Source organism: Jeotgalibaca sp. A127 (assembly GCF_052266745.1).
Classification (GTDB): domain Bacteria; phylum Bacillota; class Bacilli; order Lactobacillales; family Aerococcaceae; genus Jeotgalibaca.
The window spans coordinates 1-57,671 of the sequence record NZ_JBQPRC010000001.1; the positions used below are offsets into that span (position 1 = coordinate 1).

56 protein-coding genes, 1 rRNA gene, 1 pseudogene and 1 riboswitch (1 of these 59 running past the window's edge) are annotated in these 57,671 nt (G+C 41.5%); of the genes and pseudogenes, 14 read left to right on the forward strand and 44 right to left on the reverse strand.

Translation table 11 applies throughout. The features are described from left to right. The 5 genes from ACTVAI_RS00005 to ACTVAI_RS00025 all read right to left on the reverse strand — a co-directional run. Nucleotides 1–76: ribosomal RNA gene (locus ACTVAI_RS00005) — 16S ribosomal RNA — on the reverse strand; the annotation flags it as partial. A 404-nt stretch (nt 77–480) separates the two neighbouring features. Further along, a complete protein-coding gene (locus ACTVAI_RS00010) occupies nt 481–1,827 on the reverse strand; it encodes a glucose-6-phosphate isomerase (RefSeq protein ID WP_443485588.1) in 1,347 nt (448 codons plus the stop codon). A gap of 49 nt (nt 1,828–1,876) precedes the next feature. After that, nucleotides 1,877–2,260 carry a hypothetical protein gene (locus ACTVAI_RS00015; RefSeq protein WP_443485589.1) on the reverse strand — a complete coding sequence of 128 codons (384 nt, stop codon included), beginning with the start codon at nt 2,258–2,260 and terminating at the stop codon, nt 1,877–1,879. A 40-nt stretch (nt 2,261–2,300) separates the two neighbouring features. After that, nucleotides 2,301–2,687, reverse strand: coding sequence for a CvfD/Ygs/GSP13 family RNA-binding post-transcriptional regulator (locus ACTVAI_RS00020; RefSeq protein WP_443485590.1), 387 nt, complete (start codon nt 2,685–2,687; stop codon nt 2,301–2,303). 83 nt (nt 2,688–2,770) lie between these two features. Beyond that, on the reverse strand, nt 2,771–3,358 hold the full coding sequence (locus tag ACTVAI_RS00025; protein WP_443485591.1) for a peptidylprolyl isomerase: 588 nt from the start codon (nt 3,356–3,358) through the stop codon (nt 2,771–2,773). A gap of 137 nt (nt 3,359–3,495) precedes the next feature. On the opposite strand from ACTVAI_RS00025, the gene ACTVAI_RS00030 reads away from it, so the two are divergent. From ACTVAI_RS00030 to ACTVAI_RS00040, 3 genes are read left to right on the forward strand one after another with little or no spacing between them, the layout of a single operon-like run. Next, nucleotides 3,496–3,984: a divergent PAP2 family protein gene (locus ACTVAI_RS00030; protein ID WP_443474051.1), complete on the forward strand. Its 489-nt coding sequence runs from the start codon at nt 3,496–3,498 to the stop codon at nt 3,982–3,984. A 20-nt stretch (nt 3,985–4,004) separates the two neighbouring features. Next, on the forward strand, nt 4,005–4,997 hold the full coding sequence (locus tag ACTVAI_RS00035; RefSeq protein WP_443485592.1) for an NAD(P)/FAD-dependent oxidoreductase: 993 nt from the start codon (nt 4,005–4,007) through the stop codon (nt 4,995–4,997). Nucleotides 4,998–5,018: 21 nt separating this feature from the next. Beyond that, the gene (locus ACTVAI_RS00040; RefSeq protein ID WP_443485593.1) at nt 5,019–5,525 is read left to right on the forward strand and encodes a phosphatidylglycerophosphatase A family protein; all 507 of its coding nucleotides are present in this window, start codon (nt 5,019–5,021) and stop codon (nt 5,523–5,525) included. An 18-nt stretch (nt 5,526–5,543) separates the two neighbouring features. On the opposite strand, the gene ACTVAI_RS00045 is transcribed toward ACTVAI_RS00040, so the two are convergent. From ACTVAI_RS00045 to ACTVAI_RS00065, 5 genes are all read right to left on the reverse strand, one after another. Further along, nucleotides 5,544–6,170: a TIGR01906 family membrane protein gene (locus ACTVAI_RS00045; protein ID WP_443485594.1), complete on the reverse strand. Its 627-nt coding sequence runs from the start codon at nt 6,168–6,170 to the stop codon at nt 5,544–5,546. Further along, nucleotides 6,167–6,937 carry a TIGR01457 family HAD-type hydrolase gene (locus ACTVAI_RS00050; RefSeq protein WP_443485775.1) on the reverse strand — a complete coding sequence of 257 codons (771 nt, stop codon included), beginning with the start codon at nt 6,935–6,937 and terminating at the stop codon, nt 6,167–6,169. Before ACTVAI_RS00050 ends, ACTVAI_RS00045 begins: the two co-directional genes overlap by 4 nt. A gap of 21 nt (nt 6,938–6,958) precedes the next feature. Continuing rightward, a complete protein-coding gene (locus ACTVAI_RS00055) occupies nt 6,959–7,594 on the reverse strand; it encodes a YutD family protein (RefSeq protein ID WP_443485595.1) in 636 nt (211 codons plus the stop codon). Nucleotides 7,595–7,611: 17 nt separating this feature from the next. Then, complete coding sequence (locus ACTVAI_RS00060; protein WP_443485596.1) at nt 7,612–8,994, reverse strand: bifunctional metallophosphatase/5'-nucleotidase; 1,383 nt, start codon at nt 8,992–8,994, stop codon at nt 7,612–7,614. A 115-nt stretch (nt 8,995–9,109) separates the two neighbouring features. Further along, a complete protein-coding gene (locus tag ACTVAI_RS00065; protein WP_443485597.1) occupies nt 9,110–9,565 on the reverse strand; it encodes a MarR family winged helix-turn-helix transcriptional regulator in 456 nt (151 codons plus the stop codon). Between the two features lie 187 nt (nt 9,566–9,752). Here ACTVAI_RS00065 and ACTVAI_RS00070 point away from each other — a divergent pair, with 187 nt between their 5' ends. Beyond that, nucleotides 9,753–10,727: an NAD(P)H-quinone oxidoreductase gene (locus ACTVAI_RS00070; RefSeq protein ID WP_443485598.1), complete on the forward strand. Its 975-nt coding sequence runs from the start codon at nt 9,753–9,755 to the stop codon at nt 10,725–10,727. 48 nt (nt 10,728–10,775) lie between these two features. On the opposite strand, the gene epsC is transcribed toward ACTVAI_RS00070, so the two are convergent. From epsC to ppdK, 17 genes are all read right to left on the reverse strand, one after another. Next, the gene (gene epsC / locus ACTVAI_RS00075) at nt 10,776–11,576 is read right to left on the reverse strand and encodes a serine O-acetyltransferase EpsC (RefSeq protein ID WP_443474058.1); all 801 of its coding nucleotides are present in this window, start codon (nt 11,574–11,576) and stop codon (nt 10,776–10,778) included. A 6-nt stretch (nt 11,577–11,582) separates the two neighbouring features. Next, nucleotides 11,583–12,515, reverse strand: a complete 933-nt coding sequence (cysK, locus tag ACTVAI_RS00080) for a cysteine synthase A (RefSeq protein ID WP_443474059.1) — start codon at nt 12,513–12,515, stop codon at nt 11,583–11,585. Between the two features lie 248 nt (nt 12,516–12,763). After that, entirely contained in the window at nt 12,764–13,444 is a 681-nt protein-coding gene (locus ACTVAI_RS00085; protein ID WP_443485599.1) for a phosphoribosylaminoimidazolesuccinocarboxamide synthase, read from the reverse strand. Then, nucleotides 13,444–14,604, reverse strand: a complete 1,161-nt coding sequence (gene purK / locus ACTVAI_RS00090; RefSeq protein WP_443485600.1) for a 5-(carboxyamino)imidazole ribonucleotide synthase — start codon at nt 14,602–14,604, stop codon at nt 13,444–13,446. Before purK ends, ACTVAI_RS00085 begins: the two co-directional genes overlap by 1 nt. Then, nucleotides 14,597–15,091, reverse strand: coding sequence for a 5-(carboxyamino)imidazole ribonucleotide mutase (gene purE, locus ACTVAI_RS00095; RefSeq protein WP_443474062.1), 495 nt, complete (start codon nt 15,089–15,091; stop codon nt 14,597–14,599). The genes purK and purE overlap by 8 nt, the downstream gene beginning before the upstream one ends. A 24-nt stretch (nt 15,092–15,115) precedes the next feature. After that, nucleotides 15,116–16,369 carry a phosphoribosylamine--glycine ligase gene (purD, locus tag ACTVAI_RS00100; RefSeq protein ID WP_443474063.1) on the reverse strand — a complete coding sequence of 418 codons (1,254 nt, stop codon included), beginning with the start codon at nt 16,367–16,369 and terminating at the stop codon, nt 15,116–15,118. Nucleotides 16,370–16,383: 14 nt separating this feature from the next. Continuing rightward, a complete protein-coding gene (purH, locus tag ACTVAI_RS00105; protein WP_443485601.1) occupies nt 16,384–17,976 on the reverse strand; it encodes a bifunctional phosphoribosylaminoimidazolecarboxamide formyltransferase/IMP cyclohydrolase in 1,593 nt (530 codons plus the stop codon). Continuing rightward, entirely contained in the window at nt 17,966–18,559 is a 594-nt protein-coding gene (gene purN / locus ACTVAI_RS00110; protein ID WP_443474065.1) for a phosphoribosylglycinamide formyltransferase, read from the reverse strand. The genes purH and purN overlap by 11 nt, the downstream gene beginning before the upstream one ends. After that, nucleotides 18,556–19,593, reverse strand: a complete 1,038-nt coding sequence (gene purM, locus ACTVAI_RS00115) for a phosphoribosylformylglycinamidine cyclo-ligase (protein ID WP_443474066.1) — start codon at nt 19,591–19,593, stop codon at nt 18,556–18,558. Before purM ends, purN begins: the two co-directional genes overlap by 4 nt. Then, entirely contained in the window at nt 19,577–21,016 is a 1,440-nt protein-coding gene (gene purF / locus ACTVAI_RS00120) for an amidophosphoribosyltransferase (protein WP_443474067.1), read from the reverse strand. Before purF ends, purM begins: the two co-directional genes overlap by 17 nt. Nucleotides 21,017–21,029: 13 nt before the next feature. Continuing rightward, nucleotides 21,030–23,270: a phosphoribosylformylglycinamidine synthase subunit PurL gene (purL, locus tag ACTVAI_RS00125; RefSeq protein ID WP_443474068.1), complete on the reverse strand. Its 2,241-nt coding sequence runs from the start codon at nt 23,268–23,270 to the stop codon at nt 21,030–21,032. 13 nt (nt 23,271–23,283) lie between these two features. After that, nucleotides 23,284–23,961 carry a phosphoribosylformylglycinamidine synthase subunit PurQ gene (gene purQ / locus ACTVAI_RS00130; RefSeq protein ID WP_443474069.1) on the reverse strand — a complete coding sequence of 226 codons (678 nt, stop codon included), beginning with the start codon at nt 23,959–23,961 and terminating at the stop codon, nt 23,284–23,286. Nucleotide 23,962: 1 nt separating this feature from the next. Continuing rightward, nucleotides 23,963–24,211, reverse strand: a complete 249-nt coding sequence (gene purS / locus ACTVAI_RS00135) for a phosphoribosylformylglycinamidine synthase subunit PurS (RefSeq protein WP_443474070.1) — start codon at nt 24,209–24,211, stop codon at nt 23,963–23,965. A 226-nt stretch (nt 24,212–24,437) separates the two neighbouring features. Beyond that, nucleotides 24,438–25,160, reverse strand: coding sequence for a peptidoglycan editing factor PgeF (pgeF, locus tag ACTVAI_RS00140; RefSeq protein WP_443474071.1), 723 nt, complete (start codon nt 25,158–25,160; stop codon nt 24,438–24,440). Nucleotides 25,161–25,176: 16 nt separating this feature from the next. Further along, complete coding sequence (locus ACTVAI_RS00145; protein WP_443474072.1) at nt 25,177–25,617, reverse strand: hypothetical protein; 441 nt, start codon at nt 25,615–25,617, stop codon at nt 25,177–25,179. 311 nt (nt 25,618–25,928) lie between these two features. Next, nucleotides 25,929–26,087 (reverse strand): hypothetical protein, encoded by a 159-nt coding sequence (locus tag ACTVAI_RS00150; protein ID WP_443474073.1) that lies wholly within the window; start codon nt 26,085–26,087, stop codon nt 25,929–25,931. 94 nt (nt 26,088–26,181) lie between these two features. Continuing rightward, on the reverse strand, nt 26,182–28,821 hold the full coding sequence (gene ppdK / locus ACTVAI_RS00155; protein WP_443485602.1) for a pyruvate, phosphate dikinase: 2,640 nt from the start codon (nt 28,819–28,821) through the stop codon (nt 26,182–26,184). 149 nt (nt 28,822–28,970) lie between these two features. Between ppdK and ACTVAI_RS00160 the strand changes: the two genes are divergently transcribed. Both ACTVAI_RS00160 and ACTVAI_RS00165 read left to right on the forward strand, forming a co-directional pair. Beyond that, a complete protein-coding gene (locus ACTVAI_RS00160) occupies nt 28,971–29,600 on the forward strand; it encodes a helix-turn-helix transcriptional regulator (RefSeq protein WP_443485603.1) in 630 nt (209 codons plus the stop codon). A gap of 13 nt (nt 29,601–29,613) precedes the next feature. After that, nucleotides 29,614–30,465 carry a pyruvate, water dikinase regulatory protein gene (locus ACTVAI_RS00165; RefSeq protein WP_443474076.1) on the forward strand — a complete coding sequence of 284 codons (852 nt, stop codon included), beginning with the start codon at nt 29,614–29,616 and terminating at the stop codon, nt 30,463–30,465. Between the two features lie 100 nt (nt 30,466–30,565). Here ACTVAI_RS00165 and ACTVAI_RS00170 read toward each other — a convergent pair whose 3' ends face one another. The 3 genes from ACTVAI_RS00170 to ACTVAI_RS00180 form a co-directional block, all read right to left on the reverse strand. Further along, the gene (locus ACTVAI_RS00170; RefSeq protein ID WP_443474077.1) at nt 30,566–31,558 is read right to left on the reverse strand and encodes an isocitrate/isopropylmalate dehydrogenase family protein; all 993 of its coding nucleotides are present in this window, start codon (nt 31,556–31,558) and stop codon (nt 30,566–30,568) included. Between the two features lie 28 nt (nt 31,559–31,586). Next, complete coding sequence (locus ACTVAI_RS00175) at nt 31,587–32,903, reverse strand: CitMHS family transporter (protein WP_443485604.1); 1,317 nt, start codon at nt 32,901–32,903, stop codon at nt 31,587–31,589. A gap of 195 nt (nt 32,904–33,098) precedes the next feature. Next, entirely contained in the window at nt 33,099–34,970 is a 1,872-nt protein-coding gene (locus ACTVAI_RS00180; RefSeq protein WP_443485605.1) for a heavy metal translocating P-type ATPase, read from the reverse strand. A 137-nt stretch (nt 34,971–35,107) separates the two neighbouring features. Continuing rightward, nucleotides 35,108–35,211, reverse strand: a riboswitch (NiCo riboswitch). 175 nt (nt 35,212–35,386) lie between these two features. Here ACTVAI_RS00180 and ACTVAI_RS00185 point away from each other — a divergent pair. After that, on the forward strand, nt 35,387–35,857 hold the full coding sequence (locus ACTVAI_RS00185; RefSeq protein ID WP_443485606.1) for a flavodoxin family protein: 471 nt from the start codon (nt 35,387–35,389) through the stop codon (nt 35,855–35,857). Nucleotides 35,858–36,004: 147 nt separating this feature from the next. On the opposite strand, the gene ACTVAI_RS00190 is transcribed toward ACTVAI_RS00185, so the two are convergent. Then, complete coding sequence (locus ACTVAI_RS00190; RefSeq protein ID WP_443485607.1) at nt 36,005–38,425, reverse strand: flavocytochrome c; 2,421 nt, start codon at nt 38,423–38,425, stop codon at nt 36,005–36,007. After that, nucleotides 38,425–39,057 (reverse strand): NADPH-dependent FMN reductase, encoded by a 633-nt coding sequence (locus ACTVAI_RS00195; RefSeq protein WP_443485608.1) that lies wholly within the window; start codon nt 39,055–39,057, stop codon nt 38,425–38,427. Before ACTVAI_RS00195 ends, ACTVAI_RS00190 begins: the two co-directional genes overlap by 1 nt. 178 nt (nt 39,058–39,235) lie before the next feature. Here ACTVAI_RS00195 and ACTVAI_RS00200 point away from each other — a divergent pair, with 178 nt between their 5' ends. Continuing rightward, nucleotides 39,236–40,177, forward strand: a complete 942-nt coding sequence (locus ACTVAI_RS00200) for a LysR family transcriptional regulator (protein WP_443485609.1) — start codon at nt 39,236–39,238, stop codon at nt 40,175–40,177. Nucleotides 40,178–40,200: 23 nt separating this feature from the next. Here the strand turns inward: ACTVAI_RS00200 and ACTVAI_RS00205 are convergent, their stop codons facing one another. Beyond that, nucleotides 40,201–41,166 carry a tRNA dihydrouridine synthase gene (locus ACTVAI_RS00205; RefSeq protein WP_443485610.1) on the reverse strand — a complete coding sequence of 322 codons (966 nt, stop codon included), beginning with the start codon at nt 41,164–41,166 and terminating at the stop codon, nt 40,201–40,203. Between the two features lie 541 nt (nt 41,167–41,707). Between ACTVAI_RS00205 and ACTVAI_RS00210 the strand changes: the two are divergent. Then, a pseudogene (locus ACTVAI_RS00210) lies at nt 41,708–42,936 on the forward strand (IS110 family transposase). Between the two features lie 201 nt (nt 42,937–43,137). Here ACTVAI_RS00210 and ACTVAI_RS00215 read toward each other — a convergent pair. From ACTVAI_RS00215 to ACTVAI_RS00235, 5 genes are all read right to left on the reverse strand, one after another. Continuing rightward, nucleotides 43,138–43,881: an anti-sigma-I factor RsgI family protein gene (locus ACTVAI_RS00215; protein WP_443474085.1), complete on the reverse strand. Its 744-nt coding sequence runs from the start codon at nt 43,879–43,881 to the stop codon at nt 43,138–43,140. Beyond that, a complete protein-coding gene (locus ACTVAI_RS00220; protein WP_443485611.1) occupies nt 43,878–44,357 on the reverse strand; it encodes a sigma-70 family RNA polymerase sigma factor in 480 nt (159 codons plus the stop codon). Before ACTVAI_RS00220 ends, ACTVAI_RS00215 begins: the two co-directional genes overlap by 4 nt. Nucleotides 44,358–44,379: 22 nt before the next feature. After that, entirely contained in the window at nt 44,380–44,781 is a 402-nt protein-coding gene (locus ACTVAI_RS00225; protein ID WP_443485612.1) for a hypothetical protein, read from the reverse strand. 159 nt (nt 44,782–44,940) lie between these two features. Continuing rightward, complete coding sequence (locus tag ACTVAI_RS00230; protein WP_443485613.1) at nt 44,941–46,209, reverse strand: RidA family protein; 1,269 nt, start codon at nt 46,207–46,209, stop codon at nt 44,941–44,943. 144 nt (nt 46,210–46,353) lie between these two features. Beyond that, nucleotides 46,354–47,037, reverse strand: coding sequence for a DUF4367 domain-containing protein (locus ACTVAI_RS00235; RefSeq protein WP_443485614.1), 684 nt, complete (start codon nt 47,035–47,037; stop codon nt 46,354–46,356). A 580-nt stretch (nt 47,038–47,617) separates the two neighbouring features. On the opposite strand from ACTVAI_RS00235, the gene ACTVAI_RS00240 reads away from it, so the two are divergent. From ACTVAI_RS00240 to ACTVAI_RS00255, 4 genes are all read left to right on the forward strand, one after another. Further along, complete coding sequence (locus tag ACTVAI_RS00240) at nt 47,618–47,962, forward strand: TIGR04076 family protein (protein WP_443485615.1); 345 nt, start codon at nt 47,618–47,620, stop codon at nt 47,960–47,962. Beyond that, on the forward strand, nt 47,962–49,008 hold the full coding sequence (locus tag ACTVAI_RS00245; protein WP_443485616.1) for an aldo/keto reductase: 1,047 nt from the start codon (nt 47,962–47,964) through the stop codon (nt 49,006–49,008). Before ACTVAI_RS00240 ends, ACTVAI_RS00245 begins: the two co-directional genes overlap by 1 nt. Before the next feature lie 13 nt (nt 49,009–49,021). Next, nucleotides 49,022–50,470, forward strand: coding sequence for a Na+/H+ antiporter NhaC family protein (locus ACTVAI_RS00250; protein ID WP_443485617.1), 1,449 nt, complete (start codon nt 49,022–49,024; stop codon nt 50,468–50,470). A 70-nt stretch (nt 50,471–50,540) separates the two neighbouring features. After that, nucleotides 50,541–51,380, forward strand: coding sequence for a DUF72 domain-containing protein (locus ACTVAI_RS00255; protein ID WP_443485618.1), 840 nt, complete (start codon nt 50,541–50,543; stop codon nt 51,378–51,380). 31 nt (nt 51,381–51,411) lie between these two features. Here the strand turns inward: ACTVAI_RS00255 and ACTVAI_RS00260 are convergent, their stop codons facing one another. Beyond that, nucleotides 51,412–52,404: an asparaginase gene (locus ACTVAI_RS00260; protein WP_443485619.1), complete on the reverse strand. Its 993-nt coding sequence runs from the start codon at nt 52,402–52,404 to the stop codon at nt 51,412–51,414. Between the two features lie 134 nt (nt 52,405–52,538). On the opposite strand from ACTVAI_RS00260, the gene ACTVAI_RS00265 reads away from it, so the two are divergent. After that, nucleotides 52,539–53,411 (forward strand): nuclease-related domain-containing protein, encoded by an 873-nt coding sequence (locus tag ACTVAI_RS00265; RefSeq protein WP_443474095.1) that lies wholly within the window; start codon nt 52,539–52,541, stop codon nt 53,409–53,411. A 149-nt stretch (nt 53,412–53,560) separates the two neighbouring features. On the opposite strand, the gene ACTVAI_RS00270 is transcribed toward ACTVAI_RS00265, so the two are convergent. The 5 genes in view from ACTVAI_RS00270 to aroF are tightly spaced (at most 11 nt apart) and all read right to left on the reverse strand, a layout consistent with a single transcriptional unit that may run on beyond the window. Further along, the gene (locus ACTVAI_RS00270) at nt 53,561–53,824 is read right to left on the reverse strand and encodes a chorismate mutase (protein ID WP_443474096.1); all 264 of its coding nucleotides are present in this window, start codon (nt 53,822–53,824) and stop codon (nt 53,561–53,563) included. Beyond that, nucleotides 53,821–54,915, reverse strand: coding sequence for a chorismate synthase (gene aroC, locus ACTVAI_RS00275; protein WP_443485620.1), 1,095 nt, complete (start codon nt 54,913–54,915; stop codon nt 53,821–53,823). The genes ACTVAI_RS00270 and aroC overlap by 4 nt, the downstream gene beginning before the upstream one ends. Next, nucleotides 54,893–56,203 (reverse strand): 3-phosphoshikimate 1-carboxyvinyltransferase, encoded by a 1,311-nt coding sequence (gene aroA, locus ACTVAI_RS00280; RefSeq protein WP_443485621.1) that lies wholly within the window; start codon nt 56,201–56,203, stop codon nt 54,893–54,895. The genes aroC and aroA overlap by 23 nt, the downstream gene beginning before the upstream one ends. Beyond that, complete coding sequence (aroB, locus tag ACTVAI_RS00285; protein ID WP_443485622.1) at nt 56,204–57,289, reverse strand: 3-dehydroquinate synthase; 1,086 nt, start codon at nt 57,287–57,289, stop codon at nt 56,204–56,206. It abuts the gene before it with no gap. 11 nt (nt 57,290–57,300) lie between these two features. Beyond that, nucleotides 57,301–57,671, reverse strand: the 3' end of a protein-coding gene (aroF, locus tag ACTVAI_RS00290) for a 3-deoxy-7-phosphoheptulonate synthase (RefSeq protein WP_443485623.1). Its footprint extends 670 nt past the window's final position; only the last 371 of its 1,041 coding nucleotides appear in the window; the start codon falls outside the window, past its right edge; the stop codon is at nt 57,301–57,303.

The following is a 57,671-nucleotide window of genomic DNA, read 5'->3' on the forward strand; positions in this document are numbered from 1 at the left end:
GTTCCGTCCGTTCGACTTGCATGTATTAGGCACGCCGCCAGCGTTCGTCCTGAGCCAGGATCAAACTCTCATTAAAAGTGGGCTCTTGTACAGAAACCCTAATGTTTAAGTTGATTGCTCTTGTTGTTTTGCTGACTTACTTGTGTTGCGACACTTGCGTGTCGGCTTAATGTGCATCCGTCAGGATGCCCTGCACGTTTGGTTCGTTCATTCTTTGTTCAGTTTTCAAAGGCCAATCCGTTATCACGTGTTACGTGATGTTTCGTTCGTGACAACTTCTAAATATTACCATCGGATTAAATTTATGTCAACACTTTTTTCAAAAAATTAAAAAGTAAATTAAAAATGTTTTTTGTGTAAACAAAATGTAAATTATCTCCGTGCAATATAGATTATCACAATTTAAACGTGACTGTCAACAAAAAAATCAAAAAATAAAAAAAGAGTGGATTCCCACTCTTTTTCCCTGAACTATCTCTCTTATAATCTTTCGTTTAATTCTTTTGCTAATTCTTCGAAACCTGGTTTTCCAAGCAAGGCAAACATATTTTTTTTGTATGCTTCAACTCCCGGTTGGTCAAATGGATTTACACCATTTAGGTAACCAGAGATGGCTACTGCAATTTCGAAGAAATAAATCATGTATCCTAAAGAGTAAGCATCCATTGCTGGAATAGTTAATAGTAGATTAGGAACTTCCCCATCTGTATGAGCAAGCAAGGTACCTTGATAGGCTTTAGTATTTACAAAATCGACATCTTTACCTTCCAGATACTTCAACCCATCCAAATCTTCAACCAATTCTGGAATTTGAATGTTTTTACGTGGTTTATCGACTTTGATGACTGTTTCGAAAATATTGCGTTGTCCATCCTGGATATATTGACCCAATGAATGTAAATCGGTTGAGAAGTTTGCGCTAGAAGGATAAATTCCTTTTTGATCTTTACCTTCTGATTCTCCAAATAATTGTTTCCACCATTCAGAGAAGTATTGCATACCTGGCTCATAGTTAATTAACAATTCAGTAACTTTGCCTTTACGATAAAGGATATTACGGATTGCAGCATATTGATAGGCTTCGTTGTTTGTTAAATCAGCGTTGGAATATTCTGCTTGCGCATCGCGAGCACCTTGCATAAGTGCGTCAATATCTGCGCCACTAACGGCAATCGGCAATAAACCTACTGCTGTAAGAACTGTAAAACGTCCACCAATTTCATCTGGAATAACAAACGTCTCATAACCTTCAGTGTCTGCTTCATGCTTAGCAGCCCCACGTGCTTTGTCAGTCGTAGAGTAGATACGTTTGCGTGCTTCTTCTTTACCATATTTCTTAATCAGCAATTCCTTGAAAACACGGAATGCAATAGCAGGTTCGGTTGTTGTACCTGATTTAGAAATCATGTTAACGGAAAAATCACGGTCCCCAATCACTTCGATCAAATCTGATAAATAAGTTGAACTAATGCTATTTCCGGCAAAGAAAATTTGCGGTGTTTTGCGTTCGCTGTCAGATTGTAGGTTATAGAAAGTATGGTTCAGAAAATCAATTGCAGCGCGTGCTCCTAAATATGAACCACCAATACCAATAACAACTAATACTTCTGAATCACTTTGGATTTTTTTTGCCGCTGCTTTAATGCGATCATATTCATCTTTATCATAAGTTTCAGGCCAATCAACCCAGCCAGTGAAGTCACTGCCAGCGCCCGTACCTTCACGTAGAGCTTTATCAGCTGTCGTTACTTGATCTTGAAGATAGGTTAATTCATGTTCATTAAAAAAATTCAAAGCTTTGGTGTAATCGAATTGAATGTGTGCCATTAAAATACCTCCATCATTTATCACTTATACCTTTGAATAAATTGAAACCTTATTTATACATGGGGACTATTCCAAAATCATAAGCGTCCAATAGCGTTGTAAGTTCTTTAGAACGTCGCCAAACGACATCATCAGAATCCGATAGTAAGGTATCTGGATTATCTGGACGCTCCACTACATCGAACACAAAAAGCGAGACATTATTTTCTTCTGCCTTCAGGTTTGCCAGGTCAATCAGACGCAAGGAATCTGCTTCAATCTCAACAAATTCCAGCAAATGCTTCATAATGATGCCCATTGGCAATTTGCCACCACTTTCTGTTTCTTTGTTTAGGAATGAAATTGAGTCACCATGTTTTTCTACTAGAAAAAATGATTCTCCTTGGGCATTTGTCACCATGATAGTTCCTGCAACTACTCTTGTACCAGCCATGGCCATCCATCTCGCTTCCTAAAATTGATATCTTACCTATTTATTCACTATCCGCAAGGCGATTTTGCTCATCTTGCTGTGCTTCTGCAATCCAGGTTGGCATAACTTTGCGTAATGTTTCAAACCCTATTTGAGGAGCATAGCGCCTTCTTCTATGCTTCTTGGGTTTTACATTCGAGGGAATATCTAACTTGTCCAACGCTCTTAACGAAAGGCTGATTTTCTTCGTATATTCATCTATATCGATAATCATGGCCTCTACTTCTTCGCCTACTTGAATCATATCCTCAAGATTCGTTACGTAACCATGCCTGCATTCAGAAATGTGAATGAGTCCTTGAGTATTTTTATCAATAGCAACAAATACGCCATATGATTGTATACCAGTTACTTTACTGGTTATAATATCACCTATTTTGTATTCCATATTCTGTTACTTCCCTTCTACACAAGCCATTATAGCACGGAAAGCATATAAAATGTTGGATTGCGCAGCCATTAATAAAATGACTATAAAATTTCAATTCCTGTAATTACTACGTCGTTTACAGGCTTATCATTTGCTCCTGTTTCAACAGCTTCAATTGCGTAAACAACATCCATGCCAGAACGAACTTGGCCGAATACAGTATGACGGTGATCCAACCACGGTGTTCCACCATTTTTACCATACTCTTCCACGATTTCAGCTGGCCAGCCGCCTTTTTCCAATTGCGCCAGCATACTGAATTCTACTGAACGTTTAGTAACGATGAAAAATTGGCTTCCGTTTGTGTTGGGACCAGCATTAGCCATCGAAAGTGCTCCATGAAGGTTGAATACTTTAGTGCTGAATTCATCCTCAAAAGAATCACCCCAAATACTTTGTCCGCCCATACCAGTTCCCGTTGGGTCCCCCCCTTGAATCATAAAATCTTCGATGATTCGATGGAAGATAATACCGTCATAATAACCTTTTTCTGCTAAAGCCAAGAAGTTTGCTACTGCTTTAGGAGCAACTTCTGGGAACAAACTTATATGAATATCACCCATATTTGTTTTCATAATAATATTTTTTTCGTTTTCTGCTTTTTCTACTAATTGTGGAAATTCATTCATTACTTCTCCTCCTTTTTTTCCATTTTACCATAGAGGACCACGGAGTTTCTATATACTTTGTTTTTTTGTTAGTAGCAAAGAAACGTTTCATGTTATCATTGAGGCATATATAAAAATAAGATTGAGGATGCAGGCGCATGATAATATTTAATAATTTTCCATTAGTTTGTTCTTTAACGGCTATATTTTTCACGCAAATCATTAAGTTTCCAATTGCTTACTTATTAAAGGATCGGCAGACATCTCTCTCAATTGTTACCACAACGGGAGGAATGCCGAGTTCCCACTCGGCTGGCGTAACAGCACTGATAACAGCGCTCATACTTGAATACGGTTATACTTCGGGGTATGTAGCAATTGCAACGACGTTTGGCGTTATTGTTATGTTTGACTCAATGGGGGTTAGGCGCCAAAGCGGCGAACAAGGCATCGTCATTGAAGACATCCTGGAGGAAATTAAGTTGTTGGCACGATTCCATGCCAAAGATGGAATCAAGGTAAATCGTAAGTTAATCATACGCAAATACCTGGGCCACAAACCACTGGAAGTATTCGTTGGGCTATTAACCGGGATATTAATTACCTTTGTTGTCACTATGATTTATGTGCGCTTAGGAATTCTTTGAGCTTAGTTGGAGGGGTAATATTGTTAGAAAATAAAGACATTTATGACATCACCATTATTGGAGGCGGACCCGCTGGAATGTTTACAGCTTTCTATGCTGGTCTCAGACAAGCTAAAGTAAAAATAATCGAAGCTTTGCCCCAGTTGGGTGGACAACCTGGAATGTTGTATACTGAAAAAGTCATTTACGACATCCCCGCTCTACCAGCTATCACCGGTGGAGATTTGGTAAAAAACTTAAACGAACAACTTGATCGTTTCGAAACAACTGTTTGTTGTGGAGAAGAAGCCTTTGAGCTGGAGAAAGATGAGAACGGCATTTTTGAGATTCAAACGTCTAAACAAAAACATTACTCAAAAGCGGTTATTATTTCTGCAGGAAATGGGGCCTTTCGTCCCCGTAAGTTAGAAATCGATCACTCTGAATTATACGAAAACACAAATTTACACTACTTTGTAAACAATATAGAGAGTTTCCGTGATAAAACGGTCGCAATTTGTGGCGGTGGCGATTCTGCTGTCGATTGGGCTTTAACTCTGGAACCTCTGGCAAAAAAAGTCTTTTTGATTCATCGTCGCCCACAATTCCGGGCGCAGGAACACAGTATTCATCTCCTTTCAAAATCATCAGTGGAGATATTGACTCCGTATGTTCCAGTTACGATTAATGGTGACGGAAAATTATTGTCAAGTGTCGTTCTACAGGAAGCCAGAAAAGACAATACAATTGAAATCGAGGTCGACGATTTCCTTATTAACTACGGCTTTTCTTCTTCAATCGGAGCTATGAAAAAATGGGGTTTTGATGTTAAAGGAAACTCCATAACCATCAACTCAAAAATGGAAACAACGATTCCTGGTGTTTATGCAGTTGGGGATATTTCTTCCTATGATGGTAAAGTAAAATTAATCGCAACAGGTTTTGGAGAAGCACCTACCGCTGTCAACAACGCAATGGTATATATTAATCCAGATACACGTGTCCAACCAATGCACAGTACAAGTTTATTCTAATAATCTTAGGGAGGCATAAACATGGTCAAAAGCGCTAGTGAATTACATGCTAAAGCAACGAATTTGTTAAAGGAACGCGGCGTCGAAATTGAAGATATCGCAAAACTGGTTATGTTTTTACAAAAAGAATACGTTGAAGACTTATCAATGGAATTGTGTTGCAATAATGTGCATTCAGTTTTGTTGAAGCGAGAAGTCCAAAACGCCGTGATAACGGGTATCGAATTGGATATTTTAGCTGAACAAGGCATATTATCCCAACCTTTATTGGATATTGTAGTAAATGATGAAGGTCTTTTCGGTATTGATGAAATCTTAGCCTTATCCATCGTTAACGTCTATGGATCGATCGGGTTTACTAATTATGGCTATATCGATAAAGTTAAGCCTGGAATATTGAAAAAGTTAAACGATAAACATGACAACGAATGCCACACTTTTTTGGATGACATTGTGGGAGCAATCGCCGCTGCAGCTGCTAGCCGCATCGCTCACGATGATCCTAATAAATCTGAAATAATGAAATAACAAAAAAATCTCTGGGACCTATCCCAGAGATTTTTTTGTACGGTGATGGACAAGCCATAACCCAATTTCTAAAATGACAAAAACTAAAATAAAACAATGCATGAAAAATTCTTGTGGTAACGCCAATATAATCGGGTCCGTACGGTAGTCAAACAACCAAGCATCATTGTTAAAAAAAATATGGTGGAACGTTGTGAATAGCTCATCGAAATTTAGAAAAATTAAAAATAAAACACCGAGTGGTAACAAAACCATTATCCTGGTCGGCTGAATTAATTCATAAAGAGTAGCAGTTTTCTTTTTATATTGCCAAAATAAAAAAGAAGCTATTCCACTGATAAATAAAATCGCATAATCCAATAAAAACAATATTTTTACTTCATAAAAATGGAATAATCCACTTTCAGACGATGGAAAATCGGGCATAGCCAACCTCTCAATCCAAGGAAAATTCAAATAATTGATTAAAATACGATAATTATAGAGAATCACTTCCTTAGACAGGCCAATCCGTTCTGGAATATTGAAATAATCAACATCAAAAGCATACATAGGTATAAAATTTATGGTAAATGCGATTGCAAAAGAAAGAATAAACATAAAAATCGCTAACAAACCTAGACTATTTTTTATAATTTTCATCATTCAAACCGCCATTCACTCAAATCGTTTAGTGTGTAGGTCGGCTTGTTACTGATTGTAGATAGTTCCTCTGGTTTTGTAACGCCAGTAAGAGCCAAAATGGTATCAACCCCAAAGTTCATCCCCGCTAAAATGTCCGTGTGATAATTATCACCGATCATTGCAACTTCCTCTTTGGCCAATCCGATCCTTTCAAGGGCACCATCCATAATATAGCCATAAGGCTTGCCAATAATTATGGGTTCTTTTTGGGTACTTGTCTTCAAAAAGGCTGTTAAAGAGCCCGCGCCCGGCATCATCCCTTTTTCTGTTGGTAAATTAACATCTGGATTAGTTGCTATAAAAGCAGCCCCATTACGAATGGCTGTACTAGCCGTAGCTAATTTTTGATAAGAAGCAAAGCGATCCAGCCCTTGAATAACCACTTCAATATCATCTTCAACAATCACCAACCCAGCTTCTTCAACCTGGGCTTGTAAAGCCGGCTCACCCACTACAAAGGTACGGGCTCCAGGATACGTTTTTTTTGCGTAATCCACAGCCGCTAACCCACTCGTATAGACATTTTCAGCGGAGGCGTCAATGCCACTTACCGCTTTCAAATGTTCGACAACGTCTTCCTGTGTCTTGGTTGCGTTATTGGTTACGTAAAGATAAGGAATACCCCGCGCTTCCAATTCCGATATAAATGTTTTTGCAGTAGGAATAGGATCCGTCCCCGCATAGACTGTTCCATCTAAATCAATAAAAAAACCTTTATACTGCTTGATAAGTCATCCGCCTCCGAAATCTTAATCTTCAATTTTATGAATCTGAAAACTGGTTTTTGGCTTATCTTCTGAACTTTCAGAGGGGCCTTTTTTTATTTTATTTCGTTGTTTTGTTTTATCAGTTTGTTTAATGACAAAATTCTTTTTTTGCTTGACTGGTGCACTAGCTGATTTATCATTTTGCTCGACAACTTCAGTGTTAGTCGGAGGTGTTTGACGTTTTTTCTTCCGTTTGTTCCGGGATTTTTTAGTTTCAGATTGCTCTTTTTCAAGAACGAAATAAGCACAACCAAAATTGCAGTATTCATATAAGTAATCTTCTAAAAAGCTGATTTTTTTGTCTAGTGGTGCACGATTGTTTTTATCGTTGAAAAAGCCTTTTAGACGTAACTGGTCATATCCCCAGTCACCAACAATATAATCATATTTGTTCAAAATGGTATTGTAACGATTAGCGATAGCTTCTTCATTAACAGCGTCACGATAATTAGCAGCTATTGTGTAAGTAAGATTTTCAATTTTAATCTTATTATCTTCCAACAGCTCTACCTGACTTAAATTTAAAACTTTTTCTTCTTTCACTTTATCGTTTGTTTCAACAATATCCTCTAATTTGGCATTCACTTTTTCTTTAACAGTTTTACTTTTTTGCTTCATAATTACACCTCATCACTTCACGAAATAGGAAAATGGTCTTCTAAATACAGTGACACTACATCCCTCAAAAAATAGGGGAATAAAAGGCTGACATCCGCTTTATTCTCAATTAAAGGGAAAAAACTTATATAACGGTAATGATCGACCGTAACAAAACTAATTTCTTGATCATCGGTTACCTGCATTTCTTTATGATAAATGATTCTTTTTTTATTATCTACGCGAATCCCCTTGTAGACAAGTTCTCCAAAGATTCTACCACGAAACCCCATTCCCGTCACTTCCCGAGTACGGAGTTCCAGACGCATGGCCTCCATCCCCCAAATAAGTTCTTTGAATGTTCGGCCATCCATCTTGCAAACGATAAGCCGCATGGGATGAGGTAAAATATGGTGCATCGTTTCTTTTGTCACAATGCCTACTTCTAGATCGTCCAAAAACAAACCTGAGTTAAGCATTCCGATTTCATTTTCAGAATAAGAACAAATTGCATCCAGCCCAAGACGAACTAAATCTGTTTGTTTTTCCCAATCTGTGCGAAGTGTCCTAGGCATGTCAGCAATTTCTTCAGCTTCAAGGATTTTTATTCCTTTTTCCCAATAACTCGTTACTTCTTCCAAGTCACCAGGTTCCAATGGTAAACTCTCACATTCAATCAACTCTGTTTCTAAGTTTGAGATTGCTTTATCATGAAGGGTAATCGTGGTATGTCCGATATATTTCCCCCACTTGCCTCCGCCCGTCAATAAAGTGCCCTCTATTTTTCGCCCTGCCGGTAGAACATGGTGGGTATGGGCGCCGATAATCACATCCACATCTTCATACATTTCTGCCATGTGTTCATCTTCTATAATACCCATATGTGACAAAATAATAATAACGTCTGTTTGCGTTCTCAAATGATTCAGTAGCTGCGGTAATACTTCATACGACTCTTTGGGTTGCCATCCATTAGGCACATAACTTAAATAGAGTGGGGATGTCAGACCAATAATGCCAATCCTGATTCCATCTTTCGTCGTTTTTATGATAAAGGGTTGAACCCAATCAGGAATCTTTTTATCCTCGATATCAAATAAATTAGCTAGTACTACTGGGAATTTTGCATCCTTATAGAGATTATTAAGAATATGCTTGGAATTACCGATGCCTTCATTATTTCCTATCGTTACGGCATCATATGGGACTTGATTCATAAGCGAAATATTGGCATGCCCATGCGTAGCCTCTGTCCAAGGGTGAACACGATCAAGAAAATCACCAATGTCAAAAAGGAAAACATCTTCTCCAGAAGATTCGTGACTTTTCTTTTTTTCGTTCAAATAACGACGTATTTTCGGCCAATTTTCAAAATGCGAATGGAGATCATTAATATGATATAAGTGAACCTTCTTTGTCATTATCATCACTACTTTCCCTGTTAGCGTATACTATTAGTTTATCATATAAGCGTCCTCTCAGGGAGAAGCGTAAAAACAAAAAAATAAGCCCCGCAAATAAGCTGGGCCTAGATTGTTATTTAATTTGTTGTTTATTCCACTCTTCAGCGTGTAAACCGACTTTTTTCACCAATTCGACATACGTCGATAATTCCTCTGGTTCCAGAACGGAAAATATTTGCACGATATCTTCTTCGTTAATTGGAAAAATCTCATCCATTAACTTTCTACCTTCATCCGTTATTGCTGTAAAAATAACACGGCGATCCGTTTCACATGGGTTTCGGTGAACCAAACCTTTTGTCTCAAGTTTATCAATGACATAAGTCAAGCTACTGCTGGCGAGAAGAATTTTTTTACCAATACTTTGTATAGGTTGTTCTCCCTTATGGTATAGCAATTCTAAAACGCCAAACTCGGATACATTTAGACCGAATTTTGAAATACTACGTTTGATACTTTCTTGGACATGTTGTGAGGACCGCATTAATACTGTGAGTGCTTTTAATGAATTTTCTGCACGCTCCGTCATTTGTATCACTCCAATCCTTTCGATTTCGAGATAATAATACCATTATATTTGGAATAAGTCAAAAACATTTATCCGAATTACAAGTATCTCGTACCCCTGATAACGAGTGGTTTCAAAAATTGAGTATTTTCTATTCTTGGGTTATGGTTAAAGGGTAAGTTATTTTTCTTTATGGAGGGAGTATTGCATGAAAGCTATTGGGATAAAACAACCTGGTGGATCAAACCAGTTGCAACTCATAGAAAGAGATAAACCGAAACGAAGCAAAGGTGATTTATTGATAAAGGTAGAAGCGGCCGGTGTCAATCGAACCGACATCTTAACGCGTGAGCGGGATACCGATACACCTGAAAATGTTCGGTTGGGAGTCGAAGTAGCCGGAACAGTTGCCGAATCACAAGCAGATAGTGTGTTTAAAGTGGGCGACCGGGTGATGGGACTAGTAAACGGGGGCGGCTATAGTGAATATGCTGTTCTTCCTGAAAATAGAGCAATGAAAATTCCGGACACCCTATCTTTTGTTGAAGGCGCGGCAATCCCTGAGGTTTTTGCCACTGCCTACCAAACTTTGTTCTGGATTGGCCGACTTGAAGAAAATGAATCTGTCTTAATCCATGCTGGCGCTAGCGGTGTCGGTACGGCTGCAATCCAATTAGCTAAACAATTAAAAAATGCGCACGTTATCGTTACAGCTGGTTCACAAGAAAAACTCGACTTTTGCAAAAACTTAGGTGCAGATGTGGTTATTAATTATAAAGAAGATTCTTTTGATGATGTAGTTCTTAAAGAAACGAATGGCCGGGGAGTCGATTTAATATTAGATTTCGTTGGTGCAAGTTACTGGGAGAAGAACTACCGGAGTGCTGCAGTAGACAGTCGTTGGGTACTGATTGGAACGCTCGGCGGCTCAAAAATAGAATCTTTCGAAATTTTTTCTTTAATGCAAAAACGGATTCAGCTAACTGGTACGGGCTTAACTCCCCGTTCAGACGAATACAAAGCGAAATTATCACAAGAATTGATTGATAGAACAAAATCGTTGTTTGAATCAGGTTCAATAAAACCAATCGTCGATACAACTTTCACGTTTGAAAACGTAAAAAGCGCCCATGATTATATGGAAGCGGATAAAAATATCGGAAAAATCATTCTGACTTTATAAAACAAATACAAAGAGAAGGAGGGTGGGACTTTGTCCCACCCTCCTTCTCTATATCTTTTTATCTAATTCTTCAACAGCTTGCGGAGCAATGATTGTCCGGTGCGGTTGCACAGATCGTGTCAACCACACATTTCCACCAATAATACAATAGTCGCCTATCATAGTGTCGCCGCCAAGAATCGTCGCACCAGCATAAATTACAACATGATTACCGATATCAGGATGCCGCTTGTTCCCTTTTACAAGACTGCCATCTTCATTTACTTGAAAGCTTTTAGCTCCAATGGTCACCCCTTGATATAACTTCACATGATGGCCCAAAGTTGCGGTTTCACCGATGACGACCCCTGTTCCGTGATCAATGAAAAAGTAAGGTCCAATTTTTGCCCCAGGGTGAATATCAATCCCCGTCATGGAATGAGCGATCTCTGACATCATGCGCGGAAGAATAGGTACGTCCATCCTATACAATTCATGCGCCATACGGTGAATGCTTATTGCTTCAAAGCCTGGATAAGAGAGCATAATTTCTTCCCGGGATTTTGCCGCTGGATCACCATCATAGGCTGCCGTAACGTCAGTTTCCAGGGTTTCATAAACTGTAGGTAGTTTCTCCAAAAAAGTAGCGATTATATCCTCAGTATCTGCAGGCTCTGTCCCTAAGCGGATCAGAACTTTTTCAAATATTTGCTTTGACTCCTCTATTCGAATATTCTGGGGAGGTATCTCGTCGAAATAAGCACCAAAAATCCGTGGATACATGATACTTCTTAGACGACAAATCAACTTTGAAATTTGATCTTTCACACCGCAAAAGTTTGAGGAAGTCATAAAAGATTTGTCAATCATATTCAATCACTCCACAAATCCATCAATAGATAAATAACGATCGCCGCCGTCTGGTAGCAATACGACAATACGTTTTCCTTCATTCTCTGGCCGTTTCGCCAATTCAAAAGCAGCATACAGTGCCGCCCCAGATGAAATACCTACAAACACACCTTCTTGTTTGCCTAAATCGCGAGCTGTTATATAAGCATCTTCATTGGTCACTGCAATAACTTCATCATAGATTTCAGTATTTAAATTTTTTGGGATAAATCCAGTTCCAATACCTTGAATCTTATGCGGACCTTTTTCCCCTTTTGAAAGGACAGGTGAGGTTGCCGGTTCAACAGCCACAACTTTAATTTCCTGGTTTTTTTCTTTCAAATATTTTCCAGCACCAGAAATTGTACCTCCCGTACCAACACCAGCTACAAAGATGTCTACTTCCCCATCCGTGTCTTCCCAAATTTCAGGTCCTGTGGTTTCATAGTGAACTTTTGGGTTTGCGGGATTGGAAAACTGATCCGGCATAAATGCATTCTCATTATCCTTAACTAATTCTTTGGCTTTTTCGATGGAGCCAGAAATTCCTAAATCACCAGGTGTTAGAACAAGTTCCGCTCCATAGCCTTTCATTAGCTTACGGCGTTCTACTGACATAGTTTCAGGCATTACCAAGATTGTTTTATAACCACGTGCTGCAGCTACTGAAGCAAGTCCGATTCCTGTGTTACCAGATGTTGGTTCAATCACAAGGCCACCTGGCTTTAAGATACCTTTTGCTTCTGCATCATCAATCATAGCTTTGGCAATACGATCTTTTACTGACCCACCCGGGTTGAAATATTCCAACTTTGCAATAACATCACCTTTTAGTGAAAGTGTTTCTTTGGCGTTTTTCAATTCAAGCAATGGCGTTTTCCCAATAATTTGATCTAATGATGTATAAATTTTTGACATGTGATATTCTCCTTTCGAAAATAAACTCTAATAATATTCTAACATTATTCTAAATATGTTGTTGTATCATTTGCTTGAATTCACTCTTTTTAGACATAAACGCTGATAATGCTTATAGAGCATACTGAATTTACTGTTTTTGATTATATTCCCATGACTTGTCTTTTCCACAAACGAGCACCATTTTCCGTTCTTCAGTGCTCCTTATAACAAAAGAACAGCTCGATTGAGCTGTTCTTAGGATAATTTTATAGGGAAAGAAAACCTTCTAATTCCATTGGAGCTACGGGTTTGCTTCCACGGAACACTCGCATATTCCCGGCAGATAACTCATCGATCAGTAAAATTTCCCCTGTTTCACGATCTTTACCGAATTCAAGTTTGATATCATACAAATCCAAACCTTTGTTAGCCAATTCCTCTTTAATGACCAGGCAGATTTTCTTTGTCAGTTCTACAACTGTTTCATAATCTTTCTCAGATAAAATATCTAAAAGAGCCAAGGCTTCTTTGTTGATGAAAGGATCTTGGCGTTCATCATCTTTCAAAGTGATTTCGACATAGCCATCAAGAGGCTGGCCTTCCGTTACATAAGCACCATAACGTTTCATGAAGCTTCCCACTGCTCGGTAACGACAAATAACTTCTATCCCTTTGCCAAAAACGGTAACAGGTTTTACTTCCATCATTTTCGCATCCAAATCACACGTGATGAAATGAGTCGGAATCCCTTTTTCTTTAAGTCGTTCAAAGAAGAATTTGCTGACAGCCAGACCAGAGCGACCAGAACCTTCAACTGTCAAACCAACCTGATTTTCACCCGGATCAAAAACACCATCTTTTCCAGTCATATCATCCTTAAAAAACAATTGAATAACATCGTCAACTTCGACAACATCTTTCGTTTTACCCCGATAAATTACCTTCATCAGTTTTCCTCCATCTTTATAGCATCTCGCCAACGCTTTAGGAGACTGTCACTCTCGACTAGTCTCTCCAGATTTTCAACTGCTTCATCCATCAAAATAAAGTGCCCCATCTTTCGTTGGTGTCTAGGCTCCCCTTTATCATAGAGATGAATGATTGCTTCCGGAAAATGCTTGATTAATTCTGGAATTTCAGCTATGTGCTGACCAAGAATATTTACCATTAATGTTGGTGTCAATAAACGGACCGGAATAATCGGTCTTCCAGTTATTGCTAAAATATGTTGATCAAACTGAGAAACATTCGTTCCTTCAATTGTATAATGGCCAGTATTATGTGGCCGTGGTGCGAGTTCATTTACGACTACCTCGCCATCGCCAGATACAAAGAATTCAATGCCACAAACCCCAATCAGTTCTGACGAGTGGGCGATTTTTTCAGCAATGGCAATCATTTTATTTTGAACAGCTTCAGGTATAGTGGAACTCGTTACGCTTGTAAATAAAATACCTGCCACATGTTGATTGACAACTGGTGGGAAACAAGCAACAGTCCCAAATACATCACGAGCAACCACCACGGAAGTTTCATATTCGAACGGATAAAAAGCTTCCAGAACGCACTCTGCTTCTAATATTTTCGATAGTTCGGCTAGATTTTCCAAATCAGATGAATTGTTTATTTTGAATTGACCCTTACCATCATAGCCAAAACGGGTACGTTTTAAAATGGCGGGATATCCAGTCTTTTCAAGTGCAGCTATTAAATCTTCCCTGGTATTAACCGCCATATATGCGGCACAAGGTATACCATTTTCGCCCAACCATTTTTTCTCATTTAAACGATTTTGGGTCGTTAACAGAAAATCCGTATTTTGAGGTAGGTACGTACTATCATTCAACTTCGTCAAAATTTCGCCATTAATATTTTCGAATTCATAAGTTAAAACATCAACAGAACGCGCAAAATCCATGACTTTTTCTTGGTCATTAAATGAACCCACTTGGGTATAATGACTGACGCCAAAACCACAAGCTGTCTTCCCTTCGTCGTACATCCCGACGCGATAGCCCATTTTTTGGGCGGATTGCCCCAACATTTTCCCTAATTGACCGCCACCCAATATACCAATTGTTTGGTTCGGATAAATGGTTTTACTCATCAAATTTGGCCTCGCTCTCTATGGCCAGCTGTTTTTGTTCCGCTTGATATTTTTCCAACACTTGCGTTAAGTTGTCATTATCGAAAGCGAGCATACGCGCTGCCATAAGTCCTGCATTTTTAGCGCCGCTGTTTCCAATCGCCATTGTTGCCACAGGAACTCCGCCAGGCATTTGAACGATCGATAGCAACGAGTCCATGCCACTTAACGCACTGGATTTCATTGGAACACCGATGACAGGTAACGTTGTTTGCGAAGCAATCATTCCTGGTAAATGTGCAGCTCCTCCGGCTCCGGCAATAATGATACGAATCCCTTTGGACCTTGCTTCCTTTGCAAAAGTAAACATTTCATCCGGCATCCGATGAGCAGAAAGTATGTGCTTTTCGTATGGAATAGCCAACTCATCAAGCAAATCACAACTATGTTTCATCTGCGGCCAGTCCGAGATACTTCCCATCACAACTGCAATTTTGATTTCAGTCATTGATACTCTCCTTCCGACGGTAAACTAATTTGAAACCCCGATATCACTTCGATAAAAGAGGTTTTCCATATTTACGCCTTTTAACCAACCATATATTTGTTTACGACAGATGTCTAGGCTTTCCCCTTGGCAAGTCACCATAAACACACGTCCCCCTGCAGCTACTATTTCTCCATCAACTAGAGAAACTCCAGAATAGAACACATCAATATTTTCAGGTACATTTGGTAAATCCAATACAAATCCACTTACATATTCCTTCGGATAACCTTTGGCAGCAACCATTACCCCAACACTTTGTAATGGTGAATAAGTGATTTCTGGTAACGATTTGGCAAAATGATGCTCTAGCAACCCAACCCAATCAACTTGAATCAAGGGCAGTAACACCTGCGTTTCCGGATCACCAAAACGAGCATTGAATTCAATGACCTTAAGACCTGTCTTTGTCTTCATAACTCCTGTATATAAGATACCCGTGTAAGGTGTCCCGTTTTCTACCATTTGCTTAGTAAGGGGTTGAACGATTGTCTGCATGATTTCTTCGCTAATGCTTTCATCATCGCCTGAAACGGGGGAAATAGCACCCATTCCACCAGTATTTAGCCCCTTATCTCCATCAAACGCACGCTTATAATCACGCGCAATCCCTAATGGGATAACATGCTCCCCATTCACTAAACTGAAATGTGAAAACTCTGGTCCTTCCAAAAACTCCTCAATCACAATCGGGATTTTTTTATCTCTTAATGTTTCAATAATAATTTGTTGTGCTTGTGCATGACTTTCGCAAATATAAACGCCCTTCCCGGCTGCCAGCCCACTCTCCTTGATCACAATCGGCAAAGGTAAGGTTTGGATATACGCTGTCGCATCCACTATATCCCCATCATCAAATGAACGGTAACCTGCAGTCGAAATATCGGCTTTATGCATCATATCTTTAGCAAAAATTTTTGATGTTTCGATTTGTCCAGCAGCTTTTGTGGGACCCACAATCAAAAATTCATGGTTACGAAAAGCATCCACAACCCCGACTTCTATAGCAGCCTCTGGACCGACAAATGTATAGTCTATTTCTTCTGCTTTCGCCAAAGCAATCAACCCATCTGTATCTGTCGCCGAAATGGCCACACACTCGACTTTCTCTGTTCCAATCATCATTCCGGGATTTCCTGGCGCAACAAAGACAGTATTTACGAAAGGACTTTTTTCAAAGGCGACCGCTAACGCATGTTCACGACCTCCAGAACCGATAATCAATATCTTTTTTCCCATGCTATTACCTCACCTTAGTGACGGAAATGACGAATTCCCGTTTTTATCATTACCATATCCCGTTCGTCACAGGCAACTACAGAGTCTTTATCACGTATGGATCCACCTGGTTGGATTACCGCTGAGACACCATATTGATGGGCCAATGTAACCGTATCATCCATCGGGAAGAACGCATCACTCGCCATTAACAATTGATCACTTGTAACCGCAGTGTTATTTTTAGCTTGTTTCAGAGCAATTTCAGCTGCCCCGACCCGGTTCATTTGACCGGCACCGATCCCTAATGTCATATGGTCATTACCAATGACAATGGCGTTACTCTTGACGTGCTTAGCAACTTTCATCAAGAAATTCAAACCTTTTTCTTCTGCTTGTGAAGGCGCACGATTCGTCATCACTTCCCAATCCGCTGGCGCTTCTGTGAATGAACCCTTGACTAATTCCGAAGATTGATCAACGTCTTGAATCAATAGTCCACCACTTACCGTTACCATTTCTTGCGCTGGTTCTGTTTGTGTATGCATTTCAACTACCAGTAAACGAATATTTTTCTTTTTCATCAAAATCTCTAATGCATCCGGATCAAACGCTGGTGCAATGACGATTTCCAAGAATATGCCATGCAATTTTTCAGCTAGTTTTTTTGTAACTGTTTCATTAACAGCAACAATACCGCCGAAAATAGAAATTGAATCGGCTAAATAACAGCGTTCAAACGCTTCCTCAACCGAAGAACCTATAGCAACACCACACGGATTCATGTGTTTAACAGCTACAGCTGCAGGTTCAGAAAATTCGTTTATCAACTTAACGGCAGCATCTGCATCTTTAATGTTATTGAAAGATAAAGCTTTACCGTGCAATTGTTTCGCACCTGCGATGGTTGTTGCTGGCGCATTGACTTCCTTATAAAAACTTGCTTTTTGATGGCCATTCTCGCCATAACGTAAAGCAGTTCCATCAAGGTATGTCTTCGTAACATGCTGCCAAGGTTGTTCAATTTCACCGAGACGTACGCGTTGTTCGTTCATGTATTGGCTGATTAATGTATCGTAATGACTTGTTAATTCGAACACTTTTGTGGCCAAATAGAAACGATATTCAAAGGATGTTTCACCTTGTTCTGCCAATTGACTGATGAAAGCAGGATAGTCAGCTGGATCTGTAACGACTGAAACACGACGATAATTTTTGGCGGAACTGCGCAACATAGTTGGTCCACCAATATCAATATTTTCAATCGCTTCTTCAAGCGTAACACCAGGTTTTAAAATAGTTTCTTTAAAAGGATAGAGATTCACAATGACATAGTCGATTGCAATAATGTCTTGCGAAGCCATCTGTTGGCTATGAATCGGATCATCCACATTTGCCAACAAACCACCATGCACTTTAGGGTGGAGTGTCTTAACGCGACCATCCATCATTTCAGGAAATCCTGTATAAGAATCAACGGTATCAACAGCGAACCCTGCATTTTTCAGGTATGCGAAAGTGCCTCCTGTCGATAGCAAGGAAACACCTTGTTCTATCAGGGCTTTTGCCACTTGATCCAATCCGGACTTGTCTGAAACACTCAATAAAGCATACTTTTTATAAGACATTTGATTCTTCCTTCCCAGAAAATTCTTTTTGAATATTTTGGAGCACTTTTGTATAAAGACGGTGTTCCACTAAATGAACGGCTTCTTCTAAGTCTGATAATTCCCACTCAGGATTAATCGCAATTTTTTCTTGAGCAATTATTTTTCCTGTATCAATACCTTCATCCACATAAAAAACAGTTACACCCGTTTCTGATACACCTGAATCAAATGCGTCTTGAATACCATTTTTACCCGGAAAAGCCGGTAAATATGAAGGGTGAATATTAATAATCTGATTCGGATAAGCCTGTAGTAGTGGAGATTTCAAAATGCGCATGAACCCAGCCAGTATGATGTAATCAACGCTGTAAGGTTTTAGAAACGCAATCACTGCACGTTCCCAATCTTCACGGCTATCAAAGCCCTTTGGCGAAGAAACGTAAACAGGAATACCTGCCTTCTTAGCCCGTTCAATAACATAGGCTTTGGGTCTATCACATACAAGGCAAGCAATTTCAACAGCCAGTTGTCCGGATTGTACATTGCCGATTATTGTTTGGACATTCGACCCGTTACCCGAGGCAAACAGGGCAATTTTCATTTTGCCACCTCATTATTTTGAAGAATAACCGAATCTTGGCCTGTCTTTTCTTGAATTTCTCCCATTACAACTGCATCCGAAATGCTGGATAGCACTTCTTCAACATCGTCTTTGGCAACAGCCAATACCATCCCAATTCCCATGTTAAAGACACCATACATTTCATCTAATTTCATTTCACCAAGCTCTTGCATGACTGTAAAAATCTGGGGTGTTTTGATTGTATCGATTTGAACAACCGCTTGTTGGTTATCATTGAACATACGTGGTAAGTTTTCATAAAATCCTCCACCAGTAATGTGGCTGATACCATGCACAAGATCTTTATCCAATAAAGGTGCAACGTCTTTAACATAGATACGTGTTGGTTCCAACAATGCATCGATCAGTGCTGTTCCGTCCGGCAATTTATCTTCAAATTTCCAATTATTTTTTTTGAAAAAGAGATGACGAACCAAAGAGTAACCATTAGAGTGGATACCTGAACTCGGCAAACCAATTAGTACGTCCCCGTTTTGAACACGTTCGGCAGTGATGACACGACTTTTTTCTGCAACACCGACACAGAAACCTGCTAAGTCAAATTCTTCCTTAGAATAAAGATCAGGCATTTCTGCCGTTTCGCCACCGATAAGAGCCGCTTTACTTTGTACACAGCCTTCTGCCACACCAGCTACGATTTTTTCAATTCGGTCTGGATTGTTTTTCCCAACTGCCAAATAATCCAGGAAGAATAACGGTTCTGCACCTTGCGCCAACACATCGTTGACACACATCGCTACACAGTCGATTCCAATCTTGTCCACTTTATCTGCTTGTTGTGCCAATAATATTTTTGTCCCTACGCCATCAGTGCCACTAATGAGTACGGGTTCCTTGTATTTACTGGTATCAAGTTGGAATAGACCACCAAAATTCCCCAAACCGCCCAATACACCTGCACGATTTGTTCGAGCAATATGCTTTTTCATTTTTTCTACCGCTTCATATCCTTTTTCGATATCAACACCAGATTCTTTATAAAGATTTGTCATGATTGCTCTCCCTTAAAATTTGTTTTTGAATAGGAGTCAGATTCGCACGGAATAATGCTTCATTTTCTCCTAAACCAGCAGCATAATACCCATCAAAAATACTTAGTGATAACCCTTTATTCGGGGCATCAAAATGGGTGCCGATTCCTTTAATCAAGCCATCGATGGATAAAAAGCCTAAACTGTCACAACCGAATCCGGCACACATTTCTTCAACCGTGTAGTTAGCAGCTACCAATTCATTGGTCGTTGACATATCTACACCATAAAAGTTCGGAAAACAGATTGGTGGACTTGTTATTCTCAGATGAATTTCACGTGCTCCTGCTTCTTTTAAGATTTGAATGAGCCGTTTAGAAGTTGTTCCGCGCACAATGGAATCATCAACCAACACAATCGATTTCCCTTCCACTACCCCACGTACGGCAGATATCTTTTTACGAACACCTTGTTCGCGAAGCTCTTTCGTCGGTTCAATAAATGTCCGGCCCACATATTGATTTTTGACCAAGCCCATTTCATAAGGCAATCCACTTTGCTCTGCATAACCAGTCGCAGCAGATAAGGAAGAGTTCGGAACCCCGATAACCATATCCGCCTCCGGACAAGGTTTCTCCAATGCTAATTGCTTGCCTAAATTCTTGCGCGCACTATGGACGGTGATTCCGGCAAATTCAGAATCAGGACGAGCAAAGTAAACATACTCCATCGATTCAATCGAAATTTGCGTTTCTGTTTCATACTGTTCCATACGAATCCCTTCATCCGTCACGACGATATACATACCCGCATGGATATTACCAGTGACCTTGCCACCCAATGCGTCGATGGCGCATGTTTCGCTTGTTATGATTGTTGTCTTGGTTTCAGCTATTTCACCATATGATAAAGGGCGGAAACAATTAGGATCAACAATTCCATACATGGCATCACGTGTCAAAATGATAAAATTAAAGCCGCCTTTTAACCGCTTCAGTGATGCTCTTACTTTTTCTTCAAACGTTGCTTCTTTACTACGACGTATCAGATGCACTAAAATTTCTGCATCAGAAGAAGAGGAGAAGACTGCGCCCTCATCCTCTAGCTCCTTTCTTAACGATTGGCTGTTAATTAAATTTCCGCTTTGAGCAACCGCTATGCTTGCGTCCAGAAAATTAAATACAAGCGGTCCAACATTTTCTAAGTCATTCAATTTACCATTCAATGTGTAGTGAATCTTGCCTACTGAACGATTACCTTTTAGTTTTTCAAGGTGACTCTTATCCTGAAAAACCTGGGAAAGCAAGCCAGTGCCACGGTAGTGTTTTAACGTACCATCATCACTGACAGCAATACCCGCCCCATCTTGGCCACGATGCTGTAGAGCATGCAGTCCAAAATAAGCAAGTTGTTCAGCCTGATGATGATTCCAGATGCCAATCACTGTGTTTCCCCCTTTAGTTAAACGTACGCACAAGCGCTTTTGGTAAAGCTTGTTGCCACTGTGCTTTAAGTTCTGTCAATGCCAATTCTGCACGAGATTCTCGTGTTTGGACTGTAGCAGTTGCTCCTTCAACAGTAGAGCCAATAACTACAACTAATTCACCCATGTTTGATTCCTGGATGAACTGTTCAAATGATGCTTGTTTTTCTCTTGAAACAGTCACGATAAAGCGTGATTGCGTTTCACTGAATAGTTGCGCATCAGTTAATGACGTTTCCATATCAAATCCTAGTTGCGTTCCAAATGCCTTTTGGACCAAACCAACCAACAATCCTCCCTCAGAAAGATCATGAGCAGATTGCAAGAAGCCCTTTTTGTTAGCATGGAAAACAAAATCTTGACTTTGTTTTTCGGCTGCTAAATCAAAATTAATTTGACCGTAAATTTCACCCGCCTGAAGTTTTTGAATAACACTTCCAGCAAAGTCGTCACCCGTAGCCCCAACTAAATAAATAACATCTCCCGCTTGCGCAAATTTTTGCGTTAGAATTTGGGATGTTTTCTCAATCAAACCGACCATACCTAAAATCGGTGTCGGATAAATGGATCCGCTTGGATTTGCATTGCTCAAAGATACGTTTCCTGAAATAACCGGTGTATTCAATGTTTTACAAGCTTCAGAAATCCCTTTACTGGATTCTTCCAATTCATAGAAGATTTCAGGGTCATTCGGATTACCAAAGTTCAAGCAGTCAGTGATTGCTAGAGGTAATCCACCTGAAGCAATGATGTTACGAGCGGATTCACTCACTGCAATTTGACCGCCTTTGTAAGGATCCAAATAAACATAGCGGCTATTTCCGTCAGCAGTAATAGCAACAGCTTTATCAGTACCTTTAATGCGTAAAATCCCTGCATCACTACCAGGACCAGCAATCGTATTATTCATTGCCATATGGTCAAATTGGGAGTATAGAGAAGATTTATCTGCTAAATCAGGACTCGTCAATAAGTCAGTTAACGTTTTTTCAATGTTGGCAACTTCCGGTTGGAATACTTCGCGTTTAGCTGCATTTTTTATTCTTTCGGGAACTTTTGAGGTTATATAGTTAGTTGGAACCCCATCTGCCAGTAAATCAACGGGTAAATCAACAACCAATTCACCTTGTTGGTAAATTTTATATTGTTTTTCCCCGATTACTTCACCAATTACTGCTGCTTCCAGTCCATAACGATTGAACAGTTCAATAATTGCTGCTTCGCTTCCTTTTTCAATACACAAGAGCATGCGTTCTTGCGACTCTGAAAGCAAGAGTTCATAAGCGGTCATTGCTTCTTCACGAGCTGGCACTAGATCCATGTTCAACGAAAGTCCCATCTCCGCTTTTGATGCCATTTCAGAACTGGAAGAAACCAATCCCGCTGCTCCCATATCCTGTACACCAATAACTTCATTTTTGAAATCACGGAATAATTCAAGGAATGCATCAATCAAGCGTTTTTCCTTGAATGGATCTCCAGCTTGTACTGCTGAACCTTGATCTTGATTCTCAGCACCAAATTCTTTACTGGAGAAAGAAGCGCCGTGAATACCGTCACGTCCTGTTGTTGAACCTGCATATAAAATGGGGTTCCCCACACCTGAAGCAATTCCGTTGAAAATACCATCATGGTCCACCAACCCAACACACATCGCATTAACCAATGGGTTGGCATTGTATGTTGCATCAAATTTAACTTCACCAGCGATTGTAGGAATTCCTAATTGATTTCCATAATCTGCAATTCCTTCAACTGCTTTTTCAACTAAATATTTTGTGCGATCACGTTCCACATCACCAAAACGCAAGGAGTCAACCAAAGCGATTGGCGTTGCACCCATACTGAAGATGTCACGAACACAGCCCCCAACACCAGTTGCAGCACCTTCATAAGGTTCAACAGCAGATGGTGAATTATGACTCTCCATTTTGAATACGATCCCTTGATTGTCGCCGATATCCACGATACCAGCCCCTTCACCAGGACCTTGGAGTACTTGTGGGCCTTCCGTATGGAAGTTACGTAAAATAGGTTTAGATGTCTTATACGAACAGTGTTCACTCCACATTCCGGAAAAAATGCCTGTTTCTGTATAGTTGGGCAAACGCCCTAGAGAGGAAGAAATGGTTTCATACTCTTTATCAGTCAATCCCCACTCTTTATAAATTTTTGAATTCTTAACTTCTTCAGGAGTCATTGCTTGTAGTTTCATGTTGGATCCTTTCTTAACCTTTAGTCACTTGATTGTAAAAAGATTCGAAAAACGGACGACCAGCTTCGCTACCTAATATTGCGTCCATTGCACGTTCCGGTTTCGGCATCATGCCAATAACATTTCCTGTTTCGTTTGATACACCGGCAATAGCATTCGTGCTGCCATTTGGATTTTTGGTTACGTAGTTCATCACGATTTGGCCATTTTTTTCTAGCCTCTCAAGTGTTTCTTCATCCACATGGTATTGACCATACAAATGCGATATGGGTAAAGTAATTGATTTAATTTCATCTTCAAAATTAGTAAAAACTGTATCTGTTTTTTTCAGAGAAACGTCAACAAATCCATTCACTGTTTTTAGGGTTTTGTTTTTTAAAAAACCACCTGGCAATAATTCAAGCTCAGTTAAGATTTGGAATCCATTCCCCAAACCAATAACAGGTTTACCGGATTTAGCAAAGTCTTTAATCGCCTGGGCAACAGCTGTAACTTTAGCAACTGCTCCGGGACGAACTGCATGTGCATAAGAGGCCCCACCAGGAATAAATAACCCTGCAAATTGGGACAAATCTGTTTTTTGCTCGTTTACGATTTCCACTTGGTCTTCATTAAATCCAACTGATAAAAGTGCTGCTAGAATGTCTGACTCCCCTGCGGAACCCGGGAAAGTAACGATTGCGATTTTCACGTTACGCCTCCTCGCTATTCATTGAATAAGTTTCCATTGCTTTGTTAACCAATAATTTGTCAGCAAGTTCCTTAATAATGTTTTCTGCCTCTTCTTTAGATTCAGCTTCAACATTAAAAGTATAGGTACGTCCTAACTTAACAGAAGTGATGGCGTCCAAGCCCATTGCCTTGACAGTGCCATTTAACACTTCCTCTTCAGGGTTGATAACAGATTGTAAATACCGAACATTAACAGTCACTCGAAACATTTTAGTTTCCTCCTAATAAGTTAATAACACAGTAAAAATAACAGATTATGTTCGTAATTACAATAGTTTTTGCGAATTAAATGATAATATTCTTAACATTTTCAGTATATTTGCACATTTTTGTCATTTTAGGACTTATTCATAATAAGTGAATGTTTTTTACTATTTTATTTATTAATGTTCGTTTTTTACGATTCGAAATAAAAAAGCTGGAGTCTCCCCCAGCTTAGTTCATCATTACTATCAAACCATTCAAACCATATTCCTTACCTTCTGCCCTCGCAGAATGTAAACAACCATCCATAAAGGTGGATACCCGGCTCACTTCGATATGTTCCTCTTTGATTCCTGCTTCACGCAGCAAAGATAGATTGGCATCCGTCATGCTTAAATGGAATTTATCCCCTTTAGGAACAATGAACGCATCACGATTATCAAAGCTTATAAACGCTTCATATACCTCTGATCCGACTTCATAATTTTCCATATCAATCGACGGTCCCACATACACCAAGATATTTTCCTTGTCACATCCAAATTCGTGCTCCATTTTTTCAATGGCTTTTTGCGAGATTCTCTGGACGGTTCCGCGCCATCCCGAATGGAGCGCAGCCAAAACTTTCTTTTTCGGATCATACAAAACTATCGGTGTACAATCCGCATACTTCACAAGCAAAGCAACACCCGGTTTATCCGTAATCAGTCCATCTGTTTCAGGAAAATTTCTACCAAATATAAATGGATCACCCGTTACGCCATCTGCATAACCAATGTTGTGACCATGGACTTGTTGACCAGAATAAATTTCTGTCGGATGGATGCCCATCTTATCTATAGCGCGCTTAACTTCTTTGACGATTTCAGGTCCTTTTGTTTGTTGCCGAAAATCGTAATCAAAACCCGCAACGAGAAAGGAGAGCCCCTTTCCCTTCATTAAATCTGACTCCATTCATTAACTCCTAACTTTAAGAAATCTCCTTGACCGGACGACCTTCGCGGTCATAAATATAGTTTCTGACTTTTTTACTATCACCCATCGCCATTATCAAACGATCCCGAAATGGTTCAGCCAATTCATCGAATAAGCAAAGTTCATCGGTCAGCAAATATTTTGAGCGAGCTGCTTCAATCTCACCAGGACGCTTCAATTTATACGTCCGCGAAGGCAAATTACCCTCAATCGTTTTTTTCTCTATGCGATAGAAGGAGTGTTCATCATGATAAATAACTTCCAAAGCCCCGGAATTTGTACGCTTGAACTGTGCATCTGGATGTTTTTCTTTATGAAGTTCCCACCAAGCTTTGATACCCTCAATTGCCTCTTCCTCGGATTTGTAACTACCATGTTGCTTGCGTACGTCACCAATTCTGCTTACCCAAAAATTCGTATAAACCGTTTGTGTCATACCATCGCTCCTCTAGTAATGTATTTTTCTAACCTTTTTTTAATTATATCACAACGAAAAAGAAGAGAGTGCTCAAAAAGGCATTTAGCCCCGAACCACTGGAACGAATAAGCACAGGATGGTCGCAGACCATCTGAGCATTATTATGGAGGCACTGCGGGCTAACGCCCAAGTGTATCATGTTTGTAAGCTGCTGAAGCAGCAACAATCATGACAAAGTGGCGTCGGGGCTGCCTTTTTGAGCACGTTTGTGTTGAAGTATTCGTAAACAGATAAGGGTCCGGGAGTTATTCCCCAGACCCTTCGCATCTCTATGTTGTTGTAACTTTTTTAATTTCCTCGTACTCAGCTTCAAATTGAGCAACGGAGTATTTTTTAATCAATTCGGACAAACTTAGACCATAGTATTCTGCTAAAAAAGAAAGCTTTTCGTATTCTTCATCAGTCACACATAATGTTATCTCATCCATATTATTACTCCCCCTACTCTCATATACCTCAAGAGTAATGGAAGTTTTCATCCCGGACAATAGAAATGTCCGTAATCTCATATGAATTTTAGATTCAGCTTTCCAGACTTAATTTCGCAATAGTCAACCAAGCAGCCGGAACGCGGTAAGGCGAACAAGAAACATACTGGACCCCTTTATCAATCAAGAAGGCGATGGATTGTGGATCACCGCCAACTTCTCCACAGATACCAATAGAAATATTTTCGTTTGCCTCGGCCTTTGCACGATCAATCGCATAAGTAAGTAATTCACCTACACCTTCTTCATCCAAATGCTGGAACGGATCACTTTCAATAATGCGCTCGCGTTCGTAATCACCTACGAACTTACCAATATCATCACGAGAAAACCCATAAGTCAACTGCGTTAAATCGTTGGTACCAAAGCTTATGAAATCGACATGCTTCCCTATTTTCCCAGCCGTCAAACAAGCACGTGGCGTCTCCAGCATTGTCCCGATTTGATAAGGAATTTCGATTTCCTTCTCTTCAAACACTTGATTAATGACTTTCAAGAGTTTTTCTTTCAGAAAAATGATTTCCGCTTCTACTGACACTAACGGAATCATGATTTCTGGCTCGATTACAATCGAACCATTCAATTCTTCTGTCACTTCAATAGCAGCTTCGATAATTGCTGCCACTTGCATTTCATAAATTTCTGGATTGGTAATCGCTAAGCGACAGCCACGGTGTCCCAACATGGGATTATTTTCTTCCAAAGCGGCAATCCTTTGATTTATTTCTTCTACGGAAATTCCAAGAAGAGCGGCCATTTTATCGACTTCTTTTCCATTCGGAATAAATTCATGCAAAGGCGGATCCAACAGACGGATCGTTGCGTGTTTTTCCTGGGCTAGACGGAATATCGTTTTAAAATCTTCTTTTTGATAAGCTTTTAGTTTTTCAAGTGCGAGACGTTTTTCATTGACTCCCGGGGACAAAATCATCTTACGCATCTCAACGATTCGCTCTTCGCCAAAGAACATATGCTCTGTCCTGACCAGTCCCATCCCTTCTGCACCAAATTGTAAAGCTGCTGTAATTTCATTTGCGGTTTCTGCATTGGCTTTGACTGAAATAATACCCACTTCTTTACACCAAGAAATTATTTTACCCAACGAACTGGATTCATCTACTGGATTTTCTTTTTCAATTTCGCCCAGGTATATTTTCCCTGTTGCACCATCAACTGAAATGACGGTTCCTTCTTGAATGACCGTATTACTCACGCTAGCTGTCTTTTGTTTTTCATCGATAAGTAGTTGTTCACACCCAACTACACAGCACGAACCCATTCCACGTGCCACTACTGCAGCATGCGAGGTCATCCCTCCATGAGAAGTTACAACAGCTTCACTGACTGCCATTCCTTCAATATCTTCTGGTGAAGTTTCTTTGCGCAAAAGAATCGTTCTTTCTCCAGCGTCGTTCGCACGCTTGGCATCTTCGGCAGTAAAGTAAACCTTCCCGCTGGCAGAACCAGGACTGGCAGGTAACCCTTGCACGATTGCTTTCTTTTCCTTTAATTGCGAAGACACGAATGTTGGATGCAATAATTGATCCATCATTTGAGGAGTGAGTCGTTTCAAGGCTTCTGCTTTTGAAATAACACCTTCCTCCACTTGGGAAATAGCTATTTCAATGGCGGCTCGGGCTGTACGTTTACCACTGCGCGTTTGCAGGATGAACAACTGGCCATCTTCAATGGTGAATTCGATATCCTGCATATCGCGGTAATGGCGTTCCAGCATTTCTGCCAGATTTAAGAATTGTTCATACGTCTCTGGCATAATGTTTGCTAATTGGGAAATATCTTGCGGTGTACGAATGCCGGCCACAACATCCTCACCTTGAGCGTTAATTAAAAATTCTCCAAAGAGTCCTGGCTTTCCAGTTGCCGGATTGCGAGTAAACGCAACCCCCGTACCACTTTCCATGCCGGTATTCCCAAATACCATCTCCTGAACCGTAACAGCAGTGCCTAAATCGTCCGGTATTGCATTCATGCGGCGATATGTAACCGCTCTCGAATTATCCCATGATTTGAAAACCGCTTCTATCGCTGCCAGCAACTGTGTTTTTGGATCTTGCGGGAACGCTTCCCCCATCTGCTCTTCGTAAATTTCTTTATATGTATTTGTTAGTTCTATCCAATCTTCAGCGTTCATTTGTACATCTGATTGATAGTCTTTTTTATTTTTGTATAAGCTTAATGCATCTTCGAAAAGATTTTTATCTATCCCTTTAACAACATCACCAAACATTTGAATAAAACGACGGTAACAATCATAGGCAAAAGCCTCATTATCAGTTTTGGCGGCGATTGTATCAACAGTTAAATCGTTCATCCCTAAATTCAATACCGTATCCATCATACCAGGCATTGAAATTTTAGCGCCACTGCGAACAGAGACAAGTAACGGATTAACCGGATCAGAAAATTTCTTCTGACTCATTTCTTCAAGAGCTTCAAGTTGTTGTGCAATTTCAAAAATCATGTCCTCCTGTAATGAACCTTGTTCCAGATAAGTAAGACATGCTTCTGTTGAAATCGTAAATCCACTCGGTACCGGTAGCCCTAATCGTGTCATTTCTGCTAAATTAGAACCTTTCCCTCCCAATAAATCAACCATTTCTCTTTTACCTTCTGCAAATGAATAAACAAATTTTGTCGCTGTTCTGTTTAACATCATCATATTCACCCTTTTTAGTGTGTCTTATTAAAACTTATTCGCATTATATAGTGTGTCATAATAGGTTGTCAAGTGTTTAATTAGATATTGATTAAAATTATGATGTTTTATATAATGGATACATCTTGAAAAAAGAGGTCGGTAGTATGGATTTTACGGAACGACAGAATAAAATTATAGAAATCGTCAAAGAGCATGAACCCATCAGTGGCGACCGCATTGCAGGTTATCTTGGATTAAGTCGTGCCACACTAAGAAGCGACCTAGCAGTTTTGACAATGGTGGGGATATTGGATGCACGCACTAAAGTTGGTTATTTTTATACCGGACAAGATGTGAAACCACTTGTTTACGATCAACTATTCGAAGTGACCGTCAAGGAAGTAATGACCACCCCGATCATTGTTGAACAAACTTTATCCGTTTATGATGCAGTCACAAACCTTTTCATGTATGATGTGGGTTCTTTGTACGTAAAAAATGATCAGGACGAATTAGTAGGCGTTATTTCCCGAAAAGATTTTTTACGGTTTGTCATTGGAAATAGCAACGCGGAAAATACTCCTGTTGCCATGATTATGACCCGGATGCCAAACATCGTGACCGTGACACCGGAATGGACGATTTTAGAAGCCGGAAACTTATTGATGCAGCACCAAGTAGACTCTCTTCCAGTAGTAACGAAAGAGAATCCGTTAAAAGTAGTAGGAAAGCTGACGAAAACACGGCTGATGAATCATTTTATCCAAGCCGGGAATGATTCAAATAACAGTTAAAGGATGACGGACCATGACAAAACCCTTAAAGAAAGCAATCAACCCTATTTATATCATTTCCGACTCTGTTGGTGGTACAGGATTAAAAATCACTGCGGCAGTACTTGCTCAATTCCCATCACTCGCATCTTCCGAAATAAAAAGATTCCCTTTTATAACCGACTCAGGACAAATTGAGGATATCTTGCAAGACGCAAAAAAAGAAAAAGCAATCATTGTCTCAACACTGGTTAACAAAAAGATGATTGCCTTTGTCGATGCCTTTTCGCAAGCAGAAAATTTGAGGCATGTAGATCTTATGACGAATCTCACTTCGATCATCGAAGAAGAATATGAGGAAAGTTCCAACCAGGAACCTGGCGCCCTTCACAAATTAAATACCGATTACTTTAACCGTGTTTCAGCGATGGAATTCGCAGTTCGGTATGATGATGGTAAAGATGCTAAAGGATTTCAGAAAGCTGATTTAGTTATTTTAGGCGTTTCAAGAACATCCAAAACGCCCTTGAGTCTGTATTTGGCGAATCAAGGTTATAAAGTCGCGAATCTTCCGATTATCCCTGAGGCACAAATACCGGAAGAACTGTTTAAAATACCGTCAAGAAAAATTATTGGCTTGACGACCTCAGCGGAAACACTAGCCAAAATTCGACAAGCGCGTTTAGCATCGTTAGGGTTGAAAAATACCAGCCAGTACTCCGATCAATTACGGATTGAAAAAGAATTAGCTTATGCGGGAGATTTGTTTAATCAGTTGGATATCATGACTATTAATGTGGAAAATCGTTCCATCGAAGAAACGGCCGTCCTCATTGAGGAATATTATCGTGACACCTTCCAACAAAGCAGACCCAGTTTGTTTTGATCAATGGCATTAACATGAGTCGTTGTGCAGACTTGCAACATAAATGAAAAAAAGACCCAGTCAGCATGGAATTATCCGTGCCAACTGGGTCTTTCATATTTTATAAAGCTGCAATTATTTTTTCGGTGTAAGATGTTGTAGATTGCTCGCCACCTAAATCACGGGTGAAGTTTTGCGGGTCCGACAAAACTTTTTCGATTGCGTTTCGAATTCTACGCGCTGGTTCATCTTGACCGATGTGCTCCAACATGAGGCACGCACTCAGTATCAAGGCTGTTGGGTTCGCAATATTTTCCCCGGCAATATCAGGAGCCGATCCGTGGACCGCTTCAAAAATGGCAATATCCTTACCGATATTTGCGCCTGGAATCGTCCCTAAACCGCCCACCAAACCTGCCATCAAGTCAGATAAGATATCCCCGTATAGATTTTGGGTTACCACTACACCAAATTGCGAAGGATTAATCACTAATTGCATCGCCATGTTATCGACCAAGATTTCTTTAAGTTCAATGTGTGGGTAATCTTTGGCAACCTCACGGGCCACATCCAAAAATAAACCATCAGTCAATTTCATGATGTTCGCTTTGGTAACAACCGTTACGAAATCTCTTTTTTGAGCATCTGCATAATCAAATGCCCGTTTCACGATTCGTTCGGAAGCACCGCGCGTGATGACTTTAATACTATGCATCTCATCATCAGAAATTTTTTCTTCAATACCCGCATACAAATCTTCTGTATTTTCACGGAATAAAATCATATCCAGATCTTTAAATAAAGAGGGAACCTTCCCTAAAGATTTAATCGGACGAATGTTGGCAAACAAATCATACTTACGGCGCAATGCGACGTTTGCACTACGAAAGCCTTTGCCGATAGGTGTTGTTATAGGACCTTTAATCGCAATTTTATTTGCTTCGATGCTTTTAAAAACAGCCTCTGGTATCAATGTACCTGTTTCGTTAAATATCTGTTCACCTGCATGCAGAACTTCCCATTCAACATCTGCACCACTCGCGTTAACAACACTCATCATGGATTTCGATATCTCACGACCAATCCCATCGCCAGGAATCATTGTAATTTTCATCATCTGTCTCCTTTAGCATTTTATCTTATTAGTTGTAGATTGGCATAGCCCCTATTAAAGCCCCAACGATTACATAGGTGATAAAGATGCCGATGGATACCAGTCCTGCTTTCTTTTGCCAAGGACCCATATCCACATTCGTCATCCCTAATAACACATAGACAAATGGCACTAACGGACTTAGCAAATGGAACGCTTGTCCCATCAAAGAAGCGAAAGTAAGTTGCAATGGTGTAAAGGCATATCGTGCGCCCGCTTCAGCCAATACTGGCATCACGCCATAATAAAACGCATCATTATTCAAGAAATATGTCCCTGGAACCGAGATAAATGCCACAATCAGTCCATAGAAATTACTCCAACTTTCCGGAATTATTCCAACCAAACTAAGCGCGATAGCATCACTCATACCAGAAGCCTGTAAAATACCCATGAATACGCCCGCCGCAAACACCGTCATAACAACAGAGTTCGCTTCAGCAGCATTTCCATCAATCCGTTTCTTTTGGTCTGCAACATTTGGATAGTTGACCATTAACGTAATAACTGTCCCAATCAAGAAAACAATTGCCGATGGGATGATTCCCCAAATCAGCAATCCAACCGCGCCAAATGCGATAATAGCATTAATCCAGACGTTTTTCGGTCTGCGAATTTCCAAAACTTCTGGATCCGTAATTTCCGTCATCTTATTCAATTCTGAATGTGATAAATCAACGACTCCCAGACGCTTTCTTTCACCACGCCCCATAAAAAAGGCAACGACAAACATATAAACCAAGGCAGCAATCATCATCGGTACCAAACCACGCATAACATCCGATTCATTAACACCCATCACGGCAATCGCACGTGCAGTGGGACCTCCCCAAGGAAGTAAGTTGATAATTGAATGAGAAGTCATTGTCAACACTGCCAGATCCAGCAATTTCATATTTAAATGCTTGTAGATCGGAACAAAAGCCGTACAAACAATAATCATCGTTGTCGTTCCGTCACCATTCAATGATACTCCCGCTGACAATGCAACAGTCGCCAGCATGACCTTCAAAGGATCACCCTTAGCAAAACGTAACATAAAATTGGAAAGTGGATCAAACAACCCTGCATCAATCATGAGCGAGAACATATAAATAGCGAAGAACAACATAATCCCTGTCTTTGCAGTTGTCATTAAGCCATCAAAAGCTGCCTCACCGATATTAAAATCCCAAATCCCTATTAACTGTCCAATTACCGCCCATATAATCGGCAAGAAAGCCAGACCAACGAAAGGTGTTGTTTTCTTTGTCATAATTAATGCCATAAAGACAATAATTAAACTATATCCCATAAATGCAATCATATTCCATCTCCTTTGCTTTTTATTTGTTAAATTGAAATTAGATAAGTAATATTGCTATAACATCTTACCTTTTAAAACGCTCTAAGTCAATCTTACCATGACATCCTTTGTTATATTATGTGACATCCACGAAAGAAAAAATGAGCCAAAAAAATGAGTCAAAAGCGAATTTTATACGCTTTTGACCCACCTGTTTTATTGGGATTGAACTGTTTGTTCCTGTTGTTTTCTCGGTTTTTCTCTGTTTTCCTTTGCACTCAGTAGTCGCAGGCCATTAAGGATTACCAAAATCGTTGAACCCTCATGAAAAACAACCCCCATCGGTAAATCCAATAATCCCACTAAGTTCAAGGTAATTAACAAGAGAATTACACCTACCGCAAAAGCAACATTTTGCTTGATAATTTTATTCAGACGTTTGCTTAGTTTATAACTATAGAGAAGTTTAGATAAATCATTTTTAACGATCACAACATCAGCGGATTCCATTGCCACGGAAGTACCACTACCCATTGCGATACCGATATCAGCGTTCGCTAGCGCAGGAGCATCGTTTATCCCATCTCCAATCATACCGACGACTTGATCTTTTTCTTGTGCCTTGATTATGTAATCAATTTTGTCTTCAGGCAAACATCCAGACTGATACTCTTTAATATTTACTTCTTTAGCCACTTTTTTCGCCACAGCTTCATTATCCCCGGTCAAAAGAACAATACTAACGCCTTCTTCTTGGAAACCGTGAACGGCTTCCACTGCCTCATGACGCACTTGGTCACTTAAAGCGAAATACCCTACGATAGTATCATTTTCAGAAACAAGTACGGTGGTATGGTCAACCGCCACTTTGTTACGATAACCATATGGATCCGCCATATTTTGGAATGCAGAGGGCTTACCTACCTTGAAGGCTCCTTTTTTCAACCCTGAACCCGCAATTTCTTCTACTGGGAGCCCGTGGTTGACACTATCTAAACTTAAATCGGAAAATTTATTGACAATGGCATTGGCAATCGGATGAGATGATTGTTGTTCCATAAAAACAACTTCTTTGATAACTGGTTCCGGAGCCTGATAATCTACCACCTGGAAATCACCAAAAGTGAGTGTTCCCGTCTTATCACTGTATAACTGGTCCATCGTTGCCAATGCTTCCATCGCTGCGCCACCTTTTACCAACACACCATTTTTTGCGCCATTACTAATTGCACTCAAAGTAGCAGGTGTCGCTGCCGCGACCAATGCACACGGACTCGCTACGGTTAATAAAACCATACCACGGTAAAAGGCGTCCTCAAAGGTGAAGCCATTCAGATAATATAAAGCGGCAATGAATAAAGGAACCACAATTAAGACGCCAATGACATAGTTTTTCTCAAAACGATCGATGAATTTGGCGATACGAGAAGGACGACTTTGCGCTTCCTCCACCATGCGAATGATGTTTGAAAACATCGTTTGATCACTGGTCTTGTTTACGGTTAGATGGAAAGCATTTCCTTCATTCAATGTTCCAGCGAACACTTCGTCACCCTTTTGTTTTTCAGCAGGGAGTGATTCACCAGTCAGTGACGCTTCGTTGATTTGTGTTTTCCGATCGATGATACCATCAATCGGAATCTGAGCACCTTTGGATACAACAACTATATCGCCTACGATTAAATCATCCGTAGCAACTTCCACTACTTCACCTGTCGATTTTAGGACTTGTGCAACCGAAGGAACTTGTGACATCAATTCTTTAATAGCGTTCGTTGACTTGTTTGTTGCAAAATTTTCCAAAAATTCCGCTCCTGCAAAAATCAACAGCAACATTGCCCCTTCCGATTCATAATTAATGACTACTGCCCCTAAAGCAGCTAAAACCATCAACAAATCGACGTTGGGTGATTTTGACTGAACTGTATCAACAACTGCATTTTTAGTTGCAAAATATCCCAGGAAGAAAATTGCCACATAGAATGCAATCCTACTGTAAATACCACCTGTGACAAACCCTATTATCGTAAATATTATTCCGAGTACCAAAAATTGTCCCTGTTTTTCTTTAACCAGATAATTAAGCATATCTTTTCCTCTTTTCTATTCATTATTCAACTTTATCGTTTGGTTAATTTAGTTTTCTCCTTCTGCTACATATTCATGATTAACCTCCCATTCTTAAAAATTATGTACAAAAAAAGGCACACCTATAGAACAGTAGTTACTGTCCCACAGGTGTGCCTTTTTGCACGACTCTGCTACCACGCATACGGTGGACCGGCTGCATGAACCTCTAGGAGTTCACCGCCTGCTCAGATTTAATGGGCCCTCCAAAAGAGAGCGAATTAAATTTAATTTATAGGTTAATTTTACACTGACTCGGTTCATTTGTCAATCTCAGTTTTGGCTAATCTATCGAATATTTTGCAATAATTAGATAGGCCAACGATGATATGATATACTTTGGGTGAAAATAACGTGATAGAAAGAAGATGGAGCGGATGAAAATCGGGATTATCATTCATTCAAAAACCGGAAATACGCTATCTGTCGCCCAAAGGTTATCGGAGAATCTGTTAGCATTAGGCCATGTTTGTAAAATTGAAAAAGTGGTAGCAACTAATGACGAAGAAATGGAGCCGTCAAAAATAGTCTTAGAAAATCAACCGGATTTAACGGGCTATGACTACTTGATTTTGGCTGCTCCTGTCCGCGCTTTTTCGCTTTCGCCCGTGATGAAAGCTTACTTGGCGCGTGCCTCCCAACTATCGAAGGAAAAAGTATTTTGTTACGTCACGGAAGGTTTTCCATTTTCATCCATGGGTGGTAACCGTGCGATCAAGCAGTTCAATAATATCATCGAAGCAAAAGGAGCCACTGTTGAAGCAACAGGCATCATCAATTGGTCGAACCCCAGACGCGAGAAGCAAATCGTTCAGTTGGTTAACAAATTTATCTCATTAATAAATTGATTCTCGGTAAAAATCCGATGAGCACGCATGAGACTTAAATGTTAAAGAGGGTGAGACAAAAGTCTCACCCTCCTTCCTGTATACGAATATCTGTATTCTAAACGTGCGACAAAAGGCAGCCCCGAGCCACTCCCTTGTTTTGTTTAATTATTGTTGGTGAGCTGCATTTGTTCCGGCAATACGTCCATACGTGAAGATATCAGTCAGTGCGTTTCCACCTAGACGGTTTCCTGCATGGATGCCACCAGCAACTTCTCCAGCAGCGTAAAGTCCTGGGATGATTTTTCCTTCTTTCGTCAAAACGCGTGTCGCAGAATCGATACGTAATCCACCCATAGTATGGTGAACAGCCGGCTTGCGTGGTGTTGCATAGAACGGTGCAACTGTGACTTTTAAATCAAACACATTCTTGCCGAAATCAGGGTCTTTTCCATTATCAACATATAAATTGTATGTAGACACAGTTTCTACTAACGTTGCAGGGTCCATACCTAACTGTTTAGCAAGTTCTTCAAGCGTATCAGCCCGATAAAGGGTTCCTTCGGCAACTTCTTTATCAATTTTCTCTTGATTTGTGTTGTAAGCTGTCTTTTTTATTTCGTCATCTGCAATCAGATAGAATAGACCGCCTTGATCGATTGCTGCTTGAGTCAATTTATCACGACTTTCGTATTCATTTACGAAACGTCTGCCCTCTTTATTGACCATTACGAAATTAGCTGGGGGAACTTGTAATCCAGTAAAAAGCCCACCATTATCCGGATCAGATACAGGCATCATTTGCGAGAATCCCATTCCGACTAAATCTGCCCCCACACTCTCACCAAGCTTGATTCCATCTCCGGTAATGGCAGGAGAGTTCGACGTCTTGATGTCATCATCAATTTCAGTCCAGAACGTATTGTATTGTTTCAGCATCTTGGTATTCGCTCCGAATCCACCAGTCGCCAAAACAACTGCTCCAGCATGAATGACAACTTTCTTGTTGCGTGGTCCACGGGCAATGACACCGACAACATTCCCATTCTCGACTAGCATTTCCTTGGCTGGTGTATCGGTAATAATTACACCACCGTTATCCAACACAAATTTTTGTAATGCAGCAACGAAAGCATATCCTTGATTTTCTTTTGGTTTATGGCCACGGCGCCACATTGCCCCAACTGGCATTTCAACATTGTTTCGGTTGAAATCGACACCGATTTCCTCCAACCATTTAATGGAATGTGGAGCGTTTTCAGTCAAAGTTTTGACAAGATCATAATCACCGTAGATACGGTTACCGAGTAAATCAGTCCGTTTTCCACCTAGATAAGTTTGGATTCGATGCCACAACGTCGAATCGAATAAATAGCGTTTTCCAGCGGAGAAATCTGCTAGATAATCACGAATTTGCTGTTTCAAGGTATTGAAATCTTCCAAGTATTCGGTATCTATTTCTGCTTCATCGATTTCCAACACGCTTTTCAGGGTGGAATCCTCACCTGGCAGGGCCTTGAAATTATTTTGCCATTCTGGATTTGCCGCATTCATAGGTCCGCCTGTCCGGACGGTATTTCCACCGATCGAAGGAAATTTCTCCAACAAGATGACTTTTTTGCCTTCCTGGATAGCACTGGCTGCAGCACTCAAACCAGCCCCTCCGCCACCGATAACTAAAACATCTGTTATTAATTCTTCTTCCTCTACTTTCGGCTGATCCGCCGCTTTGGGACGTTTTTTCAATATTTCTGGGTCAGCACCCGCCATTTTTACCGCTTCTGCTACCCCTTCGATAACCCCCTGGCTGGTGACCGTTGCCCCTGAAATTGCATCAACATTCAAGGTTTGACCTTCAACGATTTCTTGGGGAATACGTGTGAAGACAACATCAGCAATTCCAGCTGATTCTCCAGCGGAATCAATTTCAATAGTCTCAATGCGATCTTCCGATAATACTACCCTCATCGGCAACTTACCATTATGGCCAGGGGCCGTTACGGTATATTCACCAGGATTGAAAGAAATAAGTTCCGGGATATTCAAAAGATTGGCAACTTCCGTGAAACGGATGAATTTCTTGAAGCAACTTTCCAGAAAATCGATTGTGCCTTTTTCTTTCAGGTCACCTTCCTTGGTGAAAGCTTCATGGGCACGTCCCAATAAAAATTCATTACCCGGCATGACGGTCGCATTCACACCCGGCGCATCCAACACCTGACGCAGATGTAACTGGGCCCGCGACGAACCTTGAACATCATAGGAAGCACCGACAATCATAACTGGTTTACCATCAAATGGATGGACTTTAAATGATAACCATTCCAGCATACTCTTTAACGCAGATGGGATCGAGTGGTTGTGTTCCGGTGTTGCAATAATCACGCCATCCGACTCTTCAATTTTATTTTTCAGATATTGGACGGATTCGCTGTCCGTTTGATCATCCGATTCGTCAAACATCGGGATTGCTTTGATTTCCAATACTTCAATCTCTGCCGTTTCCGCAAAATGTTTCTCCATAAATTTCAACAGCAGACGATTATATGAAAAATCCGCATTCGTTCCAACTATTCCTACAAACTTCATTATTCATTTCCCTCCGCTTCTGACGCGATAATCTCTTTCCACGAAAATGCCGGTTTGGCTGTGGTCCTTTTTTGACGTTCTTTCAACAAAAGATTAGTCATCTCCACAAACAACTGAAACTCGGCAAAACAATCTTCGAGTTCAGCAACTTTTTCCTGATCCAATAAATCGCCCTCTTCATCAAATGCTTGGAGCGAATAGCCAAGCAAAAATTCTGCACTCGGCATGATACGGGCTTTTAACTCAGGTGAGTTCAATATTTGGCGTAAGTGTCCTTGAGCCCGTGATGATCCTAAAGAACCATAAGAAGCACCGGTAATCATGACAGGTTTATCGACCAACGGCTGAACGCTATAGGACAACCATTCCAAAACACTTTTCAGAGCGGCCGGGATAGAATGATCATATTCAGGTGTACTGATGATAACCCCGTCAGCTGCTTCAATTTTATCAGCAAGTTCTTGGATTCCTAAGGGAGCTTTTTTGTCTTTTGGTTCATTAAACGCTGGCAGTCCTTTAATTTCAAAGACTTCGACCTCAGCTTTATCTGAAAAATGCTTTTGAATGAATCGCAACAGCGTCCGGTTAGTGGAGTGGTCTGCATTCGAACCGACTATTCCAATCAATTTCATTAAATTCCATTCCCCTCTTTTTTATTAGTGATGTTTTGAGCATATCAAAACAGCCCATTATTAAACATTTAATGATTTAATTGTAATTTAAATTTCTTTTATTGTGAAATATTTATTTTTTATAACTCGATAACATATTTGTTATAATTATCACAAAGATAAATAAAGGAGCAATGAAATGTCGCATATACAATCACCTATCCTTTTACAATACCTGGATGCACTTTTGAAGCATGGCAGCTTTACTAAGGCAGCCAAAGACCTTTATATTTCCCAACCATATTTAACTCAAACCATTAAACGAACGGAAAATGATTTGGGAATAGAAATCGTCAACCGTAAGAGCCCACAACTGCAGCTGACTGAAGCGGGAAAAGTTTATTACCGATATCTAGAGTCTATTGAAGAAAGCAGTGAGGATTTGAAACGCCAACTCGCAAAATATTCGATGACAGGGAAACCAACCATTCGAATTGCCATCCTTCCCAGCTTGGCTACTTATTTACTCCCTCTTGTATTGCCAGTCTTCAAGAACAAATTCCCTCACATTTCCGTGACCATTCTTGAAGATGTACCTAAAAACAATGAATTGCTAACAATCAAAGAAGAGGTAGATTTTTATATTGGACAAAACCCCGAAGCGGTATCACCTTCACTCATAACGATAGATTGTGGGTTTCAAAATTATTATGCCATTATCCCACCCTCTTCCGAATTTTACTGCGAAGGTGTCCAGTATTTGACGGAGAATTCCATTTCTGTTGAAGAATTGTTATGCCAAGAGCTGGTGCTCACAACAAACGGTTCGGCAATCAGGCGTCAAATCGATCGTCTCTTGAACCGCTACAAAATCACGCCACGAATCGCATTCGAAACTTCTAACGTCTATACCGTCGCTGAACTTGCGAAACAGGATTTAGGAGTCGCATTCGTTCCCGAAGGTTTGGTGCATGCCACAAATTCCACTGCTTATAATCTTTACCCTATAACAACGACACTTATTTCTTTAGAATATTTCATCGCCTATCCGGCTTCAAAAATGCTGAGCGAAAATGAAAAGTTATTTTTGGATATTTTTACCACCATAGTTCAAAAGCATACAAAAAAGGCTAGCTCATAAGCATGAGTTAGCCTTTTTTACTATTATAGGTGGTTCTTTTCAAACTCGTCCAACACTGTCCGTACTTCGGCAGTTGATTTGGTTTCAAATAGGCGCGCCCTGAGGTCGCCAGCCCCTTTAAATTCACGCACATAAATCTTAAAGAAACGTTGTAGCGGTTTGAACACGCGCGGTTCCTTTTCAGCATATTTATCAAACAAATCCAAATGTTTACGGAATAAATTCAATAATTCTTGAGGACTGCGCTCTTGGGGAACTTTCTCAAATGCATAAGGATTGTGGAAGATACCACGACCGATCATCACACCATCAACGCCGTATTTATCAGCAAGCTCTTTCCCAGTTTGGTAGTCAGGAATATCGCCATTGATAGTCAATAAAGTTTGGGGCGCAATTTCATCGCGCATTTTCTTGATTTCTGGGATTAATTCCCAGTGTGCATCCACTTTACTCATTTCAACCTTCGTACGCAAATGGATGGAAAGATTTGCAATATCCTGCTCCAACAAATGCTTCAACCAAGTCTTCCATTCATCTACATCCGCATGGCCTAAACGCGTTTTAACACTGACAGGAAGGCCGCCTGCTTTAGCAGCTTCAATCAATTCAGCCGCCACATCAGGACGACGTATCAATCCTGCACCACGACCATGTTTAAATACGTTGGGTGCCGGGCAACCCATGTTAAGGTCCACTCCACGGTAGCCCATTTCTGCCATTCCGATACTCATTTCACGGAAGTATTCAGGTTTGTCTCCCCAAATATGAGCCACAATTGGTTGCTCGTCGGGCGTGAATGTCAAACGACCACGGACACTCTCTTTTCCGTTGGGATGACAGAAACTTTCACTATTGGTAAATTCAGTAAAAAATACATCCGGACTCGCTGCTTCACTGACAACATGACGGAAAACAACATCTGTCACATCTTCCATAGGTGCTAACACGAAAAACGGACGTGGCAACTCTTGCCAAAAATTCTCTTTCATTTCAAAATCCTTTCCTGTAAAAATGCAAACATCTTTATATAGTAGATTTATTAGTAGCTTACTTATTGCAATTAAGTATACTACCATATTACTCCAATTTTAGAAAGTTTAATGCTATTTAAATTTGGTCATAAAAATAAAGAGAGTGTGAAAAAAGGCGTTTAGCCCCGGATTACTGGAGCGAATAGGCGGAAGATGGTCGCAGACCATCTGAGCATTATTCGTGAAGTGGCGCCGGGGCTGCCTTTTTGAGCACGTTTACGAAGCAAATATTCGGTTAAATAAACATACTAAGATTAGTAGGTAGAAACCCCGACGGGGGATTCTACCTACTATTTTCTTTTTTTGGAATATAGTAGTGGTGAAAGGAAGCTCGACCGTAGCCCTAGGACCCAGAGTCCGATACATAAACAGAGCTCCTTCACTGTCATTTCAGAATCAGGTTTAAGTATGTTGGACTTCGAGTCCGTGTAAAGGAAATGGGAATCGGAATGAATCAGTGAGGGTCTTTCAAACCAAACGAGAAAGTGAGGAGAAAGTGATGTTTGTAGTCGCGCTAGACGTTTCCATGAAGAAAAGCTATGCCGTCATCTATGAAGGCACTACGTGCCTGTGGGAGGGCAACGTTACACACACGAGAACTGGTTTTGCTGGTCTGTTGAATGAGATACAGAACCTGCCGCAAGCTCCGGAAGTAGTTTTCGAGGCCACGGGCGTCTATTCCCGGCCGGTGGAAGCCTTCTGCCAAAAAACGGCTTGTCCTACACCCTGCTGAACCCGCTTCAGGCAAAAAAACAACTGGAAGAAGATACGCTGAGAAGTTGGAAGACCGACAAACAGGATGCCCACAAGCTGGCGCAAACCCATGCCGGGAAAAGACGGACACCGAAGGTGGTACAGGAAGATATCTATCAAGACCTGCGCGATTTATCCCGCTTCTACCAAGAGGTGGAGGAAGAAATCAAACGCACGCGCATGCATTTGCACAACTGTCTCCAGCTGGTATTTCCGGAGTTGGAACAGTTCTTTTCGAATCAAATCAACCTCTACGCCCTCACCGTAATCAGTCTGTTCCCGCACCCCGACCTGGTCTTACGGTCCACACCGACTAAAATCAAAAACTTGCTCATCAAATCAACCAGGAAGAACATCTCCGAAAACCGGGCCCGCAAGAAGGCGGAAGAGTTAACCGCTCTGGCACTGGAGACTTATCCAGCCGTTGCTGAAAACAGTGTTCACTGTCAAAAGACGAGCTATTATGCGGAAAGGCTCCAAGACCTGCTCCTCCAAAAGGAGGCGCTCAAAAGCCAGATGATAGCAATGGCGAGGAAACTACCGGAACACGATTTATACATCACAATCCCAGGAATCGGTGAGCTGTCCTCGGCCTTATTGATCGGGGAACTGGGGGACATTCGACGATTCGAAACGTCCAACCAACTGAACGCTTTTGTGGGCATTGATATCCGTAGGTACCAATCCGGAAACTATATTGGCAAGGACCACATCAATAAACGCGGCAATCCGAAAGGAAGGAAAATATTGTTTTTTTGCGTACGAAACATGGTTCGCCAACAGAAAGCTGCCCCGAACCATATCGTAGATTATTACTACAAATTAAAAAAGCAACCCATCCCCAAAAAGGATAAAGTTGCAGTCGTAGCCTGCATGAACAAACTACTAAAATGTATGCATTCCATGGTCAGGAACCATACTAAGTACGACTATGCGTACACGGCCTCTAAGGGCCCATCAACAGTTTTAATATAACACAACACCCCGCAAAAAAATAGAAAAAGGGATGTTTATTTGGCATGCCTATCTTCGTATCAAGCGTAGCCCCAAACCTACTCTCCAAGGGAGAGTTTAAGAAATTCATACGGATAGATAATTATTAGGCAGATATCACTTGACTAAACGTAGGAGAGGGGGCTGGGAGTTTTGTCCCAGCCTCCTACTTACTCGATTCTGTTAGTTCTCACTGTTATTTCTTTGCATCATCTTGTTTTTCATGGAACCGTTGGGAGAGTTATTTTCTTTCATGTGTTTCTGCATTTCGTTGTGATGTGATTCGATGGTTTCAATCAATTCATCCATAGGAAGTTCTTCCGCACTTTCTAGCGTTCCTTCCTCTTCTAAATCGCGTAATTCCATCATCGCACGCATCCGACCGATCGACACACCTTTTTCTCTGGCTTGTTTCATTAATCCCTCCGTTGACTGGTACATCGTCATGTGCTGCCGCATCATCCCTTTATGGGATTCGATGTTTGCCATCATCTCAGATGCTCGGGACGCTTGCCTACTCGCTACTGTCACATAGACTTCTTCAGTCTCCATTCCGAAAGCATTCATTATTTCAGCCATAGCATCTTCATAATTCATGTGGGTAACGGTCAATTCATTTGCCAGATTTTCTCCTTGAGGATCGAACCCAACAATTTCAACGACCCGATTGAACCAATTCACACGCAATTCAACCGAATAGTCGCTGTCGATGGAAACTGCTGATACGGGCGTTTGATAAGCGAAGAAGCCGGAGATTGTGAACAGAACAACCAGTCCCATAACCGCTTGCACCTTGAACTGACGCCAATAACCTTGCGGACTTCTTTTCTGGTTTTTGATACGCTTTGAAACCATCTGTATCGTTTGTAGTTTCAGTTGTTCATCCGCTACGACACCATCAAAGGCTTTTTTTATTTTTCGGCTCATTCCCATTCATCTCCTAACGCCGCTTTCAACTTTTCCTTCGCCCTGGCTAAACGGGTATATATCGTATTGACATTTTTACCCAGCAGCTCGGCGATTTCGACAGCAGAATAGTTTTCGTAATAAAACAGATAAATGACTTCCCGGTAGTTTTTGGGGAGTGCCAGAACCGAACGGATCAAATCATGATCTTCAGGCGCAACACGCGCCAATTGCTCATTTATTTGATCCGTAGTGATCACTTTGCTCTGGAAAAAACTCTTGAGAAAATCCTTGCAGGCATTGATCGTAACACGGATTATCCATGCTTTTTCATGGTCATCCGAAGTGAATGAAGGGGAATTGGTTGCATACTTCAAGAATACAATCTGGAAGATATCTTCCGTGTCCGCACGGTTCTTCAAATAAACCATACAGATCCTGGTGACTGTATCGCCATACAATTCAATTGCTCTGATTGCTTCCTGTTCACTTCGCATGCTCTTACCCCAACCTTGTAATTTAGTTGCCTAGGCAGTGTTGATTGCCATATCCCATTCCAAATCCGTCTCTCGGTCCCATGTAATTGCCATCTTCAAGGGCTTGTTCTCTTTCTTGTATCCGCTCTTGAATGAAGGCTTCGCGTTCTTCTTCAGTCATGTCACTATTTTCTTGGAGACGTTCGCGCATTCTGTCTTGCATATAATCAAGACGTTCTTCCACTGTCATTGCTTGAACAGCTTCACGATTTTGTTGACTCAAGCCCATCATACCATGGTGACCGCCGTTCATCCATGCTCCTCGTTCCGCTTGTTGCGTATATGCCGGTGTGCTTTGTCCCGCTTTTGCGTTAGCTGCCAAAGCCGTTGTTCCACCTGTTGCCAATAACGCTACCGTTGCTAAAATAATCGCATTCTTTTTCATTTGAAAAACCTCCGTTTTTTTGTCTGATATTTCTTGTCTCACTAGTAATACGATTGAGAGACCTGAATCCTTTCAATTTTTTTTAATAAAGTAAAAAAACATCAAGCTTTCACCACTGAGGTGTAAAGCTTGATGCTTTTCAGATAAAATAAAAGTTTTTTATGCTGTAGGTGGTGTTCCTTCAGCATTCGATACAATCACTTCGAATTGGATCAAGGCATCGGAAGGTAAAGCTGAAACCCCAACTGTTCTTCGTGCAGGAATACCTGCCGGGAAATATGTTTTGTAAACTTCATCAACAGCATCCGTATCCGTGATGTCTTTGAGGTAAATATTTACTTTCACAATATCTTCCATCACGTGGTCGATGCTTTCCACGATGGCTTTGATGTTTGTTAAGCATTGTGCAGCTTGTTCTTTTACGCCACCCGATACCATTTCGCCTGTTTTAGGATCCAATGGTAATTGCGCTGAAAAATGGTTGAAATGTGAGAATGCCACCGTTTGTGTGGATAGGGCATTTATCGGTGCTTCTTTTGTATTGTTTGCTTCAATAATAAGTCCATGTCTGTCTTCAACAGCTTGTGGCGGAGTGCCATCGCCATGGGAAACGACTGCTTCAATTTGGATCAAAGCATCCATCGGTAAAGCTGAAACTTCCACAGTTGTCCGAGCTGGCACATAAGCCACTGCTCTAGCAATTGCTGAATCAGGGAAGAATGTTGAATATACTTCGTTTACTGCTTCAAGGTCCGAATGGTTTTTCAGGAAGACATTAATTTTAACGATATCGTCAAATGGAACATCGATACCTTCTAAAATCGCCTTGATATTTTTCAAACATTGTCCAGCCTGCTCTTTAATACCGCCAGCTACTAATTCACCTGATTTTGGATCGATTGGCAACTGAGCCGAAAGATGATTGTAGTGAGAGAAAGCAACGGTTTGAGTAGATAGGGAACTTGTCGGTGCATTTTCCGTATTGTTTGTAACCTTGATGATATCCCCTGCTTGTGGCGCATTTGGGATTGTCCCTTCCCCGTTTGAAACAATCGCTTCAACTTGAACCAAAGCGTCCATCGGTAAAGCTGCAACTGCCACTACTGTCCGTGTTGGAACATAGCTTTGGAAGAAAGTTTTATAAACAGCGTCAACTGTGTCGACGTCAGAAATATTCTTAACGAATACTGTTACTCGGACAACGTCATCCATAACATGGTCAATGCTATCAACGATTGCTTTGATATTTTTGAAACATTGCTCCGCTTGCTCTTTAATACCGCCAACTACCATTTCTCCAGATGTTGGATCGATTGGTAATTGAGCTGAAAGATGATTGTAATGAGAAAACGCTACTGTTTGTGAAAACAAAGCATTTTTTGGTGCATTTTCCGTATTTCGTGCCAATACTGTATTATTGCCGCTCATGATTGTACGCCCCTTATAGATGAATTACGTCAAAATAAAACCCTTACATTTTCGACAATTCAAATTGTAACACGCTTACAAGCCAAATGATTTGGTCATTGTTACTTTAATTAGGTGGCTCTTTGTCTATATTGCTGAATTCGCCTATTCATATTTTTTCATGGACCGTGCAATTTTTAAAACTTTTTCCTCGCCTATCACCTTCGTGGTTAGGGTTAATTCAGTACCGTTTTGAGGCCAGGTTAAATAGATTGTATCCCCCTGTTTATATAAGTACCCAGTAGAACCTGATATATCGACTTCAGTACTGTTTGGGTCTATTTCAAGTTCTGTCAGCTTCGATTCAGTTAGTTCAAAAACTGGTGTTTTTTTAAAATAAGTTAAATATAAAGTTTCTTTGATGCCTGTATCCACCCACTCTATGTCACCAAATCTCACATTTTCAGGTACATAGGTAGGCTCATAGATTGTAAAATCAGCTTCCGTCTGGACTTGTTGAAGGGTAACTGGCTCATCCGGGATGTTGCTGAGAAGAAATAACAATGATGCAATTGATAATGAAAAGCTAATAACAAGGTATTTTCCGTATACACGCGCAGCCTCGTTTTCAGCTATTTTCACACCAAGCCACACACCTAACAGTCCACCAGTTGCGGCACCGATTATAAGCCCTATATTACCGACAGCCTCAGGACCAATACCGCCAGCGAATTCGAACTCAGTTAGATAATTGCCCCCTATGAACATGCCATAGAACACACCAATAATAAGTCCGATTTCAAGTAGGACAACGCCTCCCATAATCCCATAGATTATTTTACGCTTCATGTCATTCCGCTCCCTTCTTACTCACAAAATTCGGGACAATTGAATGTAAAATTGAATTAGTTCATTCCCTCTACTTTCATTATACGTCTTCATGCAGATACGCACCAAAGATAGAACCGACCGCCTAGTCCGAATAAGTACGAAAATTGGTTATTATTTTTTGCTGAATATTAATTTTTGGTTGCAGTTTTAATCTTTCTTTAATTTAACTCTTGACAAACATCTGCTCGGTTCGCTAAACTACGTATAATTTAAAATGAGAATCAAATGAAAAAACCTTTGAAGAGGAAGTAAAACTAAGAAACGGTCTCAAAGCGAGTTCGGAATGGTGGAAGCCGGATAGACGTCAGTCTTAGTAAATGGGCCTCTGAGGGCGAGGTGAAAGCAGGCAACTGTGAGTAGCCAAGACGCGAAGCCAGCGTTATCAGGCTACGGGTGTCACTGGCACCCTAGTGAGTGGGCGTGTCTATTTTTAGGCAGGCCAATTAAGGTGGTACCGCAAGTGAAAAACACTTGTCCTTGAATGATGATTTCAAGGACAGGTGTTTTTTTTGTATTTAAAAAGTCAGGAGGAACGTGGATGAACGATTTATTTACTCTGTATAACCTTAAAGTTGAGGTGGTCGCAACTGGAAAATCATTCGTATGCAGTCATAAAGCCGGCAGTTACTTTTTGGTGAAAGGCGAGAACATTATTTTCCCGGAGGACAATGCTTTCTCCCTGTATGCGTTGAGTGCCCTGCTGCCGTTATTGCCGGCAAAACAGCGCGCACTGCATGGGAACGATTGGATGTTATCGGACAGCCTGATTGCCTGCCCTGACCCGAATTGCGGGGCGCAATTCAAGATAACCAGAACAGAAACGAAAGAATTCAGCCATGCCGAGACCACGGTTGTGCCAATCAGCGAAGGAGTGAATCAATAATGGAGCGATATGCATTAACAGAAGACTATACGATCAGCCGAGTGATTAATGGGTGTTGGCAACTATCCCAAGGCCATAACCTGAAGGGGGAAATTGATATCCAAGATGTCCTCGAGGCTTTCCACATGCAGGTCGAACGCGGTTTTACGACATTCGACTGTGCTGACATTTACACCGGTACCGAGGAATTGTTGGGACGATTCTTGAAGGAATTGAAAGGTTCAAGTACGGTCTCTCCCCATGATATTCAGATTCATACCAAATATGTCCCGGATATCAACCTCTTGAACCAAGTCGATTTCAACTACACCGAAAAAATCATCGACCGCAGTCTGCAACGTCAGGGCCGAGATGTTTTGGATCTGGTCCAGTTTCATTGGTGGGACTATGATGCCCCTGGTTATCTCGAAACGGCGGCCGATTTATTGAGGCTGAAAGAAAAAGGGAAAATCCGCAACATTGGGCTGACGAATTTCGATACTGCCCGAATTAAAGAAATTGTAGATGCCGGCATCCCGATTGTTTCCTGTCAAAATCAATATTCTGTTTTTGATCGTCGGGTTGAAAAAGGCTTCCTGGATTACTGTCTGGAAAACAGTGTTTCCTTGCTCTGCTATGGCACATTATCGGGCGGGTTGTTAGCCGAGAAATGGATCGGCCAGAACAGCATCAATCCCGATAACCGTTCGCACATTAAGTACCTGCAAGTAATCGAAGAAACGCTGGGAGCTGCTGGCTATCAGGAGCTACTGCTGTTGTTGCAAAAAATCGGAAACAAACACGGTGCCAGTATCGCCCATGTCGCTACCAAGTATATTTTGAGTCAAGCGGGTGTGGGCGCCTCTATCATCGGTATCCGCAACAGTAGACATGTTGAGGCAAACGCATCGATTTTCAAATTCGAACTTGATTTGGCCGATTTGGATGCCATCCAGACTTTCTTGAAGCCTTATCCCATTTTGGAAGGTGAACCGTTCGAATTGGAACGGACGGTCGGATCAAAATTCCGAAACATCATGAAAATGAATCTGAACGAAAACGAGTAAAGGAGTTTTTCCGATGAACAAACAACTAGCATTTAGGGGCGGACGCAAGACCGCCTTGATTCCCGTCATCATTTTCCTCTTCTTCTGTGTCCTCTATTTTATAGTCTTTAAGGCGTTCGAAATGTATGCTTTGGCGATGGGCGGTTTCGTCGCGTTGTTGGCAGGTGCTCTTTTTGTCAAAAAAGGCAGTGCCGACGCTTATTGGGAGTCAGTTTATGCGGGCGCCAAAGAAGCGATCCCCATAGCTGTTTTATTATTTATCATCGGCATGTTTTCCCAATTGATAAAAACTGCCAACATTTCCGGCGGTTTCGTGTGGATTGCGAGCTACGTGGAGATGAACGGCGGCATGTTCACGGCATTCACCTTTTTGACAGTCTGCATCATTGCGACAGCAACCGGTTCATCAATCGGGACCATATTCACTTGTTTCCCACTTTTCTATCCGGCGGGCGTTTTGTTGGGAAGCGATCCTGCCTTCCTGGCCGGTGCCATCGTGAGCGGTGCCATCTTTGGCGACAATTTGGCACCTATTTCCGATACAACAATCATTTCGTCGGGTACTCAAACTTACATGAATCGAACCGGTCCGGTGGATGTTGCGGGTTGTGTGACAAGCCGTTTTCAATATTCGGCGGTAGCCGGCATCATCTCCTTCTTCCTGTTTTGGCTATTGGGCGGCAACGACGCCACGGCTCCAACGGCTACCGCACAATTCACTTCGATTGTCGATCCGACCAGCTTGGTCATGCTGGTACCTGTGGCCTTTATGCTGGTTATTTCGGTGAAAACCCGTGATATTTACAAAGCCATTACCGTCGGTTTGATTACGGGTACGCTTGTCGGGCTCGGTTTTGACTTGATTTCGCCGAGCGCCATCATCAACGTCGCAAACGGTGTGCCGGGAGGCTTTTTGACCGATGGTGTGAGTGCCATGATGGGAACCGTCACCCTCATACTTTCGGTTTATGGCATCATGGGCGTGCTCAATGGCGCGGGGGTCATCTTCACGGTGACTGACCGGATTCTGGAAAGCCGGTTAGGACGCACCGTCGCCGGAGCTGAAGTGGCGATGATGCTGGGCATCACCTTGACCACTCTCCTGTTTGGTGGTGTTACGAGTGCCTCCATGGCGACTTTCGGAAAAGTTCAAAATGAGCTGGGTAAGCGGGTTGGCCTACATCCTTATCGGCGCGCTAATTTACTAGATGGCTTTGCTAATGCCCTTCCTGTCACTGTCCCCTTCTTGAGTGTGTTTGTTTTCCTTGGTTCTTTGTTAACACAAGGGTATGACTTTGTTGAACCGCTGCGTTTAACCGATATCAGCAAGGGAATGATTTACAGTTTTGTTCTGTTCTTCACACTTCTTATTTCCATTATCATGGGGTGGGGACGCCAGTATGAGGGACCTAGTGGTGAGCCGGTGAAGCGGATGCCTGTTGAAGATTTGACATCAATCTAATTCGTGCTTTTGGCAATATCAGCTGAAAAAGAATATGATGAAGCAAAGCGATTAATAAAGGAGATGCTTCATGATAGAGATAGGCCTTACAGGATGGTCCGACCACGGCACTATTACGCCAGACCCAAAGCGTAAACTGATGGACTACGCGAGTCATTTTCCTGTCGTTGAACTTGATACCAGTTTTTATGCCATTCCTCCTGGCAAAAATGTAGCGCGTTGGATTGAATCAACTCCTGCTGACTTTCAATTCATCCCCAAGGCATATGGTCCCCTTACGACACACTCGCGTCGGGCTGAGGAAACGCGGTCGTTGGATGAGCTCTTCACTTTATATATAGAAGCATTTCGTCCGATGGTAGAAAGTAGCAAGGTTAAGGCTTTTCTTTTCCAATTTCCGCCTTTGTTTTCTTGTGTCAGGGAAAATGTCGATTATTTGCGGAAAGTGCGTCAAATTATGGGTGATTGGCCTGTGGCGGTTGAGTTTCGGCATAAGAGTTGGTTCAGTGAAGAGTTCAGAGAAGGAACGTTACAATTTTTGAAAGAAATGCAATTCATTAATGTAGTTGTGGATCAGCCGCAGACGCCGGATAATTCGATTCCTTTTGTTCCGGTGGCGACGAATCCTGACAAGACGTTCATACGTCTCCACGGTCGAAACTATGAAGGATGGTTGGGTGACGATTCGGTGGATTGGCGTACTTTTCGGACTTTGTATGATTACAGTGCGGAGGAATTGGCTACTATCAAGGAGGCTGCCTTGGCTTTAGAGAAGGATTCAAAGGAAGTAACGATTATTTTCAACAATAACTCGGGTGGCCATGCTGCTCCGAATGCCAAGACGTTACAAAAGATGTTGGGAATTGAATTTGAAGGTTTGGCTCCAAGGCAGCTCGACTTATTTGAATAAACCCGCTAATCATTGAGATCAGCGGGTTTTGTTAGTTATAGAAGTTATGTTCGAATGCGTGCTTGATTTGCTCAAGGGTAAAGTTGTTGGAAAGTAATAACAAGAGTTTCAGCCGCAGTTTATCGGGTGTTAAATCTTCTCCAAAAATGACACCCATTTTCCGTAGATACGTTTCGGAACCGATAAAACCGTAAGTATCCGTCAACATGCTTCCTTTGCGTGAGCGCGACGTTAAGATGACGGGGATGTTTTTTTCAATGGCTTCTTGTAAGCCGGGAATCATGTTTTGCGGTACGTGACCTGCCCCGAAACCCTCGATAATGAGTCCATCAACATTATCCTGGATGGCATATCGGATTGCACTGGAATCCTGCCCAATGTAACTCGGGATAATCGGTACTTTTAGGGATGCGATGTTTTCACCGATTTCATAATGGTCGTGAATCAAGGGTTTACGGGCCCAAATACAGCGACCGTTATTGACATGTCCGATGTGGCCAAAGTCAATTGCTCTGAACGTTGTGATTGCTGTTTTATGCTCCTTGATAACGTCGCGAGCTGGAATGATTTCCGAACCAAAGACGACTAATACTCCTATATTGGCGGCGCGGTCGTCTGAAGCAACCAGTACGGAATCGACAATGTTCAATGCGGCGTCAGACATGGGCAAGGATGAGTTTCGTTGTGCGCCGGTTACGACTACAGGGACATTGACATCTACTGTTAAGTCCAGGAAATAGGCTGTTTCCTGAAGGGTATCCGTTCCATGAGTGACAACGACACCATCAACTTTTTCTTCGTGAACTGCTTTTTCGATTAGTTCTTTAAGGGTGACGAGGTCCTGTATTTGGATATGCGGACTGGGAATATTGATATATTCCATTTCCACAAACGTAATATCTGTTCTATCTATATTCGCGAGTTCCAACAGTTTGCGCGCACCCAATGCTGAATCAGCTAAACCACTCGCATCAGCCTGCATGGCGATTGTTCCTCCTGTTGAAATCATGGCTATTTTTTTCATCGTGATTCTCCTTCTCCTGGTTTAACTTTACATGCTATAAGCATACCATTTTTCATTAATTATTAGACACTTTGTTTAATGAAAAAAAAGCTTTTTGGATTTTTTTGCTTATATATATGTAAGGAGGAATATTGATGAAGCCTATTACTTTACTGATTATGGAAGCATTACATGAAAGAATGGAATTGGGTATAGAGGATAAAAGGTATTTGGGGCAGCTTGAGAAAGGTTTTGATGGTGAGTTTAAATTTTGTGAGCGTTTGACTTCGATGACGTGCCCTCATATTTTATTGACGGATATGAGTTTGAATCCCAAATATGCGGGTCAGGTTCAAATCGATGCTTTGTTGCTTGTGAAAGACTCAGTCATTATTTATGAGGTTAAGAATTACCGCGGCGACTGGATTTATGGAGAAGAAAGCTACCGCAATGGGGAAATTGAGATTCCGAATCCAATGATTCAAGCGTTGCGGTCGAAAAATAATTTCAAAAACTTTTTAAAAGAGATTGGGTATGTTGGTATCAATGTTGAAGTGTGTGTTGCGTTTGTTAATCCTGATTTCACTTTGTACCAAGCTCCGGCCGCTAAAAATGTCATTTTTGTATCGCAGATAAAAAATCATATTGCGCGGCATGATCAGTACCCGCGACCAATTGCTTTTGAGTTTCATGAATTAGCAGTAGCTTTGCGGGCAGCTGCACTTCCAGGCAAAGCATTTCAAAAGCAAATTCCGGCGTATAGTTTTGAGTCGCTCAGGAAAGGCGTGCGTTGTGGGAGTTGTGGAAGCTTGGCCCAGAGAGTTTCCCAGAGGACGCATCAGTGCAAGAGGTGCGGCTGCTTGGGTTTGAATAATGATGGCGTTGTTCGAGCGATCGAGGAGTTTCAGTTGTTGTTTCCAGGGAAGCGATTGACTGGACGGGTGCTGATGGAATGGTGCGATGGGGTATTGTCGAATTCTCAGTGTAAGAAGATAATAAAGGAAAAGCTCACTCAAAACGGTGAGTAGGCTATTTTGTCAAAAATGGCTCACTCAAAGTCAGATTTTTATTTGAGTGAGCCAATTCCAGAAAAAAAGCTCACTCGTGTTGAATTATCAGCTTGAGTGAGCTTTTTTGGGTCGAATGGCCTACTCACCGTTTTGAGTAGGCCATTTTATTATATTTTCTCTTGAATACTTCTCGAAATAGCCATTAATCCGGTATAAAAATCCGCGATTTCGGACTCATACTCGGAGTGAACAAGACGTTCTTGATTACGACGAATCACGACGTCCTCACGCGAACTATCCAGCACCGGTAAGTCGTGGGCTATTTTATAAGCCGCAACCTTTTTAGCCACTTCAAAGCGCTGTTCAACCAGGCGCGTTAGCTGTTGGTCGATCTGGTCAATCTCTAAACGATAGTGTTCTAATTCGGTCATGCTTTATCACGTCCTAAAATCAAGTCCATCAGGCCGATTGCGGTAACAGCTTCCAGAACCGGTAGCACGCGCGGAACGATACATGGATCGTGGCGGCCAAAGACTTCCAGGTCCGCATGTTCCTGCGATTCAATGTCAATTGTCTGCTGCTTCTTCTCGATTGAAGCTGGCGGTTTGATAGCTGTTCGGAAAACGATTGGCATGCCGTAAGTAATACCGCCCAAAATTCCACCGTTATTATTCGTGCGGGTTTTGATTTGGTTATTTTCATCGTAGTAGTATTCGTCGTTCGCTTCTGAACCGCGCATACGCGTGATGTCAAAACCGGCTCCAAATTCGATACCCTTAGTAGCAGGTACGGCAAACACTAAATGCGCCAAAATTGATTCAACTGAATCGAAGAATGGATTCCCATAACCAGCATCAATTCCCAAGACGAAAGTCTCGACAATTCCACCAACGGAATCTTTGTCTTCCTTGGCATCCACAATGACTTGATGCATCGCATCACGTTTTGAGGCATCAAAAACTGGCAACTGCACGCGTTTCATCTCGGCAATTTGCTCAGCAGTCACGCCCTCTTGTGCATCAAAGCGCTCATCCTCTACCGTCCCAATTGCCTGAACATGCGAACCGATGACAATTCCTTTTTGTTGCAGCCACTGTTGGGCGATTGCACCGGCAAATACCAAAGGCGCTGTAATTCGACCGGAAAAATGACCACTACCACGGTAATCATTGAAGCCATCATAACGCACTTTTCCTGGATAATCGGCTTGGCCCGGACGCATCAAACGTTTCATTTGGCTGTAGTCCTTTGAGCGCGTATTCGTATTCCAGATCAAAGCCGTCAAAGGCGCCCCAGTCGTTTTTCCATCCAACAATCCACTCACGATATCAGGTTCGTCTTTCTCTTTACGCGGTGTTGTCAATTCATTCTGACCCGGTGCGCGGCGTGCCATTTCTACCATCACCGCATCCATATCTATCTCCAAACCTGCCGGTAAACCATTAATCGTTACACCGATCGCGCGGCCGTGTGATTCACCAAAAATCGATAATTCTAAATTATTTCCCCAAATTCCACTCACTAACTTGTCCTCCTAATGCTTCAAATTCTTGCCAAAATGTTGGGTATGATTTCGAAACATACTCTGCATCTTTAATAACAATATCTTTTTCCGAAACGGTACTCGCGATTGCCAACATCATGGCCATGCGATGATCCTTGTGGCTCCATCCCGTTGCATCGCCCTTCAAGCCCGGCACGCCCGTAATATGGAGTTCTTCACCAACCACACGAATGTCTGCCCCAAGCTTCGCCAACTCTTCCTTTGTGGCTTCCAAACGATCGCTTTCCTTGATACGCAAACGTTTCAAGTTAATAATCTGCGTTTCCCCTGCACTCAAACACGCAACCAAAGCACTCACTGGAATAATATCCGGCACTTGGGCACCGTCAATCACGACATCACCGCTCAGACCATTTGGAGCCGAAGCAGTGACCGTATCGCCCTCAACTTTCATTTCCGCTCCGAGCTGTTCCAAAATTCCCATGATGCCTTTATCACCCTGATTGGAGTCACTTTTCAACCCTGTCACCGCTACATCATTCCCCAACGCCCCTGCACTCAAGAAGAAAGCAGCTTGGGAATAGTCACCTTCAACCGTATAGTCATGGGCATGGTAGCTTTGGTTCCCCGGAATTTCAAAGCGGCGTTCCGTTTCATTAAACGTCACCGAAATACCGAATTCGCGTAACACCTCCAACGTCAATTCCAGGTAACCGATCGACTCCAACTCCGTTGTGATCGCAATCACCGAATCACCCGCCAACAACGGCAACGTGAACAACAACCCCGTGATAAATTGGGAGCTGACATTCCCCGCCATTTCATACCGACCGGCGCTCAAACGACCGGAGACGATTAAATCTAATTCTGGTGTTCCGGATGTTTTGAAAAGTAAACCCTGCTCGTTAAATATCTTTTCATATGTATCCATCGGGCGCGAACCTAATTTACCACGACCCACGAAACGTGTTTCACCTTCGAACAATGTCGCAATCGGGATGAAGAAACGCAATGTCGATCCGGATTCATTGGCATCGATGACACGCTTTTCAGACGTTTCATTTTTCCAAACACCTTCAATGACCAGACGCTTACGGGTGCCTACATCCAGAATCTCGATTTCCGCGCCGAAAGCCTTCATTCCTTCAATCGTTGCGATGATGTCATCGGACAAATCGATATTGTCGATGACACTCTTGCCTTTAGCCAAACATGCCGCAATTATAGCGCGGTGTGCCATACTTTTCGATGGGGGTATATTTACCGTCCCGCTTAATTTACTCGGTTTAATCAATAAATCTGTCATTTAGCTTTCGTGTCCTTTCAATAATGGTGAGAAGAAATCAACCGGTGCCGCCATCGTACGGGATGAACCAATGGCATCCAGTACCACCACGAACAATGCATTTTGAATATTCTTCTTGTCATTTTTGATGAGTGGCAAAATATATTTGTAGTCAGAGACCACTGTTAATTCTGTCGGTAATTGATACTGTTTCAAAATCGCTTCAATAGCAGCCGTTGATCCATTTTCACTCAGACCCAGTGCTTCCGTCAAGCGATTAATGGCTACCATGCCAATGGAAATCGCCTGTCCATGCGTGTATTTTTCGTAATGATAATACGCCTCGATTGCATGACCAACCGTATGGCCAAAATTCAAAAGCATCCGTTCGGACGTATCTTTTTCATCTGACTGTACCAAGTCTCTTTTGATTGTACAACAAATCGCAATGACATCCTCAATGTCTGCCATGACTTCGGCCCGCGTTTGATAACCTTTTAGCTGATTAAAAAATTGGGCATCATGGATGCAGCCATATTTGATTACTTCGGCCATGCCGTCATTGAACGTTGAATCAGCTAATGTCGTCAACACTTCCGGATCGATGATGACTAGTTTCGGATGATAAAAGGCACCCACCAGGTTCTTTCCTTCCGGCAAATCAATCGCGACTTTACCACCGACACTGCTGTCCACTTGGGCAAGCAAGGTTGTCGGAACTTGGACGAAATCAATCCCGCGCAAGTAACTTGCCGCTGCAAAACCGGCCAAGTCCCCAATGACGCCGCCACCGAGCGCAATCATCAAGTCACTGCGTGAAAGGCCAAAAGCAATTAATCGGGAAAAAATGGCTTGTAAATTTTCCATCGACTTCGCTTGCTCACCTGGTTCAAGGATAATCATCTCGATTTCAAAACCGGCATCGGTCAGCTGTGTAACTACCTGCTCGCCGTAATAATGATACACGTTTTGATCCGTCACAATCGCGATTTTTTTGTTTTTATAGACGCTCTTGATTTCTTCAGCCAATTGATTCAATAAGCCTTTTTGAATTTTTAAAGGATAATGGATATCTTCTGTTGCTACATCAACTGTCAGGACTGACATACTTTCACCTCTTAGTTTAATATGTTTACTGCTTTAGGCGCAATCGTCCGTTCCTCTACTTGCGCGTAAACACGCAATTGTTCCATCAATTTGTCGAACTCATCAGGGGTCAGACATTGTTCCCCATCGCTCCATGCGTTTTCTGGATCCGCATGCGTTTCAATCATCAGTCCATCTGCTCCTGCAGCAACACCCGCTTTAGCCCCTGCCGGCACTAAGTAGGATTGCCCACCCGCGTGACTTGGGTCGATAATGATAGGTAAATGGGTTTTTTTCTGCAAAACAGGCACGGCCTGGATATCCAGTGTGTTACGTGTTTCGGTTTCGAAGGTACGGATACCGCGTTCGCAAAGGATGACGTTGCCGTTTCCTTCAGACATAA

Excerpts from the sequence above, each read along its gene's own strand:
- ACTVAI_RS00010 (WP_443485588.1), bottom strand. The coding sequence starts at position 1,827 with ATGGCACACATTCAATTCGATTACACCAAAGCTTTGAATTTTTTTAAT.
- ACTVAI_RS00015 (WP_443485589.1), bottom strand. The coding sequence starts at position 2,260 with ATGGCTGGTACAAGAGTAGTTGCAGGAACTATCATGGTGACAAATGCC.
- ACTVAI_RS00020 (WP_443485590.1), bottom strand. The coding sequence starts at position 2,687 with ATGGAATACAAAATAGGTGATATTATAACCAGTAAAGTAACTGGTATA.
- ACTVAI_RS00025 (WP_443485591.1), bottom strand. The coding sequence starts at position 3,358 with ATGAATGAATTTCCACAATTAGTAGAAAAAGCAGAAAACGAAAAAAAT.
- ACTVAI_RS00030 (WP_443474051.1), top strand. The coding sequence starts at position 3,496 with ATGATAATATTTAATAATTTTCCATTAGTTTGTTCTTTAACGGCTATA.
- ACTVAI_RS00040 (WP_443485593.1), top strand. The coding sequence starts at position 5,019 with ATGGTCAAAAGCGCTAGTGAATTACATGCTAAAGCAACGAATTTGTTA.
- ACTVAI_RS00045 (WP_443485594.1), bottom strand. The coding sequence starts at position 6,170 with ATGATGAAAATTATAAAAAATAGTCTAGGTTTGTTAGCGATTTTTATG.
- ACTVAI_RS00055 (WP_443485595.1), bottom strand. The coding sequence starts at position 7,594 with ATGAAGCAAAAAAGTAAAACTGTTAAAGAAAAAGTGAATGCCAAATTA.
- ACTVAI_RS00060 (WP_443485596.1), bottom strand. The coding sequence starts at position 8,994 with ATGACAAAGAAGGTTCACTTATATCATATTAATGATCTCCATTCGCAT.
- ACTVAI_RS00065 (WP_443485597.1), bottom strand. The coding sequence starts at position 9,565 with ATGACGGAGCGTGCAGAAAATTCATTAAAAGCACTCACAGTATTAATG.
- ACTVAI_RS00070 (WP_443485598.1), top strand. The coding sequence starts at position 9,753 with ATGAAAGCTATTGGGATAAAACAACCTGGTGGATCAAACCAGTTGCAA.
- epsC (WP_443474058.1), bottom strand. The coding sequence starts at position 11,576 with ATGATTGACAAATCTTTTATGACTTCCTCAAACTTTTGCGGTGTGAAA.
- cysK (WP_443474059.1), bottom strand. The coding sequence starts at position 12,515 with ATGTCAAAAATTTATACATCATTAGATCAAATTATTGGGAAAACGCCA.
- ACTVAI_RS00085 (WP_443485599.1), bottom strand. The coding sequence starts at position 13,444 with ATGAAGGTAATTTATCGGGGTAAAACGAAAGATGTTGTCGAAGTTGAC.
- purK (WP_443485600.1), bottom strand. The coding sequence starts at position 14,604 with ATGAGTAAAACCATTTATCCGAACCAAACAATTGGTATATTGGGTGGC.
- purE (WP_443474062.1), bottom strand. The coding sequence starts at position 15,091 with ATGACTGAAATCAAAATTGCAGTTGTGATGGGAAGTATCTCGGACTGG.
- purD (WP_443474063.1), bottom strand. The coding sequence starts at position 16,369 with ATGGGAAAAAAGATATTGATTATCGGTTCTGGAGGTCGTGAACATGCG.
- purH (WP_443485601.1), bottom strand. The coding sequence starts at position 17,976 with ATGTCTTATAAAAAGTATGCTTTATTGAGTGTTTCAGACAAGTCCGGA.
- purN (WP_443474065.1), bottom strand. The coding sequence starts at position 18,559 with ATGAAAATTGCCCTGTTTGCCTCGGGTAACGGGTCGAATGTCCAAACA.
- purM (WP_443474066.1), bottom strand. The coding sequence starts at position 19,593 with ATGACAAATCTTTATAAAGAATCTGGTGTTGATATCGAAAAAGGATAT.
- purL (WP_443474068.1), bottom strand. The coding sequence starts at position 23,270 with ATGAAACTACAAGCAATGACTCCTGAAGAAGTTAAGAATTCAAAAATT.
- purS (WP_443474070.1), bottom strand. The coding sequence starts at position 24,211 with ATGTTTCGAGTGACTGTTAATGTTCGGTATTTACAATCTGTTATCAAC.
- pgeF (WP_443474071.1), bottom strand. The coding sequence starts at position 25,160 with ATGGAGTCAGATTTAATGAAGGGAAAGGGGCTCTCCTTTCTCGTTGCG.
- ACTVAI_RS00145 (WP_443474072.1), bottom strand. The coding sequence starts at position 25,617 with ATGACACAAACGGTTTATACGAATTTTTGGGTAAGCAGAATTGGTGAC.
- ACTVAI_RS00150 (WP_443474073.1), bottom strand. The coding sequence starts at position 26,087 with ATGGATGAGATAACATTATGTGTGACTGATGAAGAATACGAAAAGCTT.
- ppdK (WP_443485602.1), bottom strand. The coding sequence starts at position 28,821 with ATGTTAAACAGAACAGCGACAAAATTTGTTTATTCATTTGCAGAAGGT.
- ACTVAI_RS00160 (WP_443485603.1), top strand. The coding sequence starts at position 28,971 with ATGGATTTTACGGAACGACAGAATAAAATTATAGAAATCGTCAAAGAG.
- ACTVAI_RS00165 (WP_443474076.1), top strand. The coding sequence starts at position 29,614 with ATGACAAAACCCTTAAAGAAAGCAATCAACCCTATTTATATCATTTCC.
- ACTVAI_RS00170 (WP_443474077.1), bottom strand. The coding sequence starts at position 31,558 with ATGAAAATTACAATGATTCCTGGCGATGGGATTGGTCGTGAGATATCG.
- ACTVAI_RS00175 (WP_443485604.1), bottom strand. The coding sequence starts at position 32,903 with ATGATTGCATTTATGGGATATAGTTTAATTATTGTCTTTATGGCATTA.
- ACTVAI_RS00180 (WP_443485605.1), bottom strand. The coding sequence starts at position 34,970 with ATGCTTAATTATCTGGTTAAAGAAAAACAGGGACAATTTTTGGTACTC.
- ACTVAI_RS00185 (WP_443485606.1), top strand. The coding sequence starts at position 35,387 with ATGAAAATCGGGATTATCATTCATTCAAAAACCGGAAATACGCTATCT.
- ACTVAI_RS00190 (WP_443485607.1), bottom strand. The coding sequence starts at position 38,425 with ATGAAGTTTGTAGGAATAGTTGGAACGAATGCGGATTTTTCATATAAT.
- ACTVAI_RS00195 (WP_443485608.1), bottom strand. The coding sequence starts at position 39,057 with ATGAAATTGATTGGAATAGTCGGTTCGAATGCAGACCACTCCACTAAC.
- ACTVAI_RS00200 (WP_443485609.1), top strand. The coding sequence starts at position 39,236 with ATGTCGCATATACAATCACCTATCCTTTTACAATACCTGGATGCACTT.
- ACTVAI_RS00205 (WP_443485610.1), bottom strand. The coding sequence starts at position 41,166 with ATGAAAGAGAATTTTTGGCAAGAGTTGCCACGTCCGTTTTTCGTGTTA.
- ACTVAI_RS00215 (WP_443474085.1), bottom strand. The coding sequence starts at position 43,881 with ATGAGCCGAAAAATAAAAAAAGCCTTTGATGGTGTCGTAGCGGATGAA.
- ACTVAI_RS00220 (WP_443485611.1), bottom strand. The coding sequence starts at position 44,357 with ATGCGAAGTGAACAGGAAGCAATCAGAGCAATTGAATTGTATGGCGAT.
- ACTVAI_RS00225 (WP_443485612.1), bottom strand. The coding sequence starts at position 44,781 with ATGAAAAAGAATGCGATTATTTTAGCAACGGTAGCGTTATTGGCAACA.
- ACTVAI_RS00230 (WP_443485613.1), bottom strand. The coding sequence starts at position 46,209 with ATGAGCGGCAATAATACAGTATTGGCACGAAATACGGAAAATGCACCA.
- ACTVAI_RS00235 (WP_443485614.1), bottom strand. The coding sequence starts at position 47,037 with ATGAAGCGTAAAATAATCTATGGGATTATGGGAGGCGTTGTCCTACTT.
- ACTVAI_RS00240 (WP_443485615.1), top strand. The coding sequence starts at position 47,618 with ATGAACGATTTATTTACTCTGTATAACCTTAAAGTTGAGGTGGTCGCA.
- ACTVAI_RS00245 (WP_443485616.1), top strand. The coding sequence starts at position 47,962 with ATGGAGCGATATGCATTAACAGAAGACTATACGATCAGCCGAGTGATT.
- ACTVAI_RS00250 (WP_443485617.1), top strand. The coding sequence starts at position 49,022 with ATGAACAAACAACTAGCATTTAGGGGCGGACGCAAGACCGCCTTGATT.
- ACTVAI_RS00255 (WP_443485618.1), top strand. The coding sequence starts at position 50,541 with ATGATAGAGATAGGCCTTACAGGATGGTCCGACCACGGCACTATTACG.
- ACTVAI_RS00260 (WP_443485619.1), bottom strand. The coding sequence starts at position 52,404 with ATGAAAAAAATAGCCATGATTTCAACAGGAGGAACAATCGCCATGCAG.
- ACTVAI_RS00265 (WP_443474095.1), top strand. The coding sequence starts at position 52,539 with ATGAAGCCTATTACTTTACTGATTATGGAAGCATTACATGAAAGAATG.
- ACTVAI_RS00270 (WP_443474096.1), bottom strand. The coding sequence starts at position 53,824 with ATGACCGAATTAGAACACTATCGTTTAGAGATTGACCAGATCGACCAA.
- aroA (WP_443485621.1), bottom strand. The coding sequence starts at position 56,203 with ATGACAGATTTATTGATTAAACCGAGTAAATTAAGCGGGACGGTAAAT.
- aroB (WP_443485622.1), bottom strand. The coding sequence starts at position 57,289 with ATGTCAGTCCTGACAGTTGATGTAGCAACAGAAGATATCCATTATCCT.